We start from the raw sequence: 55096 nt of genomic DNA, 5'->3' as shown, positions 1-55096 counted from the left end.
ACGAATGAGAGCACGCGTTGCGACGCGAGCTCATGTCCCATCAACGCCGCAGAGAGCGACCAGCCCAACACGAGCAGCCGAAGCCCCTTCGGTTCGAATCCGCCGCTTGGCTGTTTTCCGCCATGGATCACGACAAGCAAATATTTGTATGAACTCAGCAACAGATAGAGAGAGAGGATGAGCAACGCCGAGGGAATGGTGAAATAAGGCGAGAAGCCAAGCGCCATGATGATCAGCGTTTGAGCGACGAGGTCCGCCGAGTTGTCGATGAAATATCCATAAAGCGGACGCGCGGCGCCGCGGCTTTCCGAAACAGCGCACACCAGATTCTCGCTAAGCCAATTGCAGGCCAGCCCCAGCGCGACCAGCGCGAGGAACCAGTTCGACCACCGACTGGCGATAAACCCAATGGCGACAAGGATGGCGCCGAAGAGTCCGGCGTACGTCAGGTGATCCGGCGATATGGCCTCCGGAATATGCCGCGCGACGAGGGCTGTGAGGCCCCGACTATCAGACGACTGGCGTTCGTTATCCCTGAGGATGGGCATACGACCTCGGTCAATGCGCCAATCGACGTGACGGCGAAATTGCGATTGATTGGTCCTGCGCCGCAGCGGGACCATCACGCTATGTATGAGCAATAACTGTAAATATTCTGGACGGTTGGGCCTTGCGGGTCAATTGCTTTTGTTGGGCAGTCCCTGGATCAACTGTTGTCAGATTCTGATTTGAATCGGCCAAAGCGATTCCATTTTGCTCCCGCCGCAGCGACGCCGCGCGAAGTCGCAATCACTTGGCCGCAGCGGTCAATCCTGCCGTTTCAATCGTGTGCCGCGCAATCATCGATTCCTCGTCGGTCGGCGTCACGAACACGGGAACGCGCGACTGGGGCGCCGAAATGAGAAGGTCGTTGCGCGCATTGGCCGCTGCGTCCAGCGTCAGCCCTAGCCAGCCGAGGCCCTCGACCACGCCGGCGCGCACGCGCGGCGAATGCTCTCCAATTCCGGCCGTAAACACCAGCGCGTCGAATCCGCCGATCGCGGCCGCGAGCGCCGCGATCTCCATTTTGATGCGATGAATAAAATAGCCGATCGCCGCTTGGGCGCGGGGTTCTTTGGACGCCTCGAGCGTACGCATGTCATGAGAGACGCCGGAGAGGCCAAGGAGCCCGGAGCGTTCATAAAGAAGATGCGACAGCTCCTCGGGAGTCATGCCCTCGCTCCGGAGCAGATAAAGCAACAATCCGGGATCAATCTGTCCGCAGCGGGTGCCCATGGGCAGGCCTTCCAGCGCCGAGAAGCCCATGCTGGCGGCGATCGAACGCCCGCCTTTCATCGCGCAAAGCGACGCGCCATTGCCAAGATGCGCGACGATGACGCCGCCTTCGGCGTGAATTGGATCAATCATGCGCAGGCGCCGGGAGATATATTCGTAGGACAATCCGTGAAAGCCGAAACGGCGCAGTCCACGCTCGTAGTAGGAATAGGGAAGCGCATAAGCGTCGTCGACGAAGGCGTGTCCGCGGTGGAAAGCCGTATCGAAACACGCGACCTGCGGCACATGCGGAAAGGCTTCCTTGGCGCCTTCGATTCCAGCAAGGTTATGCGGCTGATGCAGCGGCGCCAGCGGAATCAATTCCCGCAATTCCGCGAGCACTTCCGCATCGACGATAACCGGCGCGGCGAAGCTCAGCCCGCCATGCACGACGCGGTGCCCGATCGCGCTCACGGCCGCCAACGGGTAAGCATCTTCGATCCATTCGAAGATGGCCGCAATCGCCTGCTTGTGCGTGAGCTTGGCGGCAAGCGGCTTGTCGCTTATCTCTCCATCGACAATGGCCGCGCGAAAGCGCGGCTTCGCGCCGAGCCCTTCGACCGCGCCAGAAGCGATCAGCCGCGGCCAATCGGCGTCCGCCGCAAACAGGGCGAATTTCACCGAAGACGACCCGGCGTTAAGCGTGACGACGCGATCGGCCATGTCCCTCACGCCTCCTCGCCGCGCTACCAAACGCGGCGACGTTTCTCCGCTTCGAACGTCTTTCCAAGGTAGTCGACGCGCTCCAGCCGCAGTTCGCCCTTGGGTTGGAAGGCGTCCGGGCGCAGCTGCAACTCGCCGTTCTCGAATTCGAGGCCAAGCAGCGCATAGGCGGCCGACAACATGCGGGCCGCCGCGCCGGTGTACCAGCTCCACCCGCCGCGCCCTTCGTAGCCCTCGCCATTATAGACGTCGGCCGGCTGCTGATGCGGCGGCAACCCATAAATGTCCGCGGCGGCCGGCGACGCGAGCTTGGAGATCGGCGAGATCGCGATCCACGTCTCGAACGCTCTGCGAAACAGCTCGTCGGCGGCGCGCGAGTCGCCGTCCTGTTGCGCCTGGGCGGCGAGCTTCGCCAGCGCGTCGACGAACCAGGAAACGCCATGCGAATATTGGCCGCCGTTTTCCCGCACGCCTGGCGGATATTCGGCGCTGCGCCCGGGATAGGGCTGCGAGTGTTCGTCGAAAGGCGGATGGACGAGCAACACGCGATCGCCGAGACCGAGAACGGCCAAGGCGTTCTCGATCGCCTCGCGTCCACGCGCGGCGTCGACGGCGCGCGCCAGAGTCGGCCAGGAGGACGTCATCGCGCTCATCGGCGCGAGTTCCTCGCCATCATCGGCGTAGGCGCGGATGTAGCGGTCGCCGCGCCAGCAGTTCTCAAGCGCGGTCCGAAGCTTTTCGGCGCGTTCGCGATAACGCTCGGCGCGGTCGGCGTCGCCCTTCGCCTCGAACAGCGGCGCGATGTCGAGGAGGATGCCATGCAGGAAGAAGCCGAGCCAAACGCTCTCGCCGCGGCCTTCGTCGCCCACGAGATTCATCCCGTCGTCCCAGTCGCCCGATCCCATCAGCGGCAGGCCATGCGCCCCGAAACGGTCGAGCGTCCAGTCGATGCCGCGCGCGCAGTGGCCGAGCAGCGTATCCTTGTCGCGCGACGTCAGCGGCACGGTGGCTTCGCCCTCCTGATCCTTCGGGACAGGACTGGCTTCGAGGAAGGTCTCGACTTCGTCGAGGATGGCGTAGTCTCCACTCCCGCGGACATAGCGAACCGTCACATACGGCAACCACAAGTGCGGATCCGACGCATGCGTGCGGTCTGCGAGGCCCGTCCCGCCGTTGGGCGCGCGATGCCACCATTTGCAGGCGTCGCCCTCGATATATTGATGCGCGGCGTGCAGCAGAATTTGAGCGCGGGCGCGCTCCGGCGCGAGATGGATGAGGGGTATGACGTCCTGCAGCTGGTCGCGATAGCCAGTGGCGCCGGAACGCTGTGAAGGACCCGTGCGTCCCCAGAGGCGCGCGGCGAGCAATTGATAGGGCAGCCAGTCGTTGACGAGGCGGTCGAACTCGGGACGATTGGTCTTGATGCGCAACACGGACAACTGGTCGTCCCATGCGCGCGCATTCGCCGCGAGTTCGGCATAGGCGTGGTCGGGATCGCGCGCATAATCGGCGAGCCGCTTCGCGTCTTCGATCGTCGTCGTCTGTCCGAGCGCCACCACGACGACCGCTTCTTCTCCCGCCGGCACGTCGATCGCGCCGCTGAACGCGGCGACTTTCCGTTCGTGCGCGGGCGCGCCCGCGTCCGGATGGCCGTGCTCGACCATGTAAGGCAGGTAAGGGTCGCGGCTCTCATGCCCCAGGAAGCGGCGACGCGACGTCTCGGCGAATTCCGCCGGTATCGATGTCGTCACAAAGGCCCAGCCCTGCACGAAATTATTGCGAGGATTGCGGAAGTAGATCGAATGCACATTTTCGTCGATGATCGATTCCAAAACGCCGAGACTTTCGTTCGGCGTTTCCGCCAAGACGATTTCCATTGACGGCGTGATCTGCAGCAGACGCTCATGGTCCGTCTTGTTGCGGATCTTCAGGATCTTGAACTCGATCGGCTGCGTGGGGCTGACGAATACGGTCATCTCGAGCTCGAGATGATCGCGCTCGGCGCGAAAAACCGCAGCGCCCGGCGAAAACGTCACCTGATATTCGGCGTCGCGACGGCGCAGCGGAACGAATGTCGGACTATGCGCGTCAGTGCGGGCGAGATCATAGACGTAGATCCTCTGCCCGGCCGGCGCCATGCGCCCCTCGCCCATGCGAAACGGCGTGAAGCTGTTTAAGCGCGAATTGCCGTGGAAGGAAAAAATTTCGCCGTCATTCGTGAGCACGGCGCCCTGTCCGAAAGCGTTGGCGATGACATGGCCGAAAGGACGCGGCGTTCCGGGCGCAAGCGCGACGCTCCGGCCGTCTTGAGAAAAGGCGTAGCGCGGCTTCTTGGGCGGGGGCGGCAGAATGAGCCCGCGGCGGCGCGACAACGCCTTGTTCAGCGTCTCAGGCGCAACGGGGGCGATCCCCAGATGCCGTGCAATGGAATCCGTCGCACGGCCCATGTCGCGCGCCCATCCGTCAACGATGATCAGTTCCGTCGCGCCGGCGGCCGCGAGTTCGACTTCGACGCGCAGACTGGCGCAGGGCTCGAAGCCATAGAGCAGACCTTCGTCTTTCGGATCACGCGGCGCCGCCAGTCCAAGCAGGCTGTCAGGCGCATAGGTCGATCCCATTCCGTAGAAATGCGACTTCACGTCCTCGTAGCCGATGATGGAGATCTTCGCGTCTGCGCCCGCGCCGATGGCGTGAAAGCCGATCTCCGGGGACAGACGGCGATCCGATTGGCGCCGCGCCCCGCCCTTCAGCAAACGGTTCTGAGCGAAAATGGCGTTCAGCGAGCGGACGTACCAAGTGCCGATGTGAATCGCGTTGTACGCGGCGTCGCGAAGCTCGACGCCGGTCTCGTTGAGCACCCACTCACGCAGCGACGCCAGCATCAATTTACGATGGCGCTGCTCGAGATTGACGATCTTCAGTCGAGTGATCTCGACCGCTTCGTCGGCGGCGAGCGAGACGCGCGCTTCGATGGCGAATCCGTTGCGCTCCGCCATAAAGAACAGGCAGTTCTCGCCGGCGTCGGTGAGCGACGCCTGAGTGGCTCTGCAACGCGTCGGCGCCTCGCCGATCGACCACAGCTCGCCGCCGTCTTCACGCAGAAAAAGGAAGCGTCCGCGCGGGTGGGCGTGATCGTCCGGGCGGCGCGTCAGGTCGATCGGCGGGCCGCCACGCGCCACGCCTTCGATGCGCATCGCCCCCTGCCCGTCCTGAAACCACTCGCTGGTCATCAGCCCATTGGTCAGTTTCAGCGGCCGCGAGCCGGGCACGCCGCCAGCGCCGGTAATGCCTTCAATCGTCACTTTCTGCGCGCGCGCAAGCCGTCCGAGAAGGAAGAGCACAAGGCCTAAGGCGACAACGCCGGCGTAGATCAGATATCCGCTGACCAGATAGGCGTAGGACGGCGGCCGCGTCTGCGACATCTGCTCGGCGGCGCTCCACGCCTTGTCCCATTCGGCGCCGCGCGGAATATAGAAGGGCAACAGCAGCGGCGCCCAGGTGCCAAAGCGCCGGATGCCTTCGGGGATCGCGCGGCTTGTTTGCGCCTTTCCAAGGAAGCGCGCGGCTTTCTCATCGGCGACGTCGCCGCCGACGAAGGACAGATTGACGAGCGTCGCGACGCGCAGGCCCATGTGGTCGAACCAGATCAGCACCCGCAGGGCGTCATAGGCAAGAAGCGCCGTGAAAATGTCGAGACTCCAGGCGCGAAAATCGGAGTCCGGCAGGATGTAGCTCATCCAGCTCGCAACGCCGGTGCGGATGAGCCCGTCCTGATTGTACCAGGCGGGGTCGGGCGACGCTTTCAGGAAGGAATAGATCACCGGCGCCATCCACAGGCCCCAGCGCAAAACGCGCACGGCGTTTTCGATGAGCATGTCGAGGCCCTGCCAGCTCGCCAGTTGGCGAAGCGGCTGCAGGCTGCGCTGAACGAGCGCCGTCAGGAAGAAAAGATTGATCGAAAAGAGCGGCGCGGCGAACACCCATTGGATGACGCCCGAAAGCGACTCGTCGAACAGCAGCCTCACGCCGCCGTCGACCCTGCCGAGATCCGTCGCGCCCCACTTCGAGAAGAGCGGTCGAATGACATATTCGGTGATCGGGCGTCCGTCCGCGCCATAGTCGAGCGACGTGTAGGCGAAGAATTTGGCGGTGATGTTCTCGACCTGGCCCATGTCGAGATACCAGGCGACGGCGCCGCCGACGACGCCGCCGAGCGCCGCTCCCAGCAGATAGACGCGCCAGCTCCGCAAATGCTGGCGGCGTTGTTGGGTGAGCGCATGGAAATCGAAGCCGGCATCGACGCCGGCGTAGGCGAGAGCGCCAGCAAGCGCGCCGAACAGAAACCGCTCGCCGCCGCTCATCGCGGGAAGCCAGATCATCAAGCCGAGTCCAACGGCCGCGCCGGCGACCGCGCCGCGAAAGTAGTTGGACGGATGCAGATAGAGCTCTTCGACGCGCGCAAAGAAGGACGGAGTCGAATCGGTGCTCTCCACGATCGCCCGCGCGAGCGGAAAAAGCGCGGCGCCAATCAGCGCGCCGCCGATCGGGCCGGAGGCTGAAATGACGGCGACGGCGGGCGCAAAGGACACGACCAGTCCGACCGCGAGCAGCAGCGCCATGAACACGAAGCCATAGACGGCGCCCTTTTCGGCGCCGGTCCGCCAATCGTGGAACACCACGACCTGCAGGGAGGGCGTCGCGCGCAAAAGGCCAGCCATCGCCTGGGTCACGAGGTAGGTTTGGCCCCATAACCCTGCTTGCGCGAGCGCCGCGGCCACCGTCGCGACCACCGCCGTCACCGGATAGGGCAAATAAGGCGCGACGAAATAGGAGACCGAGGTCGCGATGTAAGGCGTCAGCGAAGCGATGAAGGCCGAGGCGAGCAGAATGCTATGCGGACGCCATTGTCGGGGCAGAAAGCGACCGAGCGCGAGGGGGATGCCGACGACAATCGATTCGTTGAGCAGAAACAGGACCAGCGTATGCCCGACGATCTTTCTGAAGGCCTCCGGAACGTCGAGGCCAAGGAGCAGCGCGCCGCCGATCTGGGCGACGGGCGGCGAGCCGAGAGCGATCAACAGGCTGAACTGCAGCGGCAAAACGAAAAGGGCCGCGCGAACCGCCATGCGCGAACGCGTTCTCAGCGTGACGACTCCGGCGAGATAGAGAATGGTGGCGGTCGCCGCGCCGACCGGCGAGAGCCGGAACAGTTCGGCGAAGGTTTCCGGCGCTCGCCACAACAGGCCGGCGCGGTCGCACAGCAGCGTAAATGTCGCGACTGCGAGGAAATCCACGGCGAAATCGGCCGCCTGGCGCGCGCTTTCGGAGGAGCGGCGCAGCACGAAAATCGTCGCGCCGGCAAAAAACCCGGCCACGATCGCATGCTCGCCGCCGCCAGCCGCCTCCAGCGCCGCGAAGACCGCAAAGCCCATGCCGATCAGGATGCGCTCGAACAATGCGCTATTGACGTCCGATTCGCCGCGATTGACGGCCATGGATTCCCTCCGCGCCTTTTGTTGAATCCGGCGTTTTTTAACGTTAATGGCCGGAATCAGCGGCGATCGTATGGAATCCCTTGCCGGAGCCGGGAGAAAAAGTCGACTCCCGCCTCCCTTCGTCGCGCTTGCGCTTCGCAGCGCCGCCGAGAGCCGCTATAGTCCACAACGCTTTAATGCCCCGGCCGCGCAGCGAGGGCCTCAGCGAGTGGACGACATGGAAGAGCCCCTGCCCGCGCCGCCAGCCGACACTCGCGTCGCAGACCAACCGCACGCCTCCGCCGCCACGCCCGCCGAGCGTCTATCGCTGCTTGTCGAGCGCGAGCGCGTCGCCCGCAAAGGCCCGGCGGGTTCGCTTGACGAGCGTATGGCCAGTCTGTCCGGCGCGCTGCGCCGCGCGCGCCTCGAGAACGCAGAGCGCTCCGCCGCCATTTCCGATTTGCGCGCCGCGGAAATCGCCCGGCTGGAGATGCTCGGCGAGGCTCTGTCGCCGGTTTTGGCGCAGCTGCCGCGCGATTGCGATATTTTCGACGTTGGCGTTGCACCCGCGGAGCGCCCGCGACTGTTCATCGACCAGATCGGCTTCGTCGAGATGGATCGCGACAGGCGGACCTATCGCTTTCTTCAGGATACGCGCCACGGCCGGGTGACGCTTCGCGAAAGCGACAGCATCGACGACCTCGTCGAAGCGATCACCGGCTACATCGCGCATCGCCTGATCGAGCGCGAAAAGGCGCTGGCGGTCGATTACGCGAGCGGCGGCGCGGCGCAGGCGCTTGGCGTGAAGGTCGCCGCCGCGCGCGAGAGGGCGAGCGCGCGCGAAAGCGACAATTCTCTCTCCGTAAAAACCACACGCGCAGCCGCGTTCATCGCCGAGTTTTTTGGCGCGGCCGCTTTCTTCGGCCTCTTGGCGGTCCTGGCGGCATGGATCTATCGCGCCTATTTCGCAGGCTAGGCTTCATAGCCGCACGGACTCGAGCTCAACGACCTCGCCAGCGTCGTTCAATCCACGCCTGCGCAGCGAAATCCTGACGCCGTCAGCTTCGCGCTCGATCTGGTAAAGATTATAGGCGGCGCCTGGGTAGTGCCCGCCGGGCCGGGCCGAAGCCGACGCGACGCCGACGACCGGCGTCCCGGCGCTCGGCCCTGACAGACGATGCAGACTCGGCTTGTGATTATGCCCATGCAGAATGAGCTCAGCGCCATGACGGGCGATGACGTTTTCGAACGCCGCCGCATCTTCGAGCCCGCGCAGCCGCCTGGCGCCGCCGACATGCGGCGGGTGGTGAAGACAGACAACGCGCGCAAGTCCTTCCGCCTTGGCGCGTTCCAGCAGATCCGCGAGCGCCGCCAGCTGAGTCGCCCCAAGCCGCCCGGAAGCGACGAAAGGCGCCGTCGGCACGCCGGTGTCGAGACCGATCAGCGCGACGCCGCCGCGCCGGCGCAAATAGGGAAAACCGGCGCCGTCGCCCTCGCTCGTCGTCCAAGGCGCGAAAACTTCGCGAACCAGATCGGTCACGCTCGCCACATAAGCGTCGTGATTTCCTGGCGTGAAGCTCACGTCGCCCGGCGCGCCCAAAGAGGCGAGCCAGTCTTTGGCGAGCGCGATTTCGCCGGGAAGTCCGATGTTGACGATGTCGCCGGTCATGACGACATGGTCGGGCGCCTGCGCCTTGATATCGGCGACGATCTTGGCGAGCACGCCCATATCGTGCTGATCGCCGCGCTTATAAAGCCAGTTCACATAGCCCGTGACGCGCTTGCCAAGCAGCTCCGCGAGATTGGGCCGAGGAATTGGGCCGATATGCGCGTCGGAAAGATGAGCGAGCCGGAAGTTCAAGAATCCTCGCTAACTGCCTGTTGCGCGCGCGGCGCTTTCTTCATCGGAATGGGTCAGCGACACTAGAGCTTTCGGACGTCATTTGCCATAGTTTCGGGCGATCGGAGGCGGTTTTGACGAATCCTGAAGAAGCGTACGCGGCTCCATCGAGGCGCACCCGCTTTGCGTCGCGACTCATCGCGTTGGGGGCGCGCTTTCAGCGTCCCATGACCCTGGGCGTGCGCGGCCTCGTCGTTGATGAAAGAAACCGCGTGCTGCTTGTCCGTCATACCTATGTGGAGGGCTTCTACTTGCCGGGCGGCGGCGTCGAAAACGGCGAAACGCTTGTCGAGGCGCTCGAGCGCGAGCTGAGCGAGGAGGCGAATGTCCTGCTCGATGCGCCGCCTGAACTGTTCGGCATGTATTTCAATCGGCGGTTCTCGACGCGAGACCACGTCGCGCTTTACGTCGCGCGCGCGTTTCGCATCCCTGAGCCGCGCGCCCCTGACCGCGAGATCGCCGAGGCCGGTTTCTTCGCGCTCGACGCTCTGCCAGCGGCTACGACCGCAGGGACGCGCGCGCGGCTGTCCGAGGCGCTGGAGAACACGCCTGTCTCACCTTATTGGTGAATGCGTGACGGAGCCGGCTCCGGCGCACAAGGCGTTCAGGTCGCGCCAGCCATAAGCGATGTCGGGAAGGACGACGCCCTCAATCTCCCACACGCCCTCGACGCCGACAGGCGCCGCGCCCAGCGCTTCATAAAAGCCGCGCGCCTTCGGCGAGTCGCGCAAGACCCAAACGGCGGCGCTCGCACAGCCGGCGGAAATCAGATGCTCTGCGAGCCGCTCCACCAGGCGCCTGCCCAGTCCCCGGCGCTGGGCTCGCAGCAGCAGGTAAATCGACGCAATCTCGCCGTCGAAGCCAAGCGGAACGAGCCTTGAATTGGACAGGCGACTGCAGCGGGCGAACCCCACCGGAACATCGCCCTCGCAGGCGATGAACACCGCCTGAGCGCCTTCGCTCGAGCCGATCCGCTCCCGCCAGCGCCGCGTCCAATCGTCGAGATCGATGGACGCCAACGCCTCCGCGCGCATCACCCCGAGGTAGGTCTCCCGCCAGGCCTTGGCGTGAATTTCGGCGATGGATCGGGCGTCCTCAATGCGCGCGCGGCGCAAGCGATACTCCGCCATTGGCCTCTTCTCCGCCCCTAGCGTCGCATGACGTCATACCGCGGCGCAACGAGAGGTTTTGCCGCGCAGACGGCGCGTGATATGGCCTGCGCCCAGGGTCAAGCCACAACATGATCGATCTCGCCGTAAAATTTGCGCCGCTGACGGCCGCAGACGACGCGCATCTCGAAAAGCTCGACGAACGCGCGTTCGGTCCGGGCAGATATGCGCGTACGGCCTATCGCTTGCGCGAAGGCGTCGAGCCGGACCGTTCGCTGTCCTTCGTCGCGCGGATCGGGACGCTGCTTGTCGGCGCAAACCGCATGACGCCCATCCTGGTCGGCTCCACGCCCGCGCTTCTGCTTGGACCGCTGACGGTGGAGCCGGCGTTTCGTCAGCAGCGCGTCGGCGAGACGCTCGTTAAATATTCGCTGGACGCCGCGCGCAGCGCCGGACATGGGCTCGTCCTGCTCGTCGGCGACGAGGACTATTATGCGCGGCTGGGATTCGCGCCTGTGCCGCGGGGCAAAATCACGATGCCCGGTCCCGTTGACCCGGAGCGCCTGCTCTATTGCGAACTCCGCCCCGGCGCGCTCGCTGAGGCCAGCGGCAGGATGCGGCGCGCATGACGTCGCGCGCGCAGACCATCATAGAGACATACGACGCGCTCGTGGCGCAAGGCGCGCTGGAGCGCGACGCGTCGCAGCGCGCAGCGATCGAGCGGCTTCAAACGCTTGCCGACGCTCTCGCCGGCCGCAGGCCGAAAAGCGCCAGTTTAGCGCATGCGCTCGTTGCGACGTTTCGCGGTCGGGCGCAGCCTGCGCGCGGCCTCTATCTTTGGGGATCGGTCGGACGCGGCAAAACCTTTCTGATGAACCTGTTCTTCGGCGCGCTTCCGATCGAAAGGAAGCGGCGCGCACATTTTCACGCCTTCATGGCGGATGTGCACGATCGGCTGCATCGGCTGCGTCAGAAGCCCCATTATAGCGACTCCGATCCAGTGAGCTGCGTGGCGCAACAAATCGCGCAGGAAACCCGTGTGCTCTGCTTCGATGAGTTCGCCGTGCACGATATCGCGGACGCCTCAATCGTCGCACGGCTGTTTTCGTCGCTGCTCGCGTCGGGGGTCGTTATTGTCGCGACGTCCAACGTCGAGCCTTCGCGGCTTTACGAAGGCGGCCGCAATCGCGATCTGTTCCTGCCTTTTATCGCCATGTTGCAGGAGCGAATGGACATCCTGCGTCTCGAAGCGCCGAATGACTATCGGCAGCGGCGCGAAGATCTCGGGCAGGTCTATTTTACGCCCGCCGACTCTTGCGCGAGATCCGCGATTGACGCGCTCTATGCGACGCTCGCGGGCGGCGCGGCGGAAACGCCTACGACAATTGAGGTCAAGCGACGCCGCATCGAGATTCCACAGACGGCGGGCCGCGTGGCGCGTCTGAGCTTCGCGGCGCTCTGCGGTCAACCGCTGTCGGCGGCGGACTATATGGCGATCGCGGAGAGGTTCGACGCAGTGATCGTCGAAGACGTTCCAGCGATGGCGCCTGAACAGCGGAACGAAGCGCGCCGCTTCATCACGCTGATCGATGTCCTTTACGAGGCTCGCGTCCTCCTGGTCGTTTCCGCTGCGGCGGAGCCTTCCCAACTCTACTGCGTGGGCTTTGGCGCCGAGGCGCGCGAATTCGAGCGCGCGGCGTCTCGACTGATGGAAATGCGGGGCAAAGATTACATCGACGCCCGCGCGGCGCTCATGGCTTCGACATGCAGTCCTTGATGTCGCTCGCGCGCTTCATCAGCTCGAACCGATCGGCGCAGTAGCGTTCGAGATCCGGCCGTTTCGCGGGATCGGTCGCCGCGGAGCGAATGCCGACCGCGCCATCGAGCAGCTCTTTTTGCGCAGCATGGACCTGAGAAGGCGACAGTTGTCCCGAGCAGGCCTCATAGCGCTTAAGCAGCGCGTCGCACTGCGGGACGCCGGTTGGATCAACCGCGAAAGCCGGCGTGGCGGCAAGCAGGAAAACGAAAGCGAGACGATGCTTCACTGGCGCGGGATCCTCAGGTTATGACCCGCGCCATATAGCATTTTGGTCGACGGTTAGGCAGCAAAAGACGAGAGCGGCGGGCCTTTCTTTGGACCCGCCGCCCCGAAGTCTCCAGCGCCTTCGTGTCTCGCGGACGCCGGAGCGTTCCTTGCGTCTTGGCTACAGCCCCGCCAGATAACGCGTAGGATCGACGGGCGTCGAACCCTTGCGCAGTTCGAAGTGAAGCTGGGGCGAGCCGACATTGCCCGATTGGCCGGATTTGGCGATCGTCTGGCCGCGCTTGACCTGATCGCCGCGCTTGACGTCGAGTTCGCCATTGTGGGCGTAGGCCGAAACGAAGCCGTTGGGATGCCGAATGAGCACGAGATTGCCGTAGCCCTTGAGCTCACTCCCGGCGTAGGCGACGACGCCGCCTTCGGCCGCCTTGACCTGCGTTCCCTCCGGCACCGCGATGTTGATCCCGTCATTACCGCCCGACGTGAAGCCCTGAATGATGCGGCCGCGGGCGGGCCAGCGAAACTCGGGCCGATTTTCGTCGGACGCCACCGCTTTCGCGTCCGTCGCCGGGGGAATGGAGGCGGTCGCGGTCGTATCGACCTTGCGGGCGCTGGGCGTTTCCGCCGGGGATTCGGCGACAACCTGCTTACCGCGCGCTTCAGCGATCTTGGGCTCAGCTTCGGACGACTCGGGAGACGGCCCGCGCGCGATCCGCTCGGTTTTGACGGCGCGCGCCGGCGTTGCGGCGGCGATACGCGCCTCCGCTTTTGTCTTCTCCGGCGCGGCCTTGGCGACGGCCTTCATCTTCTCAGCCGGCTTGGCCTGCGCCGGTTCCGCTTCGGCCTTACGCTGCGGCTTCGCCGGCTCCGCCGGCTTGGCGGCGGCCAAGGGCTTCGCCAGCGCTGCGGACTTCGCGGCGACCGGCTTGATCTCGGCTGGGGCGGCGGCAGCTTTGGCCGGAGCGGCGGGGACGCGCGCGGCCACAACGGGCGCGCCGCCGGCGCGATAGACCGGAATCACCAGACGAGAGCCCGGCTGCACCTGGGACGCGACGTTGAAGCCGTTTGCGCGCAGCAGCGCGTCGGTGGGCACGCCGTAGCGGGTGGAGAGCAACGCCGCCGTCTCGCCCTGGGCGACAACGACCGGGGTGCCGCCTTCGGCGCTCCAGTGGCCTGCGGCGCCGGCGGCTGCAACGCGCGGCGACGGCTGCGTCGCTGACGTCGCAGTTCGCGCCATGGAAGCGTTGCCGCTCGGAGCGGACGCGCTGGCCCCGGGGGCCGGTAGCGGTCGAGATTCTACCGCCGATGACGGCGCTCTCTGCGCCGGCGCGTCAGCGATGGCGCCAACGGGCGCCCGATCGACGCCGAGCGAGGCGGTCTTGGCCGAGCCTGAGAAGGGATCGGTGAAGGGATCGCCTCCGAAACGGGATGCGTCGGAGCAGCCGGCGACAAGGGCGGCGACGCCAACGGCCGCCAGGAACCGCACTGCGGCGCGTGAATAAGCAATGTGATGCTTGATAACCATGACGCGACCCACCCGAACGCAACATTGAACGGATTTATGGGTAACAGCGCGGCGGTTAAGGAGGCGTTTAAGATGAACGCAAAGCGCGCGCGGCTGAAATTTTCAGCATGATGTTTAGAGCGCCTGCGCCCGTCCGGGGATCGCCGGCCCCAGGCGACACGGGCCAAGATCGGTCTCCCGCAGCTCGCCGTCCTCATTGCGATCAAGCTTAATCAATCGTTCCTTCGCCCGCGCGCCGGCCGGCGCGTGCTCTCTGCGGGCGAAAAGCAGCGCGCCGCCCGGCGTAAGCATCTGGATGAGCGCTGCAGGCGCGGCGCCGACCGAGGCCTGGACGATGATTCTATCGAAGCGTCCAAGCTCGCGAGGCGGATCCAGGCCGTCGGCGAAAATCGCCTTGGCGTTTGCAGCGCCGTGGGCCGTCAAGCGGCGCGAGGCTTCGATCGCGAGCGTCTCGAACCGCTCGAGGCTTATGACCTCGTTCGCGAGCTGCGCAAGCGCCGCCGCGCCATAGCCCGACCCCGCCCCGATCTCCAGCACCCGATGGCCGCGGCCGATCTTGAGCGCCTCGAGCCGTCTGGCGAGTTCGACCGGACGCGACATGGTCTGCCCGCAGCCGATCGGCAGCGAGAGATTGCGATTCGCGAGATCGCGAAAGCGGTAGGGCGCGAACGCCTCCCGCGGGGTCGCCTCGATCGCGCGCAAGACCGAAAGATCGCGCAGGCCCGCCTGACGCAAGGTCAGCAGCAGCGCGGCGCGCTCCTCGAATTGTTGGCTGGCCTGGCGCGCGCCGGCCTCCTCGGTCATTCCCTGCCCTCAAACGCCGCCGCGAGGCGCGTCACCGTCGGGTGATCGGTAAAATCCAGCTGCAGCGGGGTGATCGAGATTTTCTTTTCTTCGAGCGCCAGCAAATCGGTGCCCTGCCCCGGCTTGAAGTCGCCGCGCTGGAAAGTGATCCAGTGATAGGGATTGCCGCGGCCGTCCTTGCGATCCTCGATCCGCATGATGTCGCTGCTGCGCCGGCCCTGCATCGTAATCGCGACGCCCGCGACGTCCTGGGGCGCACAATGCGGAAAATTCACATTCATCAACACATTCTTCGGGATGCCCGCAGCGAGCAGGCGGCGCACGACATCGACGCCGTGCGTCGCCGCGCATTCCCAGTGGATCGTCCGGCGGTCTGCAAAAAAATCATAGACCTGGGAGAGCGCAATCGACGGAACGCCGAGAATCGTGCCCTCCATCGCCCCGGCGATGGTGCCGGAATAGGAGACGTCCTCGGCGACGTTCTGCCCGCAGTTGACGCCGGACATGAGAAGATCGGGCGGATGATCGAGCATCAGCTTGCGCAGGCCCATGATGACGCAATCGGTCGGCGTTCCCTTGAGCGCGAAGTGGCGCGGCGAAATCTCGCGCAACCGCAGCGGGTCGTTGAGCGAAAGCGAATGCGAAACGCCCGATTGCTCGAATTCCGGCGCGATGACGAAAATATCGTCGGTGAATGCGCGCGCGATCGCCTCCGCGATGGCGAGGCCGCGCGCGTGAATGCCGTCGTCATTGGTGATGAGAATGCGCATGTTTTGGCGGTTCCGCTCGCGCCTGGGGCGATCCGACGAAGCCCAGGATTGTTTGGACGATTCGACGCCGAACGTCCACAATGGCCCAAATTGCCCGCAGGGCGATCGGGTGAAGGGTTTCTTCATCCTGAGGAGGCCTCGGAGAGGCCGTCTCGAAGGACGAGGAAACCCGCTTTCGTGTATTTTTCCTCACCCGATCGCCCTCGAGTTGCAGCCTCATTCTCCGGGGGAATTTTGATGCGTTCACGACTTGCGCTTTTGCTCGCGGCGGCGATGAGCGCCGCGCCCGGCTGCGCCGCCGCTTTTGAGGCCTATGTGGCGGCGGTGATGCCGCTGCGCGTGAGCCCGAGTTCGGATGCGAGGCCGGTCACGACCATGGCGGCGAATATTCCCTTCAATGTCCTGGGCTGCGGCCGCTGGTGCCAAGTGCAATATGGCGGAACCATGGGTTATGTCCCGGCGCCGCTGGTCATCCCCGGCGCGCCGCCGACCGCGCCCGGCTCTGGCCTATTGGGATTTCTGGCCGTTCCCGTGGTGCTGCCTGTCGCAGCGCCTGGCCTGCTCAGCGACGGCTATGCGCCGCGCGCCGATTACGGCTATGGCTGGACGCCGTTTTTTGGGACGTCGCCCGAGCCCTACTGCGAAGAGCCCGCGAAACGCGGGCGCTGCGTCCACCGACGGCGTTCAGCTCGGGATGCGCGTGAGCCCGCCCATGTAAGGCTGAAGGACGGGGGGAACGTCGACTGAGCCGTTGGCCTGCTGATAGTTCTCCAAGACCGCGACCATGGCGCGGCCGACCGCGACGCCGGAACCGTTCAGCGTATGGACGAAGCGCGGCTTCCCGTCAGCGGGTCTATAACGGGCGTTCATGCGCCGCGCCTGAAAGTCGCCGCAGACCGAGCATGAGGAAATCTCGCGATATCTCCCCTGCCCCGGCAGCCAGACTTCGAGGTCGTAGGTTTTTTGGCTCGCGAAGCCCATGTCGCCGGTGCAGAGCACGACCTTGCGATAGGGCAGCTCCAGAAGCTGCAAGACCTTCTCGGCGCAGCCTGTCATCCGCTCATGTTCTTCGAGCGAATCTTCCGGCGTCGTGATCGACACGAGTTCGACCTTGTAGAACTGATGCTGGCGGATCATGCCGCGCGTGTCCTTGCCGGCGGCGCCGGCTTCAGCGCGGAAGCAATAAGTGCCGGCGGTCATGCGCATGGGAAGTTGCGCTTCGTCGAGGATCGACTCGCGCACGAGATTGGTGAGCGGCACTTCGGCGGTGGGGATGAGCCAAAGCTGAGGCTTTTCTCGCACTTTCAGAATCAAATGCCCGTATGGAGGCGGCCCCATCATTCGACGTTCTTCGTCGGTCGGTTCACGCACCTCGCCCGCTTTTTCGGCTCTCTCTGCATCGGCAGGAGAAGTGAAATGAACGGGGTCGATTTTTGCTCCCGCGGGAAACTGATCCTCACGAAACTTCGGTAATTGCGCCGTGCCGAACATCGCGTCGTCGCGCACGAGCAGCGGCGGGCTCACCTCCATATAGCCATGCTCATTCGTATGCAGATCGAGCATGAATTGCGCCAGCGCGCGCTCCAAGCGCGCCAGTGCGCCTTTGTTCACAACAAAACGCGCGCCGGAGATTTTCGCCGCCGTTTCGAAATCCATCAGCCCGAGGCCTTCGCCGATTTCGAAATGCTCTTTCGGCGTGAAATCGAACACGCGCGGCTCGCCCCAGCGCGCGACTTCGACATTGTCATTCTCGTCGGCGCCGTCGGGGACTTCATCGAGCGGCGTGTTGGGAATGGCGGCGAGCGCAGCGTCGAGTTGGGCGATGGCGTATCGCTCCGCCTCTTCCAGCGCCGGCCAGTTCTCCTTGATCTGCGCGACTTCAGCTTTGAGCGCTTCGGCTTTGGCGCTGTCGCCCGCCTTCATCGCCGCCCCGATCTCTTTCGAAGCCGCATTGCGCCGCTCCTGCGCGCGCTGCAATTCGCCGATCGCCGCGCGGCGCGCATCGTCAAAGGCGAGAAGCTGCGTCGACAGAGGCTCCAGCCCGCGCCGCGCGCGGCCCGAATCGAAAATTTCAGCGTTCTCGCGAATCCATTTGATGTCGTACATGATGCTCGAGCAGTGTTGAATGAAGCGATATGAGGCCGTCATGGCCGGGCTTGTCCCGGCCATCCACGCCAAGACATTGCGGCAAACAAGTAAGTGCAAGCGACCCGAACCACGTGGATGCCCGCGACAAGCGCGGGCATGACGCGGGGAGCCTCATTGCGCCACCTTCTCCCGCAGGCGGAAGAAGGGGTCAAGCGGCGAGATGTCGCTTACGATCCGCCGCTCGCCGCCGCTTGGGCGGCGGCCCGCTTCTTCTCGATCATGCGCACGGCGTAAATCGACGCTTCGTAGAGCAGCACGCCCGGCACAGCGAGCGCGAGCTGCGAGAATACGTCCGGCGGCGTCAAAACCGCCGCGACGATGAAGACGAGCACGACGGCGTAACGCCGCTTCTCTTTGAGAAACTCCGACGTGACGATGCCGACCTGACCCAGCAGCGTCAAAACCACCGGCAGCTGAAACACGATGCCGAAGGCGAGCACGAGCGTCATGATCAGCGAAAGATATTCGGAGACGCGCGGCAGCAGTTCGATCTGCGCCTTGCCCGGCTCATTCGCCTGCTGCATCCCCATGAAGAAACGCAGCAGATTGGGCATCACCAGAAAATAGACGACGAGCGCGCCGAAGGCGAAGAAGATCGGCGTCGCGAAAAGATAGGGCCGGAAGGCCGTGCGCTCGTGCTTGTAGAGCCCCGGCGCGACGAAGGCGTAGATCTGTGACAGCACGATCGGGCAGGACAAAAACGCCGCCATAAACAGCGCGACTTTGATCTGGGTGAAGAAATATTCCTGCGGCGCGGTGTAGATCAGCCGCGCCTCGGGGCCGGCGACCTGCGTGTAGGGAATGAGAAGCAGATTGTAGATATCCTTGGCGAAGAAGAAGGAGAGCACGAACGTCGCGAGAAAGGCGAGCAGCGCCTTGATCAGGCGCTCGCGCAATTCCATCAGATGTTCAATGAGCGGCGCCTTGCTGGCCTCGATTTCGGCTTCGTCGGCGTCGTTCATGTGGCGGCCTTCTTCGGCGAATCGGCCTGCTCGCCTGCAGGAAGACCAGAATCCTCATCCTGAGGAGCGGCCGAAGGCCGCGTCTCGAAGGATGTGGTTGGCGCGTCTTCATCCTTCGAGACGCCGCCTCGATCTTGGGCCTGCCCGAGATCGACATTTGATGCGCAAGTCGGGTGAACCCGACTTGCGGGCGGCTCCTCAGGATGAGGTGGTTGCGCAGGCGACCGCTCTGCGTCGCCTCTGATCGCGCCGGTGATCTGCTTGCGCGCTTCGGCCATCGGATCGAAAGCGCCGTCGAGCTTCACGCTCTCTTTTACGGCGTCCCTCATCTCGCCGACCTCCTTGCGCAAATCATCGAGATCGGCCTCGCGCATGGCCTCCATGAATTGTCCTTGAAACTCCGCCGCCATGCGGCGCATTTTCGCAGTGAACTGCCCAAGCGAACGCAAAACGCGCGGCAAGTCCTTCGAGGGAATCGCAATAAGCGCGACGATGGCGATGACGATAAGCTTGCCGGGTTCGAGATCGAACATGCGTGTTGCTCGGGCGCCCTGCTCCCTCCCCTTGATGGGGCGGGTCGAAGCGTGGAGCGCTTCGGGGTGGGGTGACGATGGCGAGGTTCAGGGCTTCTTTCACCCACCCCGCGCTTTCCGCGCGACCCTCCCCCTCAAGGGGAGGGGTCGACGCTAGACCTTCTTGCTGTCCGCCTTGTCGCTCTCCAGCGCGCGGCGCTCGCTGGCCTGGCCTTCGAGCGGCTTTTTTGCGTCATCGGCCGCGACATCGTCTTCCGACATGCCCTTCTTGAAGGCTTTGATGCCCTTGGCCATGTCGCCCATCACGTCGGAAATCTTGAACTTGCCGCCGAAGAGAATGAAGACGACCGCGCCGACAATGATCCAGTGCCAGATCGACAGACCGCCCATGGCGCGCATCCTTCCTAACGAGAAACCGGGACGACCGGCGTTTGCCGGGAAACTATGCGCCCGTCGCCTTAAAAACAAGGATGGTGAACGCAAATGCCGGCGCCGTGAGTCGCTCTCGCGATCGGAAGGCAGGGCGGTCCGGTGAACAACCATATCCGGTGTTTCGCGCGAATACCTCCCCCTTTGCGGGGAGGTCGGCGGTCGAAGACCGCCGGGTGGGGGTGTTTGCGACCTTCGAGGAAATCTTCCCCCACCCGGCCCCGCTTCGCGGGGCCACCCTCCCCGTAAAGGGGAGGGATGCGCAAGCGCCCAGCGTTCACTCGGCTTTGGTCAGAGCTCCTCGTCCAGCTCTTCTGGCGCCTCGGGCTCGTCCGGGAACTCCATTTCGAGCAGTTCCGGCGCGTCGTCTTCAAGCGGCTCTTCATCCTCGCGCAACGCGGCGTCGTCAGAGGGCTGCGGCACGCCGAAGCCCTTCGGCAGCCGGCCGTCGAACAGCCCAGCGCCCTTGAGTTCGTCGAGCCCCGGCAGATCGCCGATCTGCTCAAGCCCGAAATGCATCAGGAAGGCGTCGGTCGTGCCATAGGTGATCGGCCTGCCCGGCGCCTTGCGGCGACCGCGCAGCCTGATCCAGCCGGTGTCGAGCAGCACGTCGAGCGTGCCCTTGGAGATGGCGACGCCGCGAATCTCTTCAATCTCGGCGCGAGTCGTCGGCTGGTGATAGGCGATGATCGCGAGCGTCTCCAGCGCGGCGCGGGAGAGCTTCTTCTCCTCAACCTGCTCGCGGGCGAGAATCCAGTTGAGGTCGGCGGCGGTGCGGAAAAACCACTTCTTGCCGACGCGGGTGAGGTTGACGCCGCGACCCGTATAATGGGCGCGCAGCCGCTCAAGGACGCGCTCGAGTTCGACGCCCTCTTCGATACGGCGCGCCATTTCGGCTTCGTCGAGCGGTTCGGCGCAGGCGAAGAGCAGCGCCTCGATGATGCGCTCCGCTTCGCGCAGCCGAGCCTCGTGACGCGCAAGCTCGTCGTCGCTGTTCACGTCAAAAAGTTCGATCTTCTCCGCAGCCTGCGCCACCACGCGTCCTCCTGAGTTCGGGGCTAAGACGCGCCCGCAGTCTCTTCCGCTTCCTCAGGCGCCCGCCGCCGCACCCAAAGCGGGGCGAAGTGCCTATCCTGACGGATGTCGAAACGTCCCTCCCGCACCATCTCGAGCGAAGCAGTGAAGGCCGAGGCGCGCACCGTGCGCGCCGTCTGCATGTCGACACAGTAATGCAGCAAAAAATCGTCGAGCACGGTCCATTCCGTCGCGACGCCGACCAGCCGTTCGAGGGCTTCGCGCGCCTCGGCCAAAGACCAGACCGCGCGCTGCCGCATCACCACCCGCGACGTCGCCGTCTTCTGGCGCTGCCGGGCGTAAGCCGAGAGAAGATCGTAGAGGCTCGCCTGAAATTTGGGATGGGAGATCGTCTCTACGCCTTCCGGGCCGCCGCGCAGAAACATATCGCGCCCCAGCCGGGCGCGCTCGGTGAGCCTGTCGGCGGCGCGCCGAATGAGCTCCAGCCGGCGCAGGCGCTCAGCGAGGGCGGCGGCGAGATCGGATGCCGATGGTTCGTCACCCTTTGGCGCCTCCGGCAACAGCAGCCGCGACTTCAAAAAGGCGAGCCAGGCCGCCATCACCAGATAGTCGGCGGCGAGTTCGAGGCGCACGCGCCGCGCCGCCTCGATGAAGGCGAGATATTGCTCGGCGAGCGCGAGAATCGAGATGCGGGCGAGGTCGACCTTCTGCCGGCGCGCAAGCTCGAGCAGCAAATCGAGCGGCCCTTCGAATCCGTCGACGTCGACGAGAAAGGCCTCTTCGCCATTGCGGGGCTCGTCCAGCTCGAAGGTCAATTCCTGGGCCATGCGGGGCTTTGCGCCTGTTTCCTCACGCGAATCGGCATGGCCGAGCGCTTCGGCGCGAGAGTGGCCCCGATGGCCCGCTATCGCAAGCGCTGCCGGCGCTTTGGCAGCGCCGGTCCACAGGAGAGCGGGAAAGCCTCCCATAGAGGACGCGGCAGCAAGCTGCTATGGTCCGCGTATGAAACGTGACGACGCGGTGGATCGATTGCGGAAACGCCAAGCCGATTTGCAAAAGCTTGGCGTCAAGAGTTTGTATATGTTTGGTTCGACCGCCCAAGACCGCGCGAGAGAAACTTCTGATGTCGATCTGTTTTTCGACTATGAAATAGGCCGCTTCGGCCTCTTTGAATTGATGGACGTGAAGGAGTTTGCGGCTCGAATCCTCGGCGGCCGCGTTGACATCATGACGCGCGACAGCCTGCATAAGCGCCTAAGGCCGCAGATTGAGGCGACGGCGCTTCGCGTCTTTTAATGAACCCGCGCTCGGCTGCTCTCCGTCTGCTGGACATAATCGAAGCGATTGAGCGCGTGCAAACCGTAATGGCGGACCTATCGCTCGAGGCTTACGAGACGGATTGGCAAAGTCAGTGGGTGGTGGAGCGCGGACTTGAGATCGTTTCGGAGGCCAGCCGTCACCTCTCTGATGACATCAAAACTCGGCATCCCGAAATTCCTTGGAAAAAGGTGGCCGGCATCGGCAATGTGCTGCGTCACGATTATGAGAGCGTCGCCGCCCCCATCATATGGAAATTGGCGCGGATTGATCTTGGCCTGCTGGAACAAGCCTGTCGTGACGAATTGCGCGCCTTACGTGATAGCGGCCTCAGCGACTGAAGCCATCGGGCATATTCACGCCACTGCTCGCATCGCCGCGTCGAACTCGCGCGTCGCCTCCGCGGCATCAAAGGGTTCGACGGGCCGCCGCACGCATTCCAGCGCCTTTTCGGCGCGCGCGAGCGCCGCGCCCTCAAGCGGCGGCGCGCCTTCGGCGACCGGCCACGCTTCCGCAAGGTCGCCGTTGCAATGCAGTACAATATCGCAGCCCGCCGCAATCGCGCGCTCGGCGCGTTCGCGAAAGCTCCCCGTCAGCGCCTTCATCGACAGATCGTCGGTCATCAAAAGACCGTCGAAGCCAATATGGCCGCGGACGACGTCGCAGATCACCGCCTTCGACAGCGTGCCGGGCGCGGTCGGATCGATCGCCGTATAGACGACATGGGCGCTCATCGCCATCGGCAGATCGGCGTTCGCCTTGAACGGCGCAAAATCAATAAGCTCCAAGTCCTCGCGACACACCCCCACCACCGGCAGCTCTAAATGGCTGTCGGCGCGGGCGCGCCCATGGCCGGGAATGTGCTTCATCACCGGCGCGACGCCGCCCGCCATCAACCCTTCGGCGGCGGCGCGGCCGATCGCGGCGACGCGCGCCGGATCGCGGCTATAGGCGCGATCGCCGATGATGCTGTGGGAATCCTCCGCCGGCGCATCGAGCACCGGCAGGCAGTCGACGTCGATTCCGACCTGTCGCAGCTCATGGGCGATGAGCCGCGCGCCGAGCCAAGCCAAACGCTCGGCTTGCGCGGCGTTGGCGGCCGCCAGCTCAAAGCGCGCGGCGGCCGGATAGGCCCGCCAGTGCGGCGGACCCAGACGCTGCACGCGGCCGCCCTCCTGATCGACTAGAACAGGCGCATAGCGGCCGAGCGCGTCCCGGATTTCGGCGGTCAGCCGCGCGATCTGCTCGGGCGCGTCGACATTGCGGCGAAAGAGGATCACGCCCCAGGGCGCGGCGTCGCGCAGGAACGCGCGCTCGTCGGCCTCGAGCGTGAAGCCTTTCAATCCACAGATGAAGGCGCGCATGTCGTCTCGTCAGTTGCCCGCGACGAAGCAGGAGCCGCCGGTCGCCTTCACCTTGCTGCAGATCGCGTTCGCGGACTCCTTGCTCACCGCCCCGACGCGCACGCGATAGACGGTTTTGTCATTCACGGTCGCCATTTTGAAGGTCGGCTTCAGGCCGCCAAGCTGTGAGCGATATTTGCTGACGACCGTTTTCAGCAATTCGCGGGCGTCGGCCTCGCTGTCGGCTGCGCCAAACTGCACGGCGAAGCCGCCTTTGCTCGGAGGCGCCGACTGACCGGTATCTGCATCTGGCGCAGACTCTTCCACTGCGGCCACTTTCGGCGCCACAGGTTTCGGCTTGGCGATTCGCGGGGGCGTCGCCGTTGGTTTCGCCTGCGTCGGCGGCGTCGCGGTCGCGGCGCCGATGGCGCCGGCCACGGCTGTATGCGCCGCTGTCTCCGCGGGCCGGCTCGCCATGGCGACGGCAGGCGGCAGAGCGCCATCTTCCACCCGGCTGCCGTCCGGCCGCACCGTGACGGTTTTGACCTTCTTTGGCGCAGCCGTGGCGGAAGCCGGAGGCTCATGCGGCAGGTTGACAGGTCCGTCGCCGAGCAGCGCCGCGCTCGGCGTGACCGAAGGATCCACCGCCTGTTCCTGATTGGTGACAAGCTTTTGAACCGGCGCCTGCTCCCTACGGTCCAGAACGACAGCGGCGCTGGCGTCTGGCGTCGTCGTTTCGGCCTCGACGCTTGGCTTGACCTTCACCGGTCCTTCCGGCGCGACGATGGTCGCAATTTCGCGTGAGCCATTCGAGCCGCTCCGATGCCAGAAAGCGAAGCCGATGCTCAGAACGGCGACGAGAGATATCGCGACGACGGCGTGCCAGGGCCGGAACCAGGAGCGCCACCCGCCGTGGGGATCCTCATAGTCTTCATCGCTCTGGCCATAATCGAGATATTGCGAATCATCGCTCCAACCGGCCTCTGCGCCGTAATGGGCGGGGTCGTATCCGGCCTGCTGGGCGCTATAGCCCGGCGGGAGATCGCGATAGTCGGGATCCACCGGATAGGCGGGCTCCAGAGGCTGCTCCATCGACGGCTCTGGATAATAGGGCGGCTCAGCGGCCACTGGCGGCGCGGCGTCATAGGAACCGCGCAGTTCGGCGGATTGAACCCGAGCGTCACGCGCCTCCGCGAGAATTTGGCTGTAGGGATCAGCGGCGACGTGGTCCTGTCCTTGGACCAGCCGCGCGAGTTCGCTGAGCGGATCTTCGACTTGCGGGGCGCGTTCGGGCCCACGCAGCCGCCGCTCGAATTCGCCGAGATCGATCGCCGGGCCTCTAACCGATGTCTCGCGCATAATGCACCTCGTTGATTCCTGGGGGGCGCGAAGCAAAATGATAGCGCGTCCGACGCCTGGCCGTGGCCGCTCAAGGCGTCGATTAGCGCATCTCGTCGGGGGCGCTCACGCCGAGCAGCCTCAAGCCTGACCCCAGGACGATCGTTAAAGAGCTAACCAACGCAACCCGAGCGATGGTTAACTCTCTCTCTTCAGCCTTAACAAAGCGTAAGTGCGGCTGATCTTTGCCGCGATTCCAATGCGAATGGAACACGCTCGACAGTTCGTGCAGGTAAAAGGCCACCCGGTGGGGCTCATGAGCCGCGGCTGCCGCCTCGATCACCCGCGGATATTGAGCGATCATCTTGGCCAAAGCAAGTTCGCCATCATCCGCTAAAAGCGCCAGATCCGCCTCGGCTAGGCTTTGAGCCGAGAGGTCCATATCGGGAAAAGCGGCGAGCGCCTGGCGCAGCGCCGATTTTCCCCGCGCATGGGCGTATTGGACGTAAAAGACCGGGTTGTCCTTCGATTGTTCGATGACCTTGGCAAGGTCGAAGTCGAGCGGCGCGTCATTCTTTCGATACAGCATCATGAATCGCACGGCGTCGACGCCGACCTCGTCGACGACCTCGCGCAACGTGACGAAGTCCCCGGCCCGCTTCGACATTTTGACCGGTTCGCCGGCGCGCATCAGCTTGACGAGCTGGCAAAGCTTGACGTCGAGCGTCACCCGCTTGTCCGAGAGCGCGGCGACGGCCGCCGTCATGCGTTTGACATAGCCGCCGTGATCGGCGCCCCAGACGTCGACAAGCGTGTCGAATCCACGATCGATCTTGTCCTTATGATAGGCGATATCGGCCGCGAAATAGGTCGGCGAGCCGTCGGATTTCTTCAAGGCGCGGTCCACGTCGTCGCCAAAGAGCGTCGATCTGAACAGCGTCTGCTCGCGATCCTCCCAGTCGTCGGGCAGCTGCCCTTTGGGCGGGGGCAAGCGGCCCTCATAGACGAGGCCTTTCGCCCGCAGCCAGTCGATGGCGGCGTCGATCGCCGAGACGCCGTCTTTTTCCGCGTGCAAGGCCCGTTCGGAAAAGAACGTCTCATGCGTGATGTTCAAGGCGGCGAGATCGCCGCGGATCAACTCCATCATCGCGTCGATCGCGGCGGCGCGAACGACGGGCAGCCACTCGCTCTCCGCCGCGCCGGCGAGCGCCTTGCTATGCGCCTTGGCGAGCGCCGCGCCGACGGGTTTCAGATAGTCGCCCGGGTAGAGCCCCTCGGGGATCGTGATCGCCTCGCCGAGGGCCTCGCGGTAGCGCAGATAAACGGAGCGCGCCAGAACATCGACCTGGGCGCCGGCGTCATTGATGTAATATTCGCGCGTCACCGCGCAGCCCGAAAACGCCAGGAGATTTGCGAGCGCATCGCCAAAGACCGCGCCCCGGCCGTGGCCGACATGCATCGGCCCCGTCGGATTGGCCGAGACATATTCGACGTTCACCTTGCCCTGCAGAGCGCTTGACCGGCTCTTGACGACGCGGCCGAAATTCGGCGGATCGCGCAACACGGCGCGTAGAACCTGCGTGAACATCTCGGGCTTCAGCCGGATATTGATGAAGCCCGGCCCGGCGACCTCGGTCGCGGCGACGTCCGGCGATTGCGCAAGCGCGTAGCCGATTTCGACCGCCAGTTCGCGCGGCGAGGCGAAATGCGGCTTCGCCTCCTTGGCGAAGACCATGGCGGCGTTCGACGCGAGATCGCCCAGCGTCGCGTCCTTTGGCGGCTCGACGACGAAGCGCGCGTGATCAAGACTGGGCAGCCGGCCGTCGGCCGCGATACGATCGAGAATGGCGGCGATGCGAGCGTGAAAGTCGTCGAAAATGTTCATGGAGGTCCGGGCGCGAAAGGAGGTGCGCGGCGGTTTAGCAGACTGCGGCGCCATGCGCACCTTCGGTCGCGGGGTCGTAACGCGACACTGCTAATTCCCCGACGGCCTCCCTTCAAAGCGCACAGCGCCATGGCGCGCGTCTTCGCGTGCCAATTCAGCTCAAACCACGCGCGCGCGGATCGTCGCTATTCGATAAACCAGCCCAGCCGAAAAAAGTGCCTTTTGGAGGATGAATTTCGACCCGCAAAAGGCGAGAAGGTCCAATCCCTTCACGCAGCCTAACCAAAAGCTGCGCTGCAAATTCAAGAAAAGCGGACGGCTTTTCCGCCCTAAAATCGGGGTGTCGTGAGACACGCGACCCGAAACCCTCGCAGCCTTGCGGAAGGCAAGGCTGGTAAAGTGAGCTGTCTGCGGCTAGGGCTGCTCAATGTTCGGAGATCACGAAGGCATCTATCTCGGCTTTGACCCCGGAGGCAACCGCAAATTTGGGGTCGCCATTCTCGATGGAAACTGCGTGAAAGCCTCCACTGTCAATACTGTGGACGATGCGATGAAGTGGGCGGTCGATGCGTGCGGAACGCGGAAGCCGATTGCGGCTGGCATCGACACATTGCTGCATTGGGCAACATCCGAGAGCGGCATGCGACCATGCGATCAGCAGCTTCGCGCTACGTATCGTGCTGTGAGGAACAGCATTGTGGCACCTAATGGCCTGTTTGGAGCGATGGCGATTGGTGGACTGGCGCTGGCCCTTAGGCTGCGCCAGAAATGGCCGGGACTTGTTTTGAACGAGACTCACCCCAAGGTGCTTTTGCACGCACGGTTCAAACGATACGATCCAAAAGGATTCAGAGTCTGTTGAAACGGCGATTCGGTGCTTTGTACATCGAGGACATTACACCGAATCGAATATCCAAACAGAGCACGAGCTCGACGCTGCTCTCTCCGCATGGGCCACACAGAAAGGACTTGCTGAGGGTTGGGTAGACATCGTTGGAGACCGGAACAATCTACTATTTCCCGCGGGAGAGGTTCGGTATCTGTGGTGCGAAGCACTTGCATTGAGCCGCGCGGCGTCTCCGTCCCATCCGACTCGATCCCCCAGTACCGATGCGAATATCTGAACGAAGACTGGAATGGCGCTCGGAGTGATACAATGCCCGTTTGAACGGCTCGCATGTCATTCCCGAACGCGCGCAAAGCGCGCGATGGGGAATCCGGAACAAAACCGGGGCTACCGGATCGACTCTGGATTCCCGGTCAGGCCTTCGGCCTACCGGGAATGACATGGTCCAAGCGAAAGAACCAGCCGGAATCCGTATGAAACATTTGTGAGCAGCCTCACCCGCCAAACACCCGCTTCACTTCGTTCAGCGCGTAGCGGTCGGTCATGCCGGCGATATAATCGGCGACCACCACAGCCCGATCGGCGTCCTGCAACGCGACCGCCTGCGCCGCCCATTCCGCCGGCATCAGCTCCGGGTTCTCAAAAAAGGCCGGAAAGAGCCGAGAAATCGCGTCGCGCGCGCGCTCCCAGACGCCCATGACCTTCTCGTGCCGATACATGTTGGCGAAGAGGAAAGCCTTGATGTCGCGCTCGGCTTCGGCCATGGGCGGCGAGAGACGGACAAGGGCTTCGCCCGCCCGCCGCGCTTCATCGGCGCTCGCCGGCGAAACACGCGCCAAACGCCGTAGCGATTCGCCGATCGAATCCTCGACGAAGGCGGTGATGACGCGGCGCACCAGCTCATGAATGACGCGCGGCCGTTCGAGGCCGGGATGTTCGTCGCGGACATGCGCGAGCACCCCTGCAATGAAGGGCGTGCGCGCGATGTCGTCGAGCGAAAACAGTTCGGCGCGCAGGCCGTCGTCGATGTCATGGCCGATATAGGCGATATCGTCGGCCTGAGCCGCGGCCTGCGCCTCAACGCTGGCGAAGGTCGAGAGATCGAGCGGAAAGGCAGCGTCGAACGCCGCGATATAGCCCGACTGTGGACGAACACTCGCCACGCCAGCCACGGGCTCCTCATCCTGAGGAGCGGCCCGCAAGTCGGGTTTACCCGACTTGCGAATTTGAATGTCGATCTCGGGCAAGCCCGAGATCGAAGGCGGCGTCTCGAAGGACGAGGCGCCGTGCGCTTCGGACTCGGCGCTCTCCCTCTTCCTTCGAGACGCCAGCGTCGCTCGCTCCTCAGGATGAGGGAGAAGCAGATCGGGATCTGCATCGCGCTTCAAGAGCGGTCCATTGTGCTTGACGATGCCTTCCAGCGTCTCCCAGGTCAGATCGAGACCGTCATAGCGCGCGTAACGGCGCTCGAGCAGCGTCACGACGCGCAGCGCCTGAGCGTTGTGATCAAACCCGCCATAGGGCGCCATGCAGGCCTCGAGCGCGCCCTCGCCCGCGTGGCCGAACGGCGTATGGCCGAGGTCATGAGCGAGCGCCACGGCCTCCGCCAGATCCTCGTCGCAGCGCAGGGCGCGGGCGAGCGCGCGGGCGATCTGCCCGACCTCGATCGTATGGGTCAGGCGGGTTCGGAAATGATCGCCGTCGAGGGGCACGAAGACCTGGGTCTTATGCGCGAGCCGGCGAAAGGCGGTGCAGTGGATGATTCGGTCGCGATCGCGCTGGAATTCGCTGCGCGTCGGCGAGGGCGCCTCTGCATAGAGCCGGCCGCGCGAGCGCGCGGCGTCGCTGGCGTATGCCGCGAGAGGGCCGCGAACCGCCATATGCGCGCCTTTCATTGAAACGCCTCAGGTTTGGACCTATCTTGCCGCAGAGAGCATATCCCGCAAACGGCCGGGCCGCCGTAGAATGGGATATGCCGAATTTCGGATTTCGGGCGAGTTTCTTTCGATCGGGCGTGCGCCCGCAGTAACTCGCGACGGCCCGCGCAGGCAAGTGACGGAGAAACGGATGACTACGGCGGCAAGCGATATCGCGCTCACCGATCAAGCGGCGCGGCGCATTCACGCGATTCTCGCCAATGAGTCGCCCGGCGCGGTGTTTCGCGTTTCAGTCGAGGGCGGCGGCTGCTCCGGCTTCCAATATCATTTCGCGGTGGATTCCGCCCCGGGCGCGGAGGATGCGCTCCTTGAGCACGCCGGCGCCCGGGTCGCGATCGACCCCGCGTCCATTGGCTTTCTCGCCGGCGCCAGCATCGACTTTGTCGACGATCTTATGGGACAGTCCTTCCGCGTCGTTAATCCCAACGCCGTCTCCTCCTGCGGCTGCGGCACCAGCTTTTCGGTCTGACGCCACAGTCGCGTTGCAAGCGTGCGTCACGCTGCTGCGGGATCATTTTGCGGCGACCGCTCGGCGCCATCTTGGGAGTCTCAGCCTTGGACGCTCTCTTCATTGGCCATGCCTATATTGACGTCACCATGCGCGCCGAGCGCATGCCCTCGGGCGACCAGAAGGCGTTAGCGCGCGACTATGCGGTGAGTTTCGGCGGCAACGCCGTCACCGCCGGCTTCGCCTGCGCCAAGCTCGGCCATCCCGTCGATCTCTTGACTACGCTCGCGCCCGACTGGCTCGGCCACATGTTCATGGACATGGCCCATACTTACGGGATCGATGTCCATCCGCGACGGGTGGCGCGCTCGTCGCTGTCGTTCGTCTGGCCCAATGACGGCAAGCGGGCGATCCTGCGCGCGCGCGACGACGCTTATCTGCAGGGTGTGCCGCGCCTCGACATTTCGGAAACGCGGCTTCTCCATCTCGATGGGCATATGGCCGACGCCGCGCTCCATTACGCGAAGGGGGCTCGGGCGCGCGGCGCTCTCGTCTCGCTTGACGGCGGCGCGCTGCGGCCCTGCATCGAGGAGCTGACAGGTTACGTCGACGTCGCGGTGGTGGCCGAAAAGCTCTGCGAGCAAATGTCCTTGTCGGAACTCGACATGCTCGGCTGGCTGAAATCCAAGGGCTGCCGGATCGGCGGGGTGACGACCGGCGAAAAGGGCATGTTGTGGTATGACGAGGACGGCGAGATTTCGCAGATGCCCTCGCTCTCCGTGCCGCACGAACTCATCGTCGATACGTCCGGCGCCGGCGACGTCTTTCACGGCGCCTATTGCGCCTCCTATCTCGAGCGGCCGGACGCGCCCTGGCGGGAGCACTTTGAATTCGCCCGCGCCGCGTCGGCGCACAAAATCCAGCATCTCGGCAATGAGGCGGGGCTGCCCTCGCCCGACGACGTCGCGGCGGCGCTCGCGGCCTTTGCGCCGGCGGACGCGCTCAGCCCGGTGTGAGCCCCATCCGTCGCGGCCACCCATCCGCACGAACGACGCCGACACTTATGCACGACGGAGTCGCCGCGGCGGGCTTGGCAAACCGCCGCCCGCCTTGTATACGCGGGACCGCATTCCCCGATAGCTCAGCTGGTAGAGCACGCGACTGTTAATCGCTAGGTCGTAGGTTCGAGTCCTACTCGGGGAGCCATCTCGGAACGAAATTGCGAACGCCATGCGTGAATGCGGCCGCCTCCCGCTATGTGCGGCAAGCCGGCGCCGTCATTCCGGCCCTCGTCTCTGACATACGTTCCGATCTTCCCGGCAGATTACCGCACAAGTGACCGAAAGCATCTATGACGCCGACGGGAAGTTTCAGACTGATCCCGCAAGCAGTCGCTACCGAATTCATGTCCCCTGTAGCAGGTCGGGCAGTCTCGCCAGCGTTCGGGGCCAGAACTAGGTCGCACAATAATTTCCTCTTTGAGCAAAAGCATCGCCAGGCGCTTCGGCATGTTTGCGAGCCGCATGCCTTTGTTTCCCTCGTTTAGAACGATTTTTGCCAAGACGTTGGTTTAACTGTATTTTTTCGGTTCCGCAAGAAAGAGCTTGCCTCTGCCTTCGGACGGGTTTTTGAACACGACCGAGTGAATTTAAGCTGCGCGAATTATGCAAGCATGAACACAGGCGATTCGAAATCAGGGCTGCAAAAATGAATGCCAATCAATCGAGCGAACCACGTTTCAACATCGTCATCTGGAAGGGCGCGAAGCAACTCGGAACGCTGCGAGATCGCGACGCCAGCCGGGCGCTCAGCAATTTCGGCGGCGTCGTGGCGCGCTACAAAAACTCCACCGACAATCACCGGGTCGAGCTTTACGACGGAGAGAACCTGATCGAGGCCTGGTCGAGCGACGACGGAAACAAGGCTGCTGCTTCCGTAGAGGCGCCCGTCCCGGCCAGCGGAAAAATTCATCGCGAGGGCGAGTGGGTCCGGCGGGCGATCCCTTGTCAGCTCGTGCCATCGCGTTCGGCGAAAGGTGAGCCAGCGTGAGAAAGTGGCAGATTCTCACGTCTCTCATGCGCCGCCGTGCTTCCGCTTCCGGGATCCGCTCGCCGGCGATCTTGGGGAGGTGAGGGTTCCGCACCTTCACGCTTATCCGTTCCGGCGCGCTGCGTTGAAGCACCGAATGCCGATGCGCGTCTGAGGTCCGCTCCTCCCGGTTGGCGCGTTTCGTCGACGCTCGGGAGACCTTCCGCAGACCGCCGCCGCCTTCGTTTCGCCCCTAAAATATGTCAGTAGGCGCAAATATCCTTCGCTGCGCGCCGCCGAGGCGGGCCAACCGGCGCGGTAAATGCGCTCGGCCAGCGGCTCGCTAAAAAACTCGGTCGTCGCCGGCCCAAAGGCATTGGCTCGGCCGCGGCCGCCAATTATTGATGAGACCCATTTTGCAGAGAGAAACAGGGAGGTTCGCATGGCGCGCTTTAAGAATGCTGGGTTGGTATTTGGCTTGATGGTCGGCTTTGCTCTCACTGCTCAAGCAGCGAGAGCCCAGAATCCTATCTCAGAGCTTGCCTCTGGAGTGAATCGCGTGGGGGCCGAGGCGGGACTGGCGGTTACGAACGTGCTGAACAACGTGACGGGAAAGACTACTTCTATGCCGGTCGCCCCTTCACCGGCTCCCGCGATGGCGAGATCGGCTGGTGTCGTCCATCATCATCACCACCCTCATCATAATCTTCACCATCATCATCGCCATCATTTGTGAATCGGGCGGCGGGGTTCCAGCTCCGCCAGTTCGACGCGGGAAATCCGCCTCGCCGGTTAGGCGCGGCGTGACGCGAATGGCGTCCCCGCCCTAGGCTCTGCCCTGCGCGTCCGCAGGGCTTGGTCCTGATGCGCAGGCCTGGCGCCCGGCTTCGGCTTCCGGCGGACAGCAGAGCCGCTTCCAAAACTTCAATTTTTTCGAAGGCGAACGCCTGCCGGCGTCGGGGCGTCGCGCCCGTCCCAAGCGATGGAGGCGCCCCTCGGGCTGATTTCAACGAGCGCCTGCGCTTCTCCCCGGACACGGGCGGCAATCTTTGTATGTGGGGCACGTCCTTTGAACATTGCATCAATTGTTTCAATGCACGCGCCATGAGTTGCCATTTGCTGAAGCAAGACAATGTTTGCAGTATTGAGCCTGATTTCGTCGGGCATTGAAAATCCGAGAGGGCCCGATGATGGCCATTCTGAACAGAAAAACTCTAGCGGCGGCGCAGCTCGTGGCGGGAGCCGCGCTCCTTGTGCTGATCGGCCCCTCGTCCGTCGGACGCGCGCCAAGCGCCGCTTGGGCTGAACCGGCCTATGAGCCGCAACAAATCGCTCGGCGCGAATATCGCCATCACGGCGTCCGCCGTTCGGAAGATCGACTTCAGGATGAAGCTCCGGAAGACGTGAACTCAGCAAGCAGCAGCGGGGCTCTGGCGGCGGCGCTGGCAGCCTGCGACTCGAATGGAACGGCAAGCTTAACGTTGCCAGGCGCCAAGGGCGCGATCAGATTGGACAGCTGCTATCGCGGGCGTGAGCAATTCGTTTGCAGCCTTAATACGCTCTTGGATGAAGCCAAAAAGCTCAACAACGAGTACGGACACATCATCGAGGCCAAATATCTCGCGGTCGGCAATGTCGATGCGATCTGTCGCATCAGGCCCGACGCGCTTTCGGCGGATTTGACAAAGGCGGGCACTTTCGGCGCGAGATTTAAGGACTTGAGGACCGAATACGACCGGCGCATCAGTTGCGCCATGAAAGTCGAGCAGAACCTGAAACAGGTGAATCTGAGCGATATGCCCCACTCGGCGGACATACTGAAGTCGATGAACGACACGCTTGAGGCTGACTTGAAGGATGTCGCCGCCACGCGGCAACAGATTTTCGATCTCAACGAGAAAATGCAGGCCTCGCAGAAGGCCATCGTAACGATCGAAAAGCTTCGTCCAACGATGTGTCTCTCGACATCGGTCCCAACAACCGCCGAGCGCGCGGAAAAACCTGTCGGCGGAGGCCCGTAGGCAAGGACGCCCCGCAGTTGGCCTTTAGAAGATGGACGACCTCGCCGGCTTGGAGACTCGCCGGCCAAGTCCCCACATCGTAGCTCCCCTTCCCTTCGGCGTTCCTTCGCGACTGACCGTCTGTCCGGTCTCGCGCGCGCCGTCATCGAGTTGAGGAGCGACCAGACGCTTCATCATGGCGGCGTCCGGGTATATCGACTTGTTTCTCGAGATGCTCCCATCGACCAAGGATTTCGAGGCGAGGACGCCGTTGGCGACGCCAATGAAATTCGTATTGCGGGCCGCGATTTCAGGCAGCAGAAGAAAGTCGATGAATTTGTATGCTTCTTCGACGTGTGGAGCGTCCATCGGTATGACGAGATTGTCGAGTCGAATAGGAGCGCCCTCTCGGGGGATGAAAAAGTCGATCTCGACGAATTCCTTCACCATGCCGGCTGTGTAGCGGGCGCGCAGGCTATCCAGGGAAAAGCCGACCGCGACGCAGACGTCGCCGTTGACCAGCGCGTTGACATAGTCGCGAGAGTCGAGACGTTTGCTGTCGCGCCGGACGGCGGTCAAAAGCTCGGCGGCGCGCATGCCGTCCGTGCGTCGATCCAAACCCGGCGAAAGTCGCCAGTTGGACCACAGATATTGCAGCGCAGCTGAAGATAAATCTTCAGGACTGTCCAATAGTCCCACCCCGCATGCCGACAATTTCTTCAAATTTTTTTGCTGGAAGAGTAACCCCCATGAGTCGAACGAGAAATCCGCCGACGGCGGGGCCTTTCCCGCGAGTTCCCTGCCCATGAGCTCCCGGGCCTTTCCGACGTCGTAGGCGATCCCCATCGCAAACCACGCATAATTGACCGCGTGTTCGTTCCCGGGGTCATAGGTGGCAAGGCGCTCCATAATCTCTGGCCAAAGATTGACGGCGTTGGGAAGCTTGCTCTTGTCGAGCTTCTGATAGAGGCCTCTGGCGATCTGCTTTCGCAACACGCCACTCGAGACGATCACGACGTCAAAAGCCCGGTTCCCAGGCTGAAGCATTGTTTCTAAGCTCTCGTCAGAACTGTAGCTCTCGTAAGTCACCTCAATGCCGGTCGTCCTGGTGAAATCTCTCAGCACACGGGGATCGACGTAGTCGCCCCAGCCCAAAACGTTGACCATCCTTTCTTGGCTGATAGCGGGAAGGATGCAGCAAGAGAACGACAACGCGATGCTGCTCAGCGCGACTCTAAGCACGCTTGTGGGATTCATTGGGGAACGCTCTGATCTTCCTGTCGAGAACCCCATGGCGGGCGTCTTGCAACCAAATATCTATGCGCCGCTGCCGTCGCGGCAATGCGCAAACAGAATCTCTCTATCCGGATGCCGGATGATCGCGAGTTTTTCATCAAAGTGAAGCTGAGCCGCGCGCCGGGACGCGCCAAGCAAAACGCCCCGCCGTCACTTCCGCAGTCGGGGCGACTCAGCGAATAAGGCCGAACGCTTGACCCGAAAGGACGAGACTGACATCAACTCGCCAGCCGAGATTGACGCCCGAATTGAGGAGAGCGCGCTCATGCGATCGCGCGAAATTTCAGCCGAAAAACGCTGGATGCGTCGGCCGCTCCGCGTGCGCTATCGTCATTGGGTTTTCAGACTCCCATTCGTGCGCAATTATCGTGGGATGGTGGTTGGACGCACGATCCTCTTTAAGGGCGACGAGTCGGAGGTTTCACAGACGCTCTTTCGGCATGAACTCATTCACCAGGAGCAGATCAATCGGCACGGGATCGCGCGTTTCTATCTGATCTATTTCCGCGACTATCTTTCGAACCTTTGGCGCTTGCGCAATCACGACGCCGCCTACCGCAATATTCCGTTCGAAAAAGAAGCTTTCGAACGCCAAAGCGAAGTCGGAAGAGACCTGGATGATGATCGGCGGACGTGATCGCAATGTCATTGCTCATAATAGACAATCAGGCGGTAGCCCCTCCGCAGCCCACGCCCTTCAAAGCGACTCACTGCTTCTCCAACCAAACTTGATCAAATTTGGTCTGGCTTGAGCCAAAAAGGCCTATGTGTTACCAAACTCGCATGCTTTATCTATCCGATAGAATCATCAGCGGTTCGTTCGCAGATTCTCTGCTCAAATGGCTTCCGGCCACTCTTAAAGCCTCGATTTCATCCAGGCTTGAAGAAATCGTCGTCAGATCTCTTGAACAGACCGAGACATGGCGACGTTGGCGCCTATTCGACGAGATTTCGGAACGGTCGAATTTGAGCCTCTTCTGCGTAGGCTCAAGTTCCGAGCATTACGTCATCAATTGTCGCGATAAACATATCAGCCGAGAGCTTTTCCTCGGAGGAGAGCAACGCGATTTCCAGAAGCTGTTAGCGTCCATCGACATCATCGCGCAAAAAGGACGTCGGCCGACCGTACTTGTCGATGTTGGCGCGAATCTGGGATCGATTTGCATTCCAGCTGTTGCGCGCGGCCACTTCGCCAGAGCTATCGCGATCGAACCACACCCACTAAATTGCAGATTGTTACGGGCAAACGCCGCATTGAATGGTGTTCAAGATCGGATCGCGATTTTTGAGATGGCCGCTGGCGCTCAGCCCGAGGAGGCGCTGGAACTGGAGTTGTCCACGGACAACTGGGGAGACCATCGCATAGCAATCGGCTCCAATGCGCAAAGCCAGTCGTCTTCGTCCTGCGAGCGGATTCAGGTGCAATCGAAGCGCCTTGATGACATCCTAAGCGTGCAGGACGTGGACGAAGCGCTGCTTTGGATCGATGTGCAAGGCTTTGAAGGTCACGTGCTCCGCGGCGCCCGGGCGCTGCTCGAATCCAAGACGCCACTATGCATAGAATTTTGGCCTTACGGGCTGGAGCGGTCAGGAAGCATTGAACCGCTTCTTGAAAGCGTCGCCGGATATGAAATCTTCTATGATCTCGCTCAGCCGGACCGTCGTCGTCCGATCAATGAACTTCGGTTGCTATTTGATGAAATTGGGTATGGCGAGCAGCAAACCGATATTTTGATCTTGTGAGCGCCATGTGAGAGTTGGTCCCCGAGGGGTTCCATCCAAAAAGGCGTCGTGACCGCTTGATTGACGCGTCGCAATCGCATTTCCAGGCACTAATGATTGGCGGCAATCCACGAGCAGGCCGGCTCGGCCAAGCAGGAGGCATGAGTGCAGGCGCCGGAACTTGCCGTATCGCGCTGGTTCAATACGCCGACGCCGATCACGCTCGCAGCGCTCCGCGGGCGCGTGGTCATGCTGCACGCGTTTCAAATGCTGTGTCCCGGCTGTGTCGCGCATGGCACGCCGCAAGCGCAGCGCGCGCATGCGCTGTTCCGCGAGTCCGGCCTCGCCGTCATCGGCCTGCACACGGTGTTCGAACATCACGCGGCGATGACGCCGGTGTCGCTCGAAGCCTTCATCCATGAATATCGGCTGACATTTCCCATCGGCGTCGACGAGCCCGCAGAGAGCGGGCCGATTCCCATCACCATGGCGCGCTATGCAATGCGCGGAACGCCAACAGCGATCCTGATCGGCCGCGACGGCGGCATTCGTCATCACGGCTTTGGACAAGAGGACGACATGGCGCTTGGCGCCATCATCGGAACGCTGCTCGCCGAACCCGCGCCCTAACTATTCGGCGCGCCGTTCAATCTCCTCCATATCGGCGTCGGTCAATCCGAAATGGTGGCCGATCTCATGCACGAGCACATGGGTGACGATGGCTCCGAGCGTATCTTCGCTATCGGCCCAATAGTCGAGCATCGGTCGTCGATAGAGCCAGATCATGTTCGGCTGTTCGCCCGTCTCGGAGAGATGCGCGCCCTGCGTGAGGCCGCGCCCGCGAAAGAGACCCAGAAGATCGTATTCGCTTTCACATTGCATATCGTCGAGCGTTTCCTCGTCGGGAAAATCCTCGACGCGGATGACGAGACCTTCGCACAATCGCGTGAAGCTTGTCGGCAGAGTCGCATAGGCCGCATCCGCGAGCGCTTCCATATCGGCAAGCGTCGGCGGTCTTAGGCGGCTCCAGTCCTGTTCAATCATCGTCAGATCATCGCAGGCATATGCCGCCACCGCTAGGAACAATCGGCGCCACGCGGTGTTAGGCAGGATCACCATCATAGGAGCTCACTCATGAATAAGCTGTTGATCGCGGCGCTTGCGCTTGGCGCTTTCGGGTTTGCGCAATCCGCGGTGTCGGCGCCCGCCGCCTCTCCTGTGTCGGGCATGATCCGGACCAATGACGGCCTCGTGCAGAACGTGCGCGATCGTGACGGGGACTGGAAGGACCGCGGTTATCATCGCGGCTGGGATCACAATCGTCGCGGGTTCTGGGGACGTGAAAACCGCTCCTGGCGCGACGACAAATGGCGCGGCGGGCACAAGCGCGACTGGGACAACGATCATCGCGGACGCGACCGCGACTAAGCGAAAGCCACTCGACGCAAGGCGTGACCCATAGGGGCGTCCGCAATGCGGGCGCCTCTTTTCCTTGGCCCGGCCAGGGCGAGCCAGGGCGACGCCGCGAATCCGCGCGATCACACAGGAACAATCGGGCGCGATGCGATGTTCAGGCAGGATCATATCGGGAGGAGAAAACTCATGAATAGACTGTCGATCGCGGCGCTTGCGCTTGGCGCTTTCGGGTTCGCGCAGTCCGCAGTTGCCTCTGCGCAGTTTTTTCCCGCGCGCCTGACGCAGGCGGACCATGGTCTTATGCAGAAAGCAGATGACCGCGATCAGGGCTTGAGCAATCAGGGCTTGAGCGATCAGGGCTTGGGAGGCGAGCGGGGCGACTATTGGGGTCGTGGCGGCGGCGGCGATCGCATGTGGCGCGACACGCGTCCCTGGAGCGACGATCAATGGCGAAACGATCCAGATTTGGATCAGAACGCGCCGGACGACGACGACTGACGCGCTTTCAGTCGCGGCTCTCCGCTCTGCTTTTTTGCGACGCCAGCAGCGAGGTTGCGGCGTCGCTGCTTTTTGATTAGCGCCAGCCGCGCACGTCCACCAAGCGTCCGGCGACTGCCGCTGCGGCCGCCATCGCCGGGGAGACGAGGTGGGTTCGGCCCTTAAAGCCCTGTCGTCCCTCGAAATTGCGATTGGACGTCGAGGCGCAGCGCTCGCCCGGCGCCAAACGGTCGGGATTCATCGCCAGACACATGGAGCAGCCCGGCTCCCGCCATTCGAAGCCGGCGGCGGTAAAGATCTTGTCGAGACCCTCCGCTTCCGCCTGCGCCTTTACGAGACCCGATCCCGGCACAACCATCGCGTTGATGCGTTCGGCGACGCTCTTTCCCTCGACCATCTTCGCCGCCGCACGCAAATCTTCGATACGGCCGTTGGTGCAGGAGCCGATGAACACGCGGTCGATCTCGATGTCGGTGATGCGTTCGCCGCCCCTCAGCCCCATATAGTCGAGCGCGCGTTCGATGGCGGCGCGCTTTTGCGGCGTCTTCGCGCTGTCGGGGGTGGGCACGAATCCATCGATGGTCGCGATGTCTTCAGGCGAGGTGCCCCAGGTCACGATCGGCGGCAGATTGCTGGCGTCGAGCCTGACGATCTTATCGAAATGCGCGCCCTCGTCCGTGTACAGCGTCTCCCAATATTTGCGGGCCATGTCGAACGCTTCGCCCTTTGGACCTTTTGGGCGATCCTTCAGGTAGGCGAAAGTTTTCTCGTCCGGCGCGACGAGCCCGGCGCGGGCGCCGCCTTCGATCGACATGTTGCAGACCGTCATACGGCCTTCCATCGACAGGTCGCGGATCGCTTCGCCTGCATATTCGATGACGTGTCCGGTGCCGCCGGCGGTGCCGATCTTGCCAATGATCGCGAGGATGATGTCTTTCGCGGTGGCGCCGTCGGCGAGCTTGCCGTCGACCTGCACCAGCATATTGGCCGCCTTATTCTGGATCAGCGTCTGGGTTGCGAGCACATGCTCGACTTCCGACGTGCCGATGCCATGCGCGAGCGCGCCAAAGGCGCCGTGAGTCGAAGTATGACTGTCGCCGCAGACGATCGTCATGCCGGGCAGCGTGAAGCCTTGCTCCGGGCCGACGATATGCACGACGCCCTGGCGCCGGTCGTGCTCGTCGTAATATTCGACGCCGAACTCGCGCGCGTTGAGCGCAAGCTGTTCGACCTGCGCCCTGCTCTCGGAATCTTCAATCGGCAAAGAGCGATCGGTGGTCGGCACATTATGATCGACGACGGCGAGCGTCCGTTGCGGGGCGCGGACAGATCTGCCGGTCATGCGCAAGCCTTCGAACGCCTGCGGACTCGTCACCTCATGCACGAGGTGGCGATCGATATAGAGCAGGGACGCGCCATCATCCTTGTGGTCGACGACATGGTCGTCCCAGATCTTGTCGTAAACGGTGCGGGGCGCGGCTTTGGACATTTATCTCTTCCTCTTGCTGGCTTCTCGCGATCCGGCTCGCTGATTGATTTCCTCGTCCTGAGAGCGGCCGCAGGCCGCGTCTCCTAGGACAAGGACATCACGGGCGGCGCCCTCGTGCTTCGAGACCACTCCGGCCTGTTCAGCATGAGGCCGACTGCAATTGGCCGCCTCTATTCGTCTCCCTTGAATTGAGGCTCTTCTACCCGTAACGCAAGCTGCATGGAAGTGAGTTCGAAGCCCAGCCCTCCCCGAGCCCATAAGCGATGAGCCTGCCCTCCCCAGAGCTTCCTGCGCCGCTTTCGGCGGCTATCGAGGCGAGGCTTGAGGGCCGCGCACAAGGAATGCTGCGCGACAGAGCCCGGCAGTTGTCGGAGCGCTACCGAGCCCATAGGCCGACCAGCGAAACCATTCGTGACGAGACGGACGCCCTGGCCTATGCGGCGACGCGCATGCCCGCGACCTACGCCGCTATCGTGACGGCGCTTGGACGGCTCGACGAGCAGAGTCCCGAATTCGCGCCAAAGCGGATGCTCGACGTTGGCTGCGGCCTTGGCGCTGCCTCCTGCGCCGCGGCGACTGTGTGGCCCAGCATCGCCGAGATCACGCTCCTTGACCGCAGCGCGCTGTTCCTGAATCTCGCGACGGCGCTGGTGCAGGACAGCGGACTTCGCGCAACGATCGCGGCGCAGCACGCCGATATGGCCACGCCACGGGCGGGCGAGGACGCCGCGTCGTTCGACCTGGTCGTCATCGGCTACGCGCTTACGGAAATCGCCGAAGCCGACCTCCCAGCCGTCATCGATCAGCTTTGGTCGCGCACAAGTGGCGCGCTCGTGATCGTCGAGCCGGGCACGCCTCGCGACCATGCCCGGCTGATGATCGTCCGCAGCCGGCTGATTGCGCTCGGCGCGCACATTCTCGCGCCCTGTCCCCACCAGGCGCCCTGCCCTTTGCCGGCGAACGACTGGTGCCATTTCTCGGTCCGGCTGCCACGGCGGCGCGCGCATAAATTGGTCAAAGGCGCCGACGCGCCCTTCGAGGACGAGAAGTTCGCCTACCTCGTCGCGGGGCGATCCGCCGGAACGCCGCCACGGGCGCGCGTCATCGCCCCGCCCCGCGTCAGCAAGGCCGGAATTTCCCTAAGGCTCTGCGCCGATAAAGCATTCGAAGAGACATTCATTCCCAAGCGCGACAAGGCGCGCTACGAAAAGATCAGGAAAAAAGACTGGGGCGATCCGCTGCATGCCCCGGCGGAGGAAATTTGATGAAACAGCCACGTCCGAGGGTCGCGCCCTATCTGACCGTCAGCCCCGCCGCCGCAGCCATCGCTTTTTACACCGGCGCCTTCGGCGCCCAGCAGCGGGCCCTCATGCCGTCGGTCGACGGACTGCGCATCGCCCACTGCGAACTGCTGATCAACGGCGGCTCGGTGATGCTCGCCGACATCTTCCCCGAATTTGGCCAGACCCGCGTGCCCCTGCCTGGCGAGCACGTGACCGTCTCCATCAGCCTCGAATACGACAAGGCGCAGGAGGTCGACGACATCTGCGCGCGCGCCACGAAGCTCGGCGGCAAGGTCGAGACGGCCCCAACCAATTCTTTCTGGGGGACGCGCTACGCCTCCTTGCGCGACCCGTTCGGCCACCGCTGGATCCTCAACGCGCCGCTGGAGAAATAAAAAAGCCGCCCGAAACCCGGGCGGCTGCGGACGGCGGCATTCTGCGAAAACTGTCGTTATTTGCCTGCGACGGCCTTCGGCTTGGTGTCGATGCGCTCGGCGATGCGGGCGGACTTGCCGCGGCGGTCGCGCAGATAATAGAGCTTGGCGCGGCGCACCTTGCCGCGGCGCACGAGCTTGATCGAGTCGATCAGCGGCCCATGGATCGGGAAGACGCGCTCGACGCCTTCGCCATAGGAAATCTTGCGGACGGTGAAGCTCTCGTTCAGCCCGCCGCCGTTGCGCGCGATCACAACGCCTTCATAGGCCTGAATGCGCGCGCGCTCGCCTTCCTTCACCTTGACGTTGACGATCACCGTATCTCCCGGCCGAAACTCGGGGATTTTCTTGCCCTCGATAAGCTTGGCGGCATGTTCCGCCTCGAGCTGCTCGATAATATTCATAACGAAAACTCCTGCCGTTTCGTCTTAGCCGTTGAGGCCGACGAGCGTTTCGGAACGCTGTTCTAGTTGAGTCCCGCTCCATAGCTGAATGGGCGCCTCTTGTCGAGCCGCCGGAGGGTCGGCAGAAACGGTCAAGCTTTCGCAATGCGCGCAAGAGTGATCGTCACAGACATTTCCGCTGATGGCCATATATAGTCGCCTCGGGGGAGCTGGCGTTTCAACGAAGAGGGAGAGACGCGACATGACCCAGCAGGAACAGCCCAACGAAAGCGCGCCACAAGCCGGCGCGGCGGCCGAAGTTGCTTCTGAAGGCCGGCGGCGGCTGGAAGATCTCACCGAGACCCGCACCGAGATCTGGGACTGTCTGCAAGACGCCAACCGGGTCTTGATGGAGCGGATGCAGCAGGAAGCGGCCTTGACCGCCGAACTTGCCTCGAAGCTGACGGCGTCGCGCTCGTTCTCGGAGACCGCGTCGGTTCTTCAGAATTGGACGAGCAAACATATCGAGATGACGACGGAGGACACGCGCCGCCTGTTCTCCGACGCGCAGCAAATGCTCAATGCGGGCACGCGCTTCTGGTCGAACGCCGCGCAAGCGCCAAGCCCAGAAGCCGCCGGACGGTTCATGTCCTAGCGAGGCAGAGCGGAAGCCCTCAGCGGCTTCCGCTTATCCCATGCTCTCGTCTTCGCGGTCGAGCGTGAAGCCGACCTTCAGCACCACCTGATAATCGCTGACCGCGCCCTTACTGATGTTGCCGCGAATCTGGACGACTTCGAACCAACGCAAGTTGCGCAAGGTTTCGCCGGCGCGTTTGAGCGCGGCGCTCACGGCGTCCTCGACGCTGTCGGGCGAAGACCCGACGAGTTCGACGACCTTATAGACATGACCTTCCATATGAAGCTCCCTCAATACAGCTGTCTAACGCTTTGCCTTCGATAGGTAGCGCGGCTTCGCCGCCGACAGCGGCGTTACTTCAATCGATCGCCGAAAAGAAACTCCATCGCGCGATCAAGCCTGATATGCGGCAACGGCTGCGGCTTCTGGTCGGCGCCCAGCGCCGCGGCCGGCGGCCTGAATTTGAGAAAGCGGAAGTCAGCCTCTTCATCGGAAACGGCCAGCGCCTCGCCTTTAAACACGTCGCGCGGATCCGCCGGCAACTCGCCGGGGAAAATCGCGCCTTCCGCCACGCCGTCGAAAGTCTCGTGGCCAATGCGCTCCCCAGCAACAGGCGTGCCGACAATAGCCGAAAGCTTATCGCCCTCGTGCCGCACCATCGCTTCGCGGGTGGCGCGAACGGCGGCGAGCGCGATCACGTCGATCGAGGCGCCCACGCCTTCCGCGCGCTCTATGGCGCGGGCGGTCAGGTGACGCAGGATCGCTTCGAGCCGGTCATGGCTCGTGTGATGCAGATGGTCGGCCTTTGTGGCCGCGAAGAGGATGCGGTCGATCTTCGGCCGAAAGATCGTGGAGAACAGATTGGCGCGGCCGGTGCGAAAAGCCGTGAGGACGCCGGTCAGCGCGGTCTCCAGGTCGCGCACCGCCTCTGGACCGGAATTGAGCGCCGCAAGCGTGTCGACGAGCACGATCTGCCGATCGAGCCGGGCGAAATGATCCCGAAAGAACGGCCGCACGACCTGCGACTTGTAGGCCTCGTATCGGCGCTCCATTTCGCGCCCAAGGCTGCGATAGGGCAACTCCTCGCCCTCCGACACGGGAAGCGGCGCGAAGGTCAGCGCCGGCGACCCCTCAAGATCGCCCGGCATCAGAAACCGTCCCGGCGGCAGGCTCGAGAGCGCGAAACGCTCGGAGCGCGCAAGGCGCAGATATTGGGTGAACGTCCGCGCCAGCTTCTGCGCGGTTTCCTCGCTATAGCGCGCTTTGACGTCCGTCTGCGCGGTCAGGCCCCGCCACTCGCTTGCGATCATCGCCCGCGCCGAGGCGCTCGCGGCGTCGAGCGTCTCGTGAGACCATTGCGCGTAGGATTTGCCAAGGAGCGGCAGATCGAGCAGCCATTCGCCGGGATAATCGACGATGTCGATGTCGAGACGCGTCGGACCCTGGCCGAAGCCTTTGCGCAGCGACCAGCCCTTCGAGCGATATTCCAGCGTCACTCGCAGTTCGGAAATCCGCCGCGTCGATTGCGGCCAATGCCGGTCCAGCCCGGTGAGCGCCGCGAGATGCTCCTCGTACGCGAAGCGCGGGACGCTGTAATCTGGCTGCGGATCGAGATGCGCCGAGGTGATGCGGCCTTCGGCGAGCGCGCGAAACACCGGGAGCTGAGTCTTGCTCTCGCCGGCTTTTTCCGGGCGCGCCGATATCGCGCGCGTCAAATGATGCACAAGAGCGGTGATGAACACGGTCTTGCCGGAGCGCGACAGGCCGGTGACGCCAAGCCGCAGGCGGCCGCCGGCGAGAAAGTCGGCGACGCTCTCGGTGGCGATGCGCGTTTCGAACAGCAGATCGGATAATTGCGACAAGGGCGCGCTCCGGGTCCGCCGACCTATAGCATCACGTCGCGTCCCTACAAGAGACGCTGGTGAGAACATGTCGCGCTGCAAACCAAGGTGAAGACTGGCCAGAAGGATTCCGCGCCGGATGGAGACGAGTTCCTACCGCGGCACGGCGCGCATCATCACCGCTTCGACATCGGCACGTAATCGCGCTGCTTCTCGCCCGTATAGAGCTGACGCGGACGACCGATGCGCGAACCCTGGTCCTCGATCATCTCCTTCCACTGGGCGATCCAGCCGACGGTGCGCGCGACCGCGAACAACACGGTGAACATCGCCGTCGGAAAATTCATCGCCTTGAGCGTGATGCCGGAATAGAAGTCGATGTTGGGATAGAGTTGCTTCTCGATGAAATAGTCGTCGTGCAGGGCGATGCGCTCGAGCTCCAGCGCGACGTCGAGCAGATCGTCCTTGACGCCGAGTTCGTTCAACACTTCGCGCGTCGTGCGCTGCATGATCTTGGCGCGCGGGTCGTAGTTTTTATAAACGCGATGGCCAAAGCCCATGAGGCGGAACGGATCGTTCTTGTCCTTGGCGCGCGCGATGAACTGCGGAATGCGGTCCGGCGTGCCGATCTCGGCAAGCATTTTCAGCACCGCTTCATTGGCGCCGCCATGCGCCGGTCCCCACAGCGAGGCGATGCCCGCCGCAATGCAGGCGAAAGGATTCGCCCCCGACGAGCCGGACAGTCGAACGGTCGAGGTCGACGCGTTCTGTTCGTGATCGGCATGCAGGATGAAGATCCGGTCGAGCGCGCGCGACAGCACCGGATTGACTTTATATTCCTCGCAGGGAACCGCGAAGCACATGCGCAGGAAGTTCGACGTGTAGTCGAGGTCGTTCTTTGGATAAACGAACGGCTGGCCGACCGAATATTTATAGGCCATCGCCGCGAGCGTCGGGATCTTCGCGATCATGCGCGTCGACGCCACCATGCGCTGGGTGGGATCGGCGATGTTGGTCGAGTCGTGATAGAAGGCCGAGAGCGCGCCCACGGAGGCGACCATCACCGCCATCGGATGCGCGTCGCGGCGGAACCCCTGGAAGAATCGCGCCATCTGCTCATGCACCATTGTGTGGCGCGTGATCCGATAGTCGAAATTCGCCTTCTCGGCGCCGGACGGCAATTCTCCATAGAGCAGCAGGTAGCAGGTTTCGAGAAAGTCGCCATGTTCGGCGAGCTGTTCGATCGGATAGCCGCGATAGAGCAGAACGCCGGCTTCGCCGTCGATAAAGGTGATCTTCGATTCGCATGACGCGGTCGCAGTGAATCCCGGATCGAAGGTGAACATGCCGGTTTCGGCGTAGAGATTGCGGATGTCCGCAACGGACGGCCCCAGCGTGCCATCCTTGATCGGCAAATCGACCGATCCGTCGCCGACTGTGAAGACAGCATTCTTCTCCGGCATACCCGCTCCCCTCTCAACCGCCCCCGCGCTCGCAACGAGCCGGATCGCGGCGCGACGCGCGCGAACGCTATGCATGAATTGCGTCACATTCGCGATGTCGTCGCTTTCACGCGCACGCCGATGCGTTGCATTCGGTTTGTTGTGCGGTGCAAAAAGCTATATCAACCGCAAGGGCTGTCAAGCGCGCGTCACGCGTTTCGCGCACGCCTCGCGAATAAGGGCGATGTGTTTCGCAGTGGCGCGGAAAACGGCGCGGCGCCGAAAATCGCGTCAGCGATTTTTACGCGCGCCAACGCCGCGGCGATACGGGTTACGCCATAGCCGCCTGATCGGAAATTCGCGCAAGACTTTCCTCGCGCCCCAAAATTTCCAGCACGTCGAAAATGCCGGGCGAGGTCGCGCGGCCGGTGAGCGCGGCGCGCAAAGGCTGTGCGAGATCGCCCAGTTTGACGCCAAGCGCTGTCGCAAGATCGCGCACGACCGCTTCCGTCGTTGCGGCCGTCCAGTTCGGAAGCGCTGCAAGTTTCTCGACAAGCTGCGCAAGCCGCGCGCGCGCTTCCGCCGAAAGCAATTGCGCCGCCTTTGCGTCGAGCGACAGCGGACGCTGCGCGAAGAGAAAGCCCGCGCCGTCAAGAAGTTCGTTCAAGGTCTTCGCACGCGCCTTCAGGCCCGGCAAGGCGGCGCGTAGTTGCGCGCGCGACCTGTCGTCGAGCGCCTGCGCGATCGCGCCGCCGCCTTCGAGATAGGGAAGCGTCGCGATGAGCAAGTCCAACAGCTCGTCATCATCGCTGTCGCGCAGATAGTGGCCGTTCATATTTTCGAGCTTGGCGAAATCGAAACGCGCCGGCGAGCGATGCACCTGCGCGAGATCGAACGACTCGACCATCTCCGGCGTCGTGAAGAACTCCTTGTCGCCCTGCGACCACCCCAATCGAACGAGATAGTTGCGCAGCGCGGCCGGCAGATAGCCCATCGCGCGGTAGGCGTCGACGCCGAGCGCGCCGTGGCGCTTCGAAAGCTTGGCGCCGTCCGGTCCGTGAATCAGCGGAATATGCGCGAAGGCCGGGATCGTCCACCCCATCGCCTGATAGATATGCGTCTGACGCGCCGCATTGGTGAGATGATCGTCACCGCGAATGATCTGCGTGACGCCCATGTCGTGATCGTCGACGACGACCGCAAGCATGTAGGTTGGCGCGCCGTCCGAGCGCAGCAGAATGAAATCGTCAAGATCCTTGTTCTGGAAGACGACGCGTCCCTGCACGGCGTCCTCGACGATGGTCTCGCCGTCCTGGGGCGCCTTGATGCGCACGACATAGGGCGCGCCGGCGGGCGCCTCCGAGGGATCGCGATCGCGCCAACGGCCGTCGTAGCGCCAGGGGCGCTTGTCCGCCTTAGCCTTTTCGCGCATCTCCTCGAGCTCCTGCGCCGTGGCGTAGCAGCGATAGGCGTGTCCCCGCGCCAGCAACGCTTCGGCGACCTCGGCATGGCGCGCCGCCCGCGCGGATTGGTAGACGATGTCGCCATCCCATTCGAGGCCGAGCCACTGCAGGCCGTCGATGATGGCGCCGATCGCCGCTTGCGTGGAGCGCTCGCGGTCGGTGTCTTCGATACGCAGCATCATCCGGCCGCCGTGCTTCTTGGCGTAAAGCCAGTTGAACAGCGCCGTGCGCGCCCCGCCGATGTGCAGAAAGCCGGTGGGCGACGGAGCGAAGCGGGTGACGACCTGAGACATGAGCGAGGTGAATTCCTTGGCTTTGGTCGGCCCGTCTAGCACGGGATACGCGAGGCGAACATAGTTCGTCACGATGATGGTTTAACCAAAGCGTGAACATAGGGCTTGCGGAACGCAGTGAGAACCGATATCGTTCTGTTCATGATTTGTTTAGGTTATCGAGCCAGAAGCTGCGGCTCAGCCAAAATCAACGATTCGGCTTGCGGGGCGGTGCGGCGATGCTGACCAAAAAACAAAACGATCTATTGCGCTTCATCCATGAACGTCTGAAGGAGTCGGGCGTGCCGCCGTCCTTCGACGAGATGAAGGACGCGCTCGACCTGCGGTCGAAGTCGGGGATTCATCGGCTGATTCTCGCGCTCGAGGAACGCGGATTCATCCGCCGCCTGCCCAATCGCGCCCGCGCGCTGGAAGTGCTGCGTCTGCCTGAATCGGCCACGCCGCGCACCGCCGGCGGGCGCAACGGCAAATTCTCGCCGTCCGTCATCGAGGGGAATCTCGGGCGCGTGCGGCCGCTCAGCGAACGTTTCGAGGACGAAGGCGAACGTCAGGTCGCCATTCCGGTCATGGGACGCATCGCCGCCGGCACGCCGATCTCCGCCATCCAGAATCGCAGCCACACCATCAGCCTACCGCCCGACCTGCTCTCGAGCGGCGAGCACTTCGCGCTCGAAGTGCGCGGCGATTCGATGATCGAAGCGGGAATCCTCGACGGCGATACGGTCGTCATCCGCAAGCAGGACAGCGCCGACACCGGCGACATCGTCGTGGCGCTGATCGACGATGAGGAAGCGACGCTGAAACGTCTGCGCAAGCGCGGCGCTTCGATCGCGTTGGAGGCCGCCAACCCCGCCTATGAGACGCGAATCTTCGGCCCCGATCGCGTGCGCATTCAAGGCAGGCTCGTGAGCCTCCTGCGGAAATATTAGCTTCGCGGACTAGGCGCGCCGCCCTACTCCAGCGGCTCCATCGCGCGCGCATCTTCCGCGCTGCGCTCTTCATCGCTCAGCGGCGCGGTAAAGCCGGATGCGCGGCGATTGCGCGGCGCCGGCGACCAGGGCCGATCCTCGTCGATCGCGCGTGCGGTCGTCCATTCGACGCCCTCCGCCTTGAACCGCAAAGCCACCGCCCCTGTTTCGGACAGTCTGTGGCGATCGATCACGATCGGCGCCGCACAGCCCAAGGGCGCGTAGAGCGGCGTCACGATGACCGCGGCGCGCGCGCAGTCTTCGAAGAAGCCGCCGCGCCCGGCGACGAGCGCGACAAAGCGGCCATTGGCGGCCTTCGCCACGCACCCCGTGTCGTCGCAGGCGACGCCGCTCCTCGCGTCCGCGGACGGGCGCGCGTCTCCGTCCGCCCGCAGCCACTGTTCCGCGGCGAAAGCGCTCGGCTTTTGCCCCAAGACGGCGAGCTGTCCCGACGGCAGGCGCAGCGCCGCCGATTCTCCGGTCGCCGGCACGGCCAGATCAAACGGCGCGCCGCTCCTCGCGCCCATCAGTCCGATCAAAGCGAGAGGAATGGCGAGCGCGCGCCACGCCCAAGTGCGCCATAGCACGAGCGACAAAACCGCAAGCGAAAGGAAAAGGATCGTCCAGGGCGCAAAGGCTTTGACCGGCAGACTCGCGCCGGGCGCGCTCGCGATCAGCCCGGCGAGATAGGTCACGAGGTCGATGCCCAGCTTGAGATAGCGCCAGATGAAGCCGTCGAGGCCCAGAGGGTAAAGCGCGGCGCCGACGAGCGCGCAGGGAACGGCGAAGAATTCGATGATCGCCAGCGTCAGCGGATTGCCGATCAGCACATAGGGGCTTAGCTCGTGAAAATCATACGCCATGAATGAAGCGGTCGCCGAGGTCGCGCACAGCGTTGCGAAGATCGCCGCTCCGGGTCCATGCAGCAGGCGCTCGGCGACGCTTTCACGAAGCGCGCCCCATCGCCCTCGCGGCGCGCGATCGTCGGTGCGGCGCTTCGCGAGATATTCGCCGCGCCATTCGTACACGGCGATCAAGGCCGCCACCGCCGCGAAAGAGAGCTGAAAGCTTGCGCCGAGCAACGCCTCGGGCTCGAAGGCGATGATGAACAGCGCGGCAAGCGCCAGATTGCGCATCGACAGCGATGGACGATCGAAGAGAACCGCCGCGAGCATGATGAGAGTCATCACGAGCGCGCGCTCGGTGCCGACGCGAGAGCCCGTGCCGATGTCGTAGAGAATGGCGCCGAGCATCGCGAGCGCCGCCGCCCATTTCTTGATCGGATAATTCAGCGCGAGAGTCTGCGACATCGCCAACAGGCGCCGAAAGCCGACGAAGAAGATGCCCGCGACGAGCGTCATCTGAACGCCGGAAATGGTGATGATGTGAAAGATGCCCGCCCGGCGAATGAGATTCTTGGCGTCCTCGGATAGCAAGTCGCGCTTGCCCGTCACCATGGCGGCGGCGATCGCGCCCGCATCGCCGTCAATGATTCGATAGACCCGCATCGCCAAGGCGTTGCGCATGCGATCGACGTGCGCGAAAAAACGCAGCGAGAATGGCGCCGGATCGGGCGGCGGCATCGTCTCGATGCGTCCAAGCGCGTTGCCGACCGCGCCGATGCGCGCAAAAAAAGCGTCCCGCGCGAAATCATAGCCGCCCGGGAGCGCCGCCCGCGCCGGCGGCATCAGCCGCGCCTTGAAGGCGATGAAGTCGCCGGCTGAAAAATTCGGCTCGCCGCGCGTCGTCAGCCGCACGCGGGAGGGGACGATGTCGTCCGGATAGCCTTCGGCGCTCGCAACGCGCAGAATAAAACGCGCGCCGGCCCGGCGCAGATCCACCTCCTCGACGAAGCCCGTCAGCTGACCGATGCCGACGCGCGGAACGATCGGCGCCGCGACGCGCGCCGTCCGCCAGGCGCCCGACGCAAAGCCGAGGGCGATGAAAGCGAGCGTCAGGAAAAGCGCATGGGCCCGCGTATGGCTGCGCGTAAGCGCGGCCAAGACGGCAAAGGCGGCGAGCGCGCAAAGGCAAAGCGCCAGCGAAGGTTCACGCTCGGCCGAGAAATAGAGCACGACGCCGCCGCCTGACGCGACGACCAGCCAGAGAAACGGACGGCGTAGCGCCCGCTCCTGCTCCAGCGCTGTACGCAAGGCCTCGGCCAATCCTCGTACACGCAGCGGAAAGACGCGCGATGAAAGATCGCCGCCGCGTTCCTCCCGTTCAGCCGTGCGCGAAATATCGTTCAAGAATGTCCGGCCCCGCACAATACGGGAGAGAACCTAGCGCCGACCGCGTTCCGTGTCTTGCACCGTCCCTGAACCGCCGCTCCCATTCCCGGTTGCTTGCGGCGTCACAAAAACCTATCCCCTTAAATCAGGAGCGAGATCCACGCTTGGGATGGACTCGCAACGCAGTCAACGCGCAGTGGCGCGTTGATCGCCGTCATTCGGTTTCGTCAATGAACAGCAATCCATCGCCCGCCAGCTCCTTATTTCGCGGACTCAGGCGAAAATGCCCGAACTGCGGCATAGGCAAGCTGTTCGCGAGCTACCTCAAGCCGCGCGATTACTGCGCGCACTGCCGCGAAAGCTTTGCGGAACTCGATGCGGATGACGGACCGGCATGGCTGACCGTCGGCGCCGTGACGATTACAGTCGCGCCGCTTCTCTTCATATTGGAGAGCAGCGGCCGTTACTCCTACGCCGTCGAGATGCTGATCGTTGTGCCGCTAACGATCGCGCTCGTGTTGCTCTTGCTCCCGCTCACGAAGGGATTTTTCATCTCGGCGCTATGGCTGCTGTCGAGGAAGCCGAAGGCCTGATTTTGATTTTTTAGCGAGACTCTCTCAGGCGGCAAGGAACGCTATTTGCGCTCCGCCAGTCCGCTCACATCCCGCAGAGTGTCGAGCCCCCCGCCCTTGTCCTGCACGACGCTGAGACTGCCGTCATTTTCGAGTACGACCGCTTTCACGCGGCCGAGATCGGCGACGCCCTGACTGCGCATCGCCGCAAGCGCTTCCTTTTCGGTGACGCGCTCGCGCCGTAAGGCCTCCGGAAGGAAGCTGCCTTCGAAATAAAGCAGCGCCGGCTCCGATTTCACCAATTTGGCGAACATCTGCGAGCGAACTGAGGTGAAAGTGACGACATATTGCAGCGCGCACAGCAGCGCCAAAGCGAGCGCGCATTCGACAAGCGACACCTGATTGTTGAGGATGGCGGCCGACAGCGTTGACCCGAGCGCCACCGTGACGATCAGATCGAATGCGTTCATTTTCGAAAGCGTGCGCTTGCCCGTGAACCTGAGCATGACGATCAACGTAATATAAGCGAGGACGCCGATAACCGCGATCCGCTCGAGGTCGTAGAGGCTGTGAAAGAACATGGAGAATCTCGGCAGGCCCCTGCGCCTAACCGCTGGGACTGGCGTTCGTTCCCTGATTCGGGGACGTTCTGCGGCGGCGGATCCGTGTGCGGATGTGGAAAGGCCTATCAGCGCATAAAGAAAAACCCCGGCTGCAAGAGCCGGGGTTTTTGGAATTGGATTGGTTGCGGGGGCCAGATTTGAACTGACGACCTTCAGGTTATGAGCCTGACGAGCTACCGGGCTGCTCCACCCCGCGCCAAGAGAAACACGCCGACGATACGCGCTAAGATAACGCGCGAAGACAAAAAAGCAGCGCGGCGAAAGCAGCACTGCTGAGAAGGTGATCGATAAAGAGGATTTGATGTGCTTCGCAGGCCTGGCGACGACCTACTCTCCCAGGTCTTGAGACATAGTACCATTGGCGCAGAAGCGTTTGACGGCCGAGTTCGGGATGGGATCGGGTCTGATCGCTCCGCCGAAGGCCACCAGGCCGGCGAAACACATCTTCGAAGCAAATGAGGTCTTTCTATTCGCGCCATACGAGTATGGGCGTCGATAAATGAGAGCGATCAAGCCAATCGAGCTATTAGTACCGGTAAGCTCCATGCGTTGCCGCACTTCCACACCCGGCCTATCAACGTGGTCGTCTTCCACGGCTCTCAAGGGAGAACTCGTTTTGAGGTGGGTTTCCCGCTTAGATGCATTCAGCGGTTATCCCGTCCATACATAGCTACCCTGCACTGCGGCTGGCGCCACAACAGGTCCACCAGAGGTATGTTCATCCCGGTCCTCTCGTACTAGGGACAAATCCTCTCAATTCTCCTACACCCACGGCAGATAGGGACCGAACTGTCTCACGACGTTCTGAACCCAGCTCACGTACCACTTTAATCGGCGAACAGCCGAACCCTTGGGACCTTCTCCAGCCCCAGGATGTGATGAGCCGACATCGAGGTGCCAAACAACCCCGTCGATATGGACTCTTGGGGGTTATCAGCCTGTTATCCCCGGCGTACCTTTTATCCGTTGAGCGATGGCCCTTCCACGAGGGACCACCGGATCACTATGACCGACTTTCGTCTCTGCTCGACTTGTCTGTCTCGCAGTCAGGCAGGCTTATGCCATTGCACTCGACGACCGATTTCCGACCGGTCTGAGCCCACCATCGCGCGCCTCCGTTACTCTTTGGGAGGCGACCGCCCCAGTCAAACTGCCTACCATGCATTGTCCCGGCGCCGGATGACGGCGCGCGGTTAGACATCCATGACGATAAGGGTGGTATTTCAAGGGTGGCTCCACACGAGCTGGCGCCCATGCTTCAAAGCCTACCACCTATCCTACACATGCCGACACGAATGCCAATGCAAAGTTACAGTAAAGGTGCACGGGGTCTTTCCGTCTGACCGCAGGAACCCCGCATCTTCACGGGGAATTCAATTTCACTGAGCTGACGTTGGAGACAGCGGGGAAGTCATTACGCCATTCGTGCAGGTCGGAACTTACCCGACAAGGAATTTCGCTACCTTAGGACCGTTATATTTACGGCCGCCGTTTACCGGGGCTTCAATTCAGAGCTTGCACTCCTCCTCTTAACCTTCCGGCACCGGGCAGGCGTCAGACCCTATACGTCATCTTGCGATTTCGCAGAGCCCTGTGTTTTTGTTAAACAGTTGCCACCCCCTGGTCTGTGCCCCTCCCGCCCGCTTGCGCGAACGGAAGGCCTCCTTATCCCGAAGTTACGGAGGTAGATTGCCGAGTTCCTTCAACGTCATTCTCTCAAGCGCCTTGGTATACTCTACCTGTCCACCTGTGTCGGTTTCGGGTACGGTCTCATGCAGGGGCTATTTCCTGGCGCCGCTAGGCCGCCCGAGAAATCCAGTAATCTCGAACAGCTTCCGCAACGCGTCACCACCTGCTGGCCCACGAATATTAACGTGGTTCCCATCGACTACGCCTTTCGGCCTCGCCTTAGGGGCCGGCTAACCCTGCGAAGATTAACTTTACGCAGGAACCCTTGGACTTTCGGCGACACTGTCTTTCACAGTGTTTGTCGTTACTCATGTCAGCATTCGCACTTCCGATACCTCCAGGACGCCTCACGGCTATCCCTTCGACGGATTACGGAACGCTCCGCTACCGCTTGCCCTTGCGGGCAAACCCAAAGCTTCGGCTCGTGGCTTGAGCCCCGTTACATCTTCGGCGCGAGAACCCTTATTTAGACCAGTGAGCTGTTACGCTTTCTTTAAAGGATGGCTGCTTCTAAGCCAACCTCCTGGTTGTTTTGGGATTCTTACATCCTTTCCCACTTAGCCACGAATTTGGGGCCTTAGCTGTTGGTCTGGGTTGTTTCCCTCTCCACAATGGACGTTAGCACCCACTGTGTGTCTCCCGCATAGTTCTTCCAGGTATTCGGAGTTTGGTTGGGTTTGGTAAGTCTGTGGGACCCCCTAGCCCATCCAGTGCTCTACCCCCTGGAGAATACATGCGAGGCGCTACCTAAATAGCTTTCGCGGAGAACCAGCTATTCCCGAGTTTGGTTGGCCTTTCACCCCTAACCACAAGTCATCCGAGTCTATTTCAACAGACACCGGTTCGGTCCTCCAGTGCGTGTTACCGCACCTTCAACCTGCTCATGGCTAGATCACTCGGATTCGGGTCTAAAGCAACGAACTGAACGCCCTATTCAGACTCGCTTTCGCTGCGCCTACGCCTATC

At 63.1% G+C, this 55096-nt stretch carries 54 protein-coding genes, 2 tRNA genes, 2 rRNA genes and 1 pseudogene (2 of these 59 cut by a window edge); 26 read left to right on the top strand and 33 right to left on the bottom strand.

Translation table 11 applies throughout. The features are described 5' to 3' along the window. The 3 genes from IYY11_RS09605 to IYY11_RS09595 all read right to left on the bottom strand — a co-directional run. On the bottom strand, window positions 1–548 hold the 5' portion of the coding sequence (locus IYY11_RS09605; RefSeq protein WP_196403648.1) for a hypothetical protein. 223 nt of this gene lie to the left of the window's left edge; the window shows 548 of its 771 coding nt (coding positions 1–548); it begins with the start codon at window positions 546–548; its stop codon lies beyond the left edge, outside the window. A 241-nt stretch (window positions 549–789) separates the two neighbouring features. After that, window positions 790–1977: an acetate/propionate family kinase gene (locus tag IYY11_RS09600; protein WP_196403647.1), complete on the bottom strand. Its 1188-nt coding sequence runs from the start codon at window positions 1975–1977 to the stop codon at window positions 790–792. Between the two features lie 23 nt (window positions 1978–2000). Further along, window positions 2001–7472 (bottom strand): GH36-type glycosyl hydrolase domain-containing protein, encoded by a 5472-nt coding sequence (locus tag IYY11_RS09595; protein ID WP_196403646.1) that lies wholly within the window; start codon window positions 7470–7472, stop codon window positions 2001–2003. Window positions 7473–7689: 217 nt separating this feature from the next. On the opposite strand from IYY11_RS09595, the gene IYY11_RS09590 reads away from it, so the two are divergent. Continuing rightward, a complete protein-coding gene (locus tag IYY11_RS09590; RefSeq protein ID WP_196403645.1) occupies window positions 7690–8427 on the top strand; it encodes a hypothetical protein in 738 nt (245 codons plus the stop codon). Between the two features lie 3 nt (window positions 8428–8430). On the opposite strand, the gene IYY11_RS09585 is transcribed toward IYY11_RS09590, so the two are convergent. Then, window positions 8431–9312 carry a metallophosphoesterase gene (locus IYY11_RS09585; protein WP_196403644.1) on the bottom strand — a complete coding sequence of 294 codons (882 nt, stop codon included), beginning with the start codon at window positions 9310–9312 and terminating at the stop codon, window positions 8431–8433. 206 nt (window positions 9313–9518) lie between these two features. Between IYY11_RS09585 and IYY11_RS09580 the strand changes: the two genes are divergently transcribed. Beyond that, entirely contained in the window at window positions 9519–9920 is a 402-nt protein-coding gene (locus IYY11_RS09580; RefSeq protein WP_196403643.1) for an NUDIX domain-containing protein, read from the top strand. On the opposite strand, the gene IYY11_RS09575 is transcribed toward IYY11_RS09580, so the two are convergent. Beyond that, a complete protein-coding gene (locus tag IYY11_RS09575; protein WP_196403642.1) occupies window positions 9906–10481 on the bottom strand; it encodes a GNAT family N-acetyltransferase in 576 nt (191 codons plus the stop codon). The two genes, IYY11_RS09580 and IYY11_RS09575, sit on opposite strands and share 15 nt — an antisense overlap. A 110-nt stretch (window positions 10482–10591) precedes the next feature. On the opposite strand from IYY11_RS09575, the gene IYY11_RS09570 reads away from it, so the two are divergent. Next, window positions 10592–11089, top strand: a complete 498-nt coding sequence (locus IYY11_RS09570) for a GNAT family N-acetyltransferase (RefSeq protein ID WP_196403641.1) — start codon at window positions 10592–10594, stop codon at window positions 11087–11089. Next, window positions 11086–12237, top strand: a complete 1152-nt coding sequence (gene zapE, locus IYY11_RS09565; RefSeq protein ID WP_196403640.1) for a cell division protein ZapE — start codon at window positions 11086–11088, stop codon at window positions 12235–12237. Before IYY11_RS09570 ends, zapE begins: the two co-directional genes overlap by 4 nt. On the opposite strand, the gene IYY11_RS09560 is transcribed toward zapE, so the two are convergent. The 4 genes from IYY11_RS09560 to surE form a co-directional block, all read right to left on the bottom strand. Beyond that, complete coding sequence (locus IYY11_RS09560) at window positions 12212–12505, bottom strand: hypothetical protein (protein ID WP_196403639.1); 294 nt, start codon at window positions 12503–12505, stop codon at window positions 12212–12214. The genes zapE and IYY11_RS09560 overlap by 26 nt on opposite strands. A 159-nt stretch (window positions 12506–12664) precedes the next feature. Beyond that, on the bottom strand, window positions 12665–14026 hold the full coding sequence (locus IYY11_RS09555; RefSeq protein WP_196403638.1) for a peptidoglycan DD-metalloendopeptidase family protein: 1362 nt from the start codon (window positions 14024–14026) through the stop codon (window positions 12665–12667). Window positions 14027–14140: 114 nt separating this feature from the next. Continuing rightward, window positions 14141–14830, bottom strand: coding sequence for a protein-L-isoaspartate O-methyltransferase (locus tag IYY11_RS09550; protein ID WP_196403637.1), 690 nt, complete (start codon window positions 14828–14830; stop codon window positions 14141–14143). Beyond that, complete coding sequence (gene surE, locus IYY11_RS09545) at window positions 14827–15600, bottom strand: 5'/3'-nucleotidase SurE (protein WP_196403636.1); 774 nt, start codon at window positions 15598–15600, stop codon at window positions 14827–14829. Before surE ends, IYY11_RS09550 begins: the two co-directional genes overlap by 4 nt. Before the next feature lie 237 nt (window positions 15601–15837). Between surE and IYY11_RS09540 the strand changes: the two genes are divergently transcribed. Then, a complete protein-coding gene (locus IYY11_RS09540) occupies window positions 15838–16347 on the top strand; it encodes an SH3 domain-containing protein (protein WP_196403635.1) in 510 nt (169 codons plus the stop codon). Here the strand turns inward: IYY11_RS09540 and serS are convergent. The 6 genes from serS to IYY11_RS09510 all read right to left on the bottom strand — a co-directional run bounded on the left by serS (window position 16285) and on the right by IYY11_RS09510 (window position 21534). Beyond that, window positions 16285–17706 carry a serine--tRNA ligase gene (gene serS, locus IYY11_RS09535; RefSeq protein ID WP_196403678.1) on the bottom strand — a complete coding sequence of 474 codons (1422 nt, stop codon included), beginning with the start codon at window positions 17704–17706 and terminating at the stop codon, window positions 16285–16287. The two genes, IYY11_RS09540 and serS, sit on opposite strands and share 63 nt — an antisense overlap. 209 nt (window positions 17707–17915) lie before the next feature. After that, a complete protein-coding gene (tatC, locus tag IYY11_RS09530; RefSeq protein WP_196403634.1) occupies window positions 17916–18710 on the bottom strand; it encodes a twin-arginine translocase subunit TatC in 795 nt (264 codons plus the stop codon). Further along, window positions 18707–19243 carry a preprotein translocase subunit TatA gene (locus IYY11_RS09525; protein ID WP_196403633.1) on the bottom strand — a complete coding sequence of 179 codons (537 nt, stop codon included), beginning with the start codon at window positions 19241–19243 and terminating at the stop codon, window positions 18707–18709. The genes tatC and IYY11_RS09525 overlap by 4 nt, the downstream gene beginning before the upstream one ends. 153 nt (window positions 19244–19396) lie before the next feature. Next, window positions 19397–19633: a twin-arginine translocase TatA/TatE family subunit gene (locus IYY11_RS09520; RefSeq protein ID WP_018408165.1), complete on the bottom strand. Its 237-nt coding sequence runs from the start codon at window positions 19631–19633 to the stop codon at window positions 19397–19399. A 330-nt stretch (window positions 19634–19963) separates the two neighbouring features. Beyond that, the gene (scpB, locus tag IYY11_RS09515; protein WP_196403632.1) at window positions 19964–20707 is read right to left on the bottom strand and encodes an SMC-Scp complex subunit ScpB; all 744 of its coding nucleotides are present in this window, start codon (window positions 20705–20707) and stop codon (window positions 19964–19966) included. 23 nt (window positions 20708–20730) lie between these two features. Continuing rightward, window positions 20731–21534 (bottom strand): segregation and condensation protein A, encoded by an 804-nt coding sequence (locus IYY11_RS09510; protein ID WP_196403631.1) that lies wholly within the window; start codon window positions 21532–21534, stop codon window positions 20731–20733. Between IYY11_RS09510 and IYY11_RS23465 the strand changes: the two genes are divergently transcribed. Together IYY11_RS23465 and IYY11_RS09500 are read left to right on the top strand one after the other, a co-directional pair. After that, window positions 21533–22003: a nucleotidyltransferase domain-containing protein gene (locus IYY11_RS23465; protein ID WP_312029717.1), complete on the top strand. Its 471-nt coding sequence runs from the start codon at window positions 21533–21535 to the stop codon at window positions 22001–22003. The two genes, IYY11_RS09510 and IYY11_RS23465, sit on opposite strands and share 2 nt — an antisense overlap. Continuing rightward, window positions 22003–22365: a DUF86 domain-containing protein gene (locus tag IYY11_RS09500; RefSeq protein ID WP_196403629.1), complete on the top strand. Its 363-nt coding sequence runs from the start codon at window positions 22003–22005 to the stop codon at window positions 22363–22365. Before IYY11_RS23465 ends, IYY11_RS09500 begins: the two co-directional genes overlap by 1 nt. 15 nt (window positions 22366–22380) lie before the next feature. Here the strand turns inward: IYY11_RS09500 and nagZ are convergent, their stop codons facing one another. From nagZ to argS, 3 genes are all read right to left on the bottom strand, one after another. Further along, window positions 22381–23388: a beta-N-acetylhexosaminidase gene (gene nagZ / locus IYY11_RS09495; RefSeq protein ID WP_196403628.1), complete on the bottom strand. Its 1008-nt coding sequence runs from the start codon at window positions 23386–23388 to the stop codon at window positions 22381–22383. 9 nt (window positions 23389–23397) lie between these two features. Continuing rightward, window positions 23398–24726, bottom strand: a complete 1329-nt coding sequence (locus IYY11_RS09490; protein ID WP_196403627.1) for an SPOR domain-containing protein — start codon at window positions 24724–24726, stop codon at window positions 23398–23400. An 82-nt stretch (window positions 24727–24808) separates the two neighbouring features. Further along, window positions 24809–26590, bottom strand: coding sequence for an arginine--tRNA ligase (gene argS / locus IYY11_RS09485; protein WP_196403626.1), 1782 nt, complete (start codon window positions 26588–26590; stop codon window positions 24809–24811). A 427-nt stretch (window positions 26591–27017) separates the two neighbouring features. Between argS and IYY11_RS09480 the strand changes: the two genes are divergently transcribed. After that, entirely contained in the window at window positions 27018–27452 is a 435-nt protein-coding gene (locus IYY11_RS09480; protein WP_196403625.1) for a DUF429 domain-containing protein, read from the top strand. Between the two features lie 479 nt (window positions 27453–27931). Here the strand turns inward: IYY11_RS09480 and dgt are convergent, their stop codons facing one another. Continuing rightward, on the bottom strand, window positions 27932–29317 hold the full coding sequence (dgt, locus tag IYY11_RS09475) for a dGTP triphosphohydrolase (protein ID WP_196403677.1): 1386 nt from the start codon (window positions 29315–29317) through the stop codon (window positions 27932–27934). 187 nt (window positions 29318–29504) lie between these two features. Between dgt and IYY11_RS09470 the strand changes: the two genes are divergently transcribed. The 6 genes and pseudogenes from IYY11_RS09470 (at window position 29505) to IYY11_RS09450 (ending at window position 32586) form a co-directional block, all read left to right on the top strand. Then, window positions 29505–29843, top strand: a complete 339-nt coding sequence (locus IYY11_RS09470; protein ID WP_026222934.1) for an iron-sulfur cluster assembly accessory protein — start codon at window positions 29505–29507, stop codon at window positions 29841–29843. Window positions 29844–29929: 86 nt separating this feature from the next. Then, the gene (locus IYY11_RS09465) at window positions 29930–30838 is read left to right on the top strand and encodes a sugar kinase (RefSeq protein ID WP_196403624.1); all 909 of its coding nucleotides are present in this window, start codon (window positions 29930–29932) and stop codon (window positions 30836–30838) included. A 114-nt stretch (window positions 30839–30952) separates the two neighbouring features. Continuing rightward, window positions 30953–31028, top strand: a tRNA-Asn gene (locus IYY11_RS09460). Between the two features lie 34 nt (window positions 31029–31062). Beyond that, window positions 31063–31209, top strand: a pseudogene (locus IYY11_RS22985) (conjugal transfer protein TraI); the annotation flags it as partial. Window positions 31210–31529: 320 nt separating this feature from the next. Then, on the top strand, window positions 31530–31871 hold the full coding sequence (locus IYY11_RS09455) for a hypothetical protein (protein ID WP_196403623.1): 342 nt from the start codon (window positions 31530–31532) through the stop codon (window positions 31869–31871). A 421-nt stretch (window positions 31872–32292) separates the two neighbouring features. Further along, window positions 32293–32586 carry a hypothetical protein gene (locus IYY11_RS09450; protein ID WP_196403622.1) on the top strand — a complete coding sequence of 98 codons (294 nt, stop codon included), beginning with the start codon at window positions 32293–32295 and terminating at the stop codon, window positions 32584–32586. Between the two features lie 188 nt (window positions 32587–32774). On the opposite strand, the gene IYY11_RS09445 is transcribed toward IYY11_RS09450, so the two are convergent. Further along, the gene (locus tag IYY11_RS09445) at window positions 32775–33017 is read right to left on the bottom strand and encodes a hypothetical protein (RefSeq protein ID WP_196403621.1); all 243 of its coding nucleotides are present in this window, start codon (window positions 33015–33017) and stop codon (window positions 32775–32777) included. Window positions 33018–33037: 20 nt separating this feature from the next. Here IYY11_RS09445 and IYY11_RS09440 point away from each other — a divergent pair, with 20 nt between their 5' ends. Beyond that, window positions 33038–33871, top strand: a complete 834-nt coding sequence (locus IYY11_RS09440; protein ID WP_196403620.1) for a hypothetical protein — start codon at window positions 33038–33040, stop codon at window positions 33869–33871. A gap of 24 nt (window positions 33872–33895) precedes the next feature. Here IYY11_RS09440 and IYY11_RS09435 read toward each other — a convergent pair whose 3' ends face one another. After that, on the bottom strand, window positions 33896–35017 hold the full coding sequence (locus IYY11_RS09435) for an extracellular solute-binding protein (RefSeq protein ID WP_246719813.1): 1122 nt from the start codon (window positions 35015–35017) through the stop codon (window positions 33896–33898). 25 nt (window positions 35018–35042) lie between these two features. Between IYY11_RS09435 and IYY11_RS22415 the strand changes: the two genes are divergently transcribed. The 4 genes from IYY11_RS22415 to IYY11_RS09420 all read left to right on the top strand — a co-directional run bounded on the left by IYY11_RS22415 (window position 35043) and on the right by IYY11_RS09420 (window position 37498). Further along, window positions 35043–35252: a hypothetical protein gene (locus tag IYY11_RS22415; protein ID WP_210331297.1), complete on the top strand. Its 210-nt coding sequence runs from the start codon at window positions 35043–35045 to the stop codon at window positions 35250–35252. A gap of 159 nt (window positions 35253–35411) precedes the next feature. Then, window positions 35412–35783 (top strand): hypothetical protein, encoded by a 372-nt coding sequence (locus tag IYY11_RS09430; protein WP_196403618.1) that lies wholly within the window; start codon window positions 35412–35414, stop codon window positions 35781–35783. Between the two features lie 146 nt (window positions 35784–35929). Further along, the gene (locus tag IYY11_RS09425) at window positions 35930–36889 is read left to right on the top strand and encodes an FkbM family methyltransferase (protein ID WP_196403617.1); all 960 of its coding nucleotides are present in this window, start codon (window positions 35930–35932) and stop codon (window positions 36887–36889) included. Between the two features lie 144 nt (window positions 36890–37033). Further along, window positions 37034–37498 carry a redoxin domain-containing protein gene (locus tag IYY11_RS09420; protein ID WP_196403616.1) on the top strand — a complete coding sequence of 155 codons (465 nt, stop codon included), beginning with the start codon at window positions 37034–37036 and terminating at the stop codon, window positions 37496–37498. On the opposite strand, the gene IYY11_RS09415 is transcribed toward IYY11_RS09420, so the two are convergent. Continuing rightward, the gene (locus IYY11_RS09415; RefSeq protein ID WP_196403615.1) at window positions 37499–37912 is read right to left on the bottom strand and encodes a metallopeptidase family protein; all 414 of its coding nucleotides are present in this window, start codon (window positions 37910–37912) and stop codon (window positions 37499–37501) included. A 90-nt stretch (window positions 37913–38002) separates the two neighbouring features. On the opposite strand from IYY11_RS09415, the gene IYY11_RS09410 reads away from it, so the two are divergent. Then, complete coding sequence (locus tag IYY11_RS09410) at window positions 38003–38296, top strand: hypothetical protein (protein WP_196403614.1); 294 nt, start codon at window positions 38003–38005, stop codon at window positions 38294–38296. A gap of 174 nt (window positions 38297–38470) precedes the next feature. Then, the gene (locus IYY11_RS09405; protein WP_196403613.1) at window positions 38471–38782 is read left to right on the top strand and encodes a hypothetical protein; all 312 of its coding nucleotides are present in this window, start codon (window positions 38471–38473) and stop codon (window positions 38780–38782) included. A gap of 76 nt (window positions 38783–38858) precedes the next feature. On the opposite strand, the gene leuC is transcribed toward IYY11_RS09405, so the two are convergent. Then, window positions 38859–40271 (bottom strand): 3-isopropylmalate dehydratase large subunit, encoded by a 1413-nt coding sequence (gene leuC, locus IYY11_RS09400; RefSeq protein WP_196403612.1) that lies wholly within the window; start codon window positions 40269–40271, stop codon window positions 38859–38861. Between the two features lie 263 nt (window positions 40272–40534). On the opposite strand from leuC, the gene IYY11_RS09395 reads away from it, so the two are divergent. Beyond that, window positions 40535–41536: a small ribosomal subunit Rsm22 family protein gene (locus IYY11_RS09395; RefSeq protein ID WP_196403611.1), complete on the top strand. Its 1002-nt coding sequence runs from the start codon at window positions 40535–40537 to the stop codon at window positions 41534–41536. After that, a complete protein-coding gene (locus IYY11_RS09390; RefSeq protein WP_029650032.1) occupies window positions 41536–41949 on the top strand; it encodes a VOC family protein in 414 nt (137 codons plus the stop codon). The genes IYY11_RS09395 and IYY11_RS09390 overlap by 1 nt, the downstream gene beginning before the upstream one ends. A 56-nt stretch (window positions 41950–42005) precedes the next feature. Here the strand turns inward: IYY11_RS09390 and rplS are convergent, their stop codons facing one another. After that, window positions 42006–42392: a 50S ribosomal protein L19 gene (gene rplS / locus IYY11_RS09385; protein WP_196400416.1), complete on the bottom strand. Its 387-nt coding sequence runs from the start codon at window positions 42390–42392 to the stop codon at window positions 42006–42008. Between the two features lie 241 nt (window positions 42393–42633). On the opposite strand from rplS, the gene IYY11_RS09380 reads away from it, so the two are divergent. Then, window positions 42634–43026 (top strand): hypothetical protein, encoded by a 393-nt coding sequence (locus IYY11_RS09380; RefSeq protein WP_196403610.1) that lies wholly within the window; start codon window positions 42634–42636, stop codon window positions 43024–43026. A gap of 33 nt (window positions 43027–43059) precedes the next feature. On the opposite strand, the gene IYY11_RS09375 is transcribed toward IYY11_RS09380, so the two are convergent. The 4 genes from IYY11_RS09375 to gltX form a co-directional block, all read right to left on the bottom strand. After that, window positions 43060–43287 (bottom strand): dodecin, encoded by a 228-nt coding sequence (locus tag IYY11_RS09375; RefSeq protein WP_196400418.1) that lies wholly within the window; start codon window positions 43285–43287, stop codon window positions 43060–43062. A 74-nt stretch (window positions 43288–43361) separates the two neighbouring features. Further along, complete coding sequence (locus tag IYY11_RS09370) at window positions 43362–44870, bottom strand: YcjX family protein (protein ID WP_196403609.1); 1509 nt, start codon at window positions 44868–44870, stop codon at window positions 43362–43364. Between the two features lie 155 nt (window positions 44871–45025). Further along, window positions 45026–46312, bottom strand: coding sequence for a citrate synthase (locus IYY11_RS09365; protein ID WP_196403608.1), 1287 nt, complete (start codon window positions 46310–46312; stop codon window positions 45026–45028). Between the two features lie 310 nt (window positions 46313–46622). Further along, window positions 46623–48047, bottom strand: coding sequence for a glutamate--tRNA ligase (gene gltX / locus IYY11_RS09360; protein ID WP_196403607.1), 1425 nt, complete (start codon window positions 48045–48047; stop codon window positions 46623–46625). A 218-nt stretch (window positions 48048–48265) separates the two neighbouring features. On the opposite strand from gltX, the gene lexA reads away from it, so the two are divergent. Next, window positions 48266–48976: a transcriptional repressor LexA gene (gene lexA, locus IYY11_RS09355; protein ID WP_026222932.1), complete on the top strand. Its 711-nt coding sequence runs from the start codon at window positions 48266–48268 to the stop codon at window positions 48974–48976. 23 nt (window positions 48977–48999) lie between these two features. On the opposite strand, the gene IYY11_RS09350 is transcribed toward lexA, so the two are convergent. Then, a complete protein-coding gene (locus tag IYY11_RS09350) occupies window positions 49000–51264 on the bottom strand; it encodes a ComEC/Rec2 family competence protein (RefSeq protein WP_196403606.1) in 2265 nt (754 codons plus the stop codon). 212 nt (window positions 51265–51476) lie between these two features. On the opposite strand from IYY11_RS09350, the gene IYY11_RS09345 reads away from it, so the two are divergent. Beyond that, window positions 51477–51839 (top strand): DUF983 domain-containing protein, encoded by a 363-nt coding sequence (locus IYY11_RS09345; RefSeq protein WP_196403605.1) that lies wholly within the window; start codon window positions 51477–51479, stop codon window positions 51837–51839. A 41-nt stretch (window positions 51840–51880) separates the two neighbouring features. Here the strand turns inward: IYY11_RS09345 and IYY11_RS09340 are convergent, their stop codons facing one another. From IYY11_RS09340 to IYY11_RS09325, 4 genes are all read right to left on the bottom strand, one after another. Next, window positions 51881–52399, bottom strand: a complete 519-nt coding sequence (locus IYY11_RS09340) for a DUF421 domain-containing protein (protein ID WP_196403604.1) — start codon at window positions 52397–52399, stop codon at window positions 51881–51883. A gap of 161 nt (window positions 52400–52560) precedes the next feature. After that, window positions 52561–52637, bottom strand: a tRNA-Met gene (locus tag IYY11_RS09335). Window positions 52638–52755: 118 nt separating this feature from the next. Then, a 5S ribosomal RNA gene (gene rrf / locus IYY11_RS09330) occupies window positions 52756–52871 on the bottom strand. Between the two features lie 75 nt (window positions 52872–52946). After that, a 23S ribosomal RNA gene (locus IYY11_RS09325) occupies window positions 52947–55096 on the bottom strand (it continues 672 nt past the right edge of the window).

This window comes from Methylocystis sp. H62 (genome assembly GCF_015709515.1).
Lineage (GTDB): Bacteria > Pseudomonadota > Alphaproteobacteria > Rhizobiales > Beijerinckiaceae > Methylocystis.
This window is presented reverse-complemented; position numbering and strand designations above follow the sequence as displayed.

What these genes read in the sequence shown, in the direction of transcription:
- IYY11_RS09600 (WP_196403647.1), bottom strand. Translation starts at nt 1,977, where the DNA reads ATGGCCGATCGCGTCGTCACGCTTAACGCCGGGTCGTCTTCGGTGAAA.
- IYY11_RS09595 (WP_196403646.1), bottom strand. Translation starts at nt 7,472, where the DNA reads ATGGCCGTCAATCGCGGCGAATCGGACGTCAATAGCGCATTGTTCGAG.
- IYY11_RS09590 (WP_196403645.1), top strand. Translation starts at nt 7,690, where the DNA reads ATGGAAGAGCCCCTGCCCGCGCCGCCAGCCGACACTCGCGTCGCAGAC.
- IYY11_RS09580 (WP_196403643.1), top strand. Translation starts at nt 9,519, where the DNA reads ATGACCCTGGGCGTGCGCGGCCTCGTCGTTGATGAAAGAAACCGCGTG.
- IYY11_RS09575 (WP_196403642.1), bottom strand. Translation starts at nt 10,481, where the DNA reads ATGGCGGAGTATCGCTTGCGCCGCGCGCGCATTGAGGACGCCCGATCC.
- IYY11_RS09570 (WP_196403641.1), top strand. Translation starts at nt 10,592, where the DNA reads ATGATCGATCTCGCCGTAAAATTTGCGCCGCTGACGGCCGCAGACGAC.
- zapE (WP_196403640.1), top strand. Translation starts at nt 11,086, where the DNA reads ATGACGTCGCGCGCGCAGACCATCATAGAGACATACGACGCGCTCGTG.
- IYY11_RS09555 (WP_196403638.1), bottom strand. Translation starts at nt 14,026, where the DNA reads ATGGTTATCAAGCATCACATTGCTTATTCACGCGCCGCAGTGCGGTTC.
- IYY11_RS09550 (WP_196403637.1), bottom strand. Translation starts at nt 14,830, where the DNA reads ATGACCGAGGAGGCCGGCGCGCGCCAGGCCAGCCAACAATTCGAGGAG.
- surE (WP_196403636.1), bottom strand. Translation starts at nt 15,600, where the DNA reads ATGCGCATTCTCATCACCAATGACGACGGCATTCACGCGCGCGGCCTC.
- IYY11_RS09540 (WP_196403635.1), top strand. Translation starts at nt 15,838, where the DNA reads ATGCGTTCACGACTTGCGCTTTTGCTCGCGGCGGCGATGAGCGCCGCG.
- serS (WP_196403678.1), bottom strand. Translation starts at nt 17,706, where the DNA reads ATGTACGACATCAAATGGATTCGCGAGAACGCTGAAATTTTCGATTCG.
- tatC (WP_196403634.1), bottom strand. Translation starts at nt 18,710, where the DNA reads ATGAACGACGCCGACGAAGCCGAAATCGAGGCCAGCAAGGCGCCGCTC.
- IYY11_RS09525 (WP_196403633.1), bottom strand. Translation starts at nt 19,243, where the DNA reads ATGTTCGATCTCGAACCCGGCAAGCTTATCGTCATCGCCATCGTCGCG.
- IYY11_RS09520 (WP_018408165.1), bottom strand. Translation starts at nt 19,633, where the DNA reads ATGGGCGGTCTGTCGATCTGGCACTGGATCATTGTCGGCGCGGTCGTC.
- IYY11_RS23465 (WP_312029717.1), top strand. Translation starts at nt 21,533, where the DNA reads ATGCGGGGCTTTGCGCCTGTTTCCTCACGCGAATCGGCATGGCCGAGC.
- IYY11_RS09510 (WP_196403631.1), bottom strand. Translation starts at nt 21,534, where the DNA reads ATGGCCCAGGAATTGACCTTCGAGCTGGACGAGCCCCGCAATGGCGAA.
- IYY11_RS09500 (WP_196403629.1), top strand. Translation starts at nt 22,003, where the DNA reads ATGAACCCGCGCTCGGCTGCTCTCCGTCTGCTGGACATAATCGAAGCG.
- nagZ (WP_196403628.1), bottom strand. Translation starts at nt 23,388, where the DNA reads ATGCGCGCCTTCATCTGTGGATTGAAAGGCTTCACGCTCGAGGCCGAC.
- IYY11_RS09490 (WP_196403627.1), bottom strand. Translation starts at nt 24,726, where the DNA reads ATGCGCGAGACATCGGTTAGAGGCCCGGCGATCGATCTCGGCGAATTC.
- argS (WP_196403626.1), bottom strand. Translation starts at nt 26,590, where the DNA reads ATGAACATTTTCGACGACTTTCACGCTCGCATCGCCGCCATTCTCGAT.
- IYY11_RS09480 (WP_196403625.1), top strand. Translation starts at nt 27,018, where the DNA reads ATGTTCGGAGATCACGAAGGCATCTATCTCGGCTTTGACCCCGGAGGC.
- dgt (WP_196403677.1), bottom strand. Translation starts at nt 29,317, where the DNA reads ATGGCGGTTCGCGGCCCTCTCGCGGCATACGCCAGCGACGCCGCGCGC.
- IYY11_RS09470 (WP_026222934.1), top strand. Translation starts at nt 29,505, where the DNA reads ATGACTACGGCGGCAAGCGATATCGCGCTCACCGATCAAGCGGCGCGG.
- IYY11_RS09455 (WP_196403623.1), top strand. Translation starts at nt 31,530, where the DNA reads ATGAATGCCAATCAATCGAGCGAACCACGTTTCAACATCGTCATCTGG.
- IYY11_RS09450 (WP_196403622.1), top strand. Translation starts at nt 32,293, where the DNA reads ATGGCGCGCTTTAAGAATGCTGGGTTGGTATTTGGCTTGATGGTCGGC.
- IYY11_RS09445 (WP_196403621.1), bottom strand. Translation starts at nt 33,017, where the DNA reads ATGCCCGACGAAATCAGGCTCAATACTGCAAACATTGTCTTGCTTCAG.
- IYY11_RS09440 (WP_196403620.1), top strand. Translation starts at nt 33,038, where the DNA reads ATGATGGCCATTCTGAACAGAAAAACTCTAGCGGCGGCGCAGCTCGTG.
- IYY11_RS09435 (WP_246719813.1), bottom strand. Translation starts at nt 35,017, where the DNA reads ATGGTCAACGTTTTGGGCTGGGGCGACTACGTCGATCCCCGTGTGCTG.
- IYY11_RS22415 (WP_210331297.1), top strand. Translation starts at nt 35,043, where the DNA reads ATGCAGCAAGAGAACGACAACGCGATGCTGCTCAGCGCGACTCTAAGC.
- IYY11_RS09430 (WP_196403618.1), top strand. Translation starts at nt 35,412, where the DNA reads ATGCGATCGCGCGAAATTTCAGCCGAAAAACGCTGGATGCGTCGGCCG.
- IYY11_RS09425 (WP_196403617.1), top strand. Translation starts at nt 35,930, where the DNA reads ATGCTTTATCTATCCGATAGAATCATCAGCGGTTCGTTCGCAGATTCT.
- IYY11_RS09415 (WP_196403615.1), bottom strand. Translation starts at nt 37,912, where the DNA reads ATGATTGAACAGGACTGGAGCCGCCTAAGACCGCCGACGCTTGCCGAT.
- IYY11_RS09410 (WP_196403614.1), top strand. Translation starts at nt 38,003, where the DNA reads ATGAATAAGCTGTTGATCGCGGCGCTTGCGCTTGGCGCTTTCGGGTTT.
- IYY11_RS09405 (WP_196403613.1), top strand. Translation starts at nt 38,471, where the DNA reads ATGAATAGACTGTCGATCGCGGCGCTTGCGCTTGGCGCTTTCGGGTTC.
- leuC (WP_196403612.1), bottom strand. Translation starts at nt 40,271, where the DNA reads ATGTCCAAAGCCGCGCCCCGCACCGTTTACGACAAGATCTGGGACGAC.
- IYY11_RS09395 (WP_196403611.1), top strand. Translation starts at nt 40,535, where the DNA reads ATGAGCCTGCCCTCCCCAGAGCTTCCTGCGCCGCTTTCGGCGGCTATC.
- IYY11_RS09390 (WP_029650032.1), top strand. Translation starts at nt 41,536, where the DNA reads ATGAAACAGCCACGTCCGAGGGTCGCGCCCTATCTGACCGTCAGCCCC.
- rplS (WP_196400416.1), bottom strand. Translation starts at nt 42,392, where the DNA reads ATGAATATTATCGAGCAGCTCGAGGCGGAACATGCCGCCAAGCTTATC.
- IYY11_RS09380 (WP_196403610.1), top strand. Translation starts at nt 42,634, where the DNA reads ATGACCCAGCAGGAACAGCCCAACGAAAGCGCGCCACAAGCCGGCGCG.
- IYY11_RS09375 (WP_196400418.1), bottom strand. Translation starts at nt 43,287, where the DNA reads ATGGAAGGTCATGTCTATAAGGTCGTCGAACTCGTCGGGTCTTCGCCC.
- IYY11_RS09365 (WP_196403608.1), bottom strand. Translation starts at nt 46,312, where the DNA reads ATGCCGGAGAAGAATGCTGTCTTCACAGTCGGCGACGGATCGGTCGAT.
- gltX (WP_196403607.1), bottom strand. Translation starts at nt 48,047, where the DNA reads ATGTCTCAGGTCGTCACCCGCTTCGCTCCGTCGCCCACCGGCTTTCTG.
- lexA (WP_026222932.1), top strand. Translation starts at nt 48,266, where the DNA reads ATGCTGACCAAAAAACAAAACGATCTATTGCGCTTCATCCATGAACGT.
- IYY11_RS09345 (WP_196403605.1), top strand. Translation starts at nt 51,477, where the DNA reads ATGAACAGCAATCCATCGCCCGCCAGCTCCTTATTTCGCGGACTCAGG.
- IYY11_RS09340 (WP_196403604.1), bottom strand. Translation starts at nt 52,399, where the DNA reads ATGTTCTTTCACAGCCTCTACGACCTCGAGCGGATCGCGGTTATCGGC.